Here is a 57,671-nt window from a genome sequence, read left to right as displayed (position 1 = left end):
GACGGCCGGGCCGCGCTGACCGACGGATCGAGCGCGCTCGACTCCCTGCAGTTCCTGCGCACCCTGCACCACGAGGGCCTGCTCGACCCGGGCTCGGTGCAGCTCGACGACGGCAAGGTGGATAGCGCGTTCGCGGCGGGGCAGTCGGCGATCGTGCTCGCCGAGTCACCCGGTGCGCTAACGACATACGCGAGCCCGAAGGACAGCAGGATCGCCAAAGATCAGGTGGTCTTCGCGCATACGCCGGGACCGAAGGGAACTGATGGGCCTAGCCTCGGGGTTCAGGAGGCGTTGTCGATCCCGAAGGCCTCCAAGCACAAAGAGGCTGCGGCGATGTTCATCACCTGGTGGCTGCAAGCTCGCAACCAGGCGGCGGCGTACACCGATCCCGATGGCGGTGGCGGGTACATCCCCGCGAACCGGGCAGCGCTCGAGGACGTCGTACAGCAGGGCAAGCTGAAGGGCGGCCAGCAGATCATCGACTTGCTCGACAGCATCGAGCCGGTGATCGTCAACGGGCCGCCGACCTGGTTCGCGAAGTTCAACCGGGAAGCCGCGTCGATGGTGCAAAACGTCGCTGTCGGCAATGTCGAGCCGCAAAAGGGTCTCGATGACCTCCAGGCGCAGATCGCCAGGCAGGTGAAGTGAGCAGCCGGACCGAACCTGCCGCAGGAGTCCAGCTGAGTCGCACGGCCTGGCACCGCGAGGCCGGCCGGGCCCGGCGGCGGGAGAATGGGCGAGCCTACCTGCTGATCTCCGTCGCGCTGCTGATCACCGGCACGCTGGTGCTCTACCCGTCGGCACACAGCCTGGTCGGCAGCGTCTTCGCCAACCAACTGGGCGAGGCAGACCATCCGTTTGTCGGCCTCGACAACTACCGCACGGTGCTGACCGACCGTGGGTTCCGAACCGCGCTGATCAACACCTTCGGCTATCTGGTCGCATTGTCCGTGCTGCTGTTCGGCATCGGGCTTGCGCTGGCGACCTGGCTGAGGGCGCTGACCGGCCGCGTCCGGACGGTGGCGGTCGCGGTGATCATCCTGCCCTGGGCCGTCCCCGGAACCATCTCCGGATCACTGTGGGCGTTGATTCTGAACCCGACCGGGAGCGGGCTGCTCAACTCGGCGCTCACCCAGCTCGGTCTGATCGACACCAACGTCACCTGGATCCATGACCCGCGGATCGGGACCCTGATGATCGGGCTGATGGTGGCCTGGAGTGCGTCGCCTTTCGCGGCCATCATCTTCCTGGCCGGGCTCGAGGGCATCCCGCGGGAACTGTACGAGTCAGCGCGGGTGGATCGCGCAAGCCAGTGGCAGCAGTTTCGGTCGATCACCCTGCCGCTGCTCAGACCGGCGATGGCACTGGTAGCGCTGACCGGCGCGCTGTCGGCAATCGGCCTGTACGACCAGGTTTTCGTTCTGGTCGGCAACGACCCACAGCGAATTACCTTGACCGGTCAGGTCTACCTGTCGGCCTTCCAGGACTTCGACTTCGGTTTCGGGTACGCCGCATCCGTACTGGCGACCGGTCTCTCGGCCTTCTTCGCCTTCGTCTATCTCAAGTTCCTCTATCGCGAGGTGGAGTACTAGCCATGACGACATCGCTGCGAACGCGGATACTGCTGGCACTGGTCGGCCTGGTCGTGCTGTTCTGGACGCTGGCGCCGCTCTACTGGGGTGTGGTCGTCAGCCTGACAACGCCGGCCGACGCGCTCAAGGTGCCGATCTCCTTGGTTCCCGAGCACCTCACGCTGGACAACTATCGCGAGGTGATCGCCGGAACCGGCGCTACCGCCGGCTTTCGCCGGGCGATCTTCAACTCGTTCGTCCAATCGGTACTGGTGACGGTGACCACCTTGGCCGTCTGCGTTCCGGCGGCGTACGCATTCGCGCGGATTCGATTCCGCGGTGCCGGGCCGGCGCTCGCGCTGATCACGATCACCATGACCCTGCCGGTGTACTTGGTGCTGATCCCGCTGTTCCAGCTGGCCACGTCCACCGGGCAGGTGAACACGGTCCGCATCGTCGTCGCTGTCATCGTGTCCGGGATGATTCCGATCTCGATCTGGATCCTGCGCAGTCACATCGCAACCATCCCGGTCGAGATCGAGGAGGCCGCCCGGATCGACGGAGCCGGCACCTGGACGGTGCTGGTACGAGTGATCGGCCCCCTGATCGCGCCGGGAATCGTCGCCACCGGAGTGATCATCTTTCTTGGGAGCTGGGGCGAGTTCCTGATCCCCGCAGTGTTCGCGAACTCACCGGACGCCCAGCCGCTCACTGTCCTCATCCCGAATCTGACGACCAAGACCTCGGCCAAGTTCGGCCTGCAGGCCGCGGCGGGGCTCATCGGTTTGGTCCCTCCCCTCACCCTCGTCGTCATCTTCCAGCGCTACCTCCTCGCCGGCCTTCTCCGTGGCGCCACTCGGTAAAGGGACAAACTGTTTTAGCCACCTTCTGGACCAGGAGGGTCGGCCAGCAGCGGTCAGAACGCGACAGTAACCCAGCCGACACGGCCAGGACCCCGCGGCAAGCGGCTGGCCGCGGTTCTATGTGCCGCCTGATAAGCCGTTCGAGCCGCTTCCCTTGGCCCCGGCGCCTCACTATGCCGCCAGGGCGGGGTGCTGATGCCATGAGTTCTCGCCCCGTAGAGCTGTCAGACGCCGATGTCTGGCGAGAATGTCGAGATCCGTCGTACGGCCTCGATGTCTTCATCAAAGACCCGCGGCCGGTGAGCGGCCCCACGTAGCAGGAGAGCAGCATGACGAAGACCAGCCCGATCAAAGGCCTCGACGAGCTCGAGGTCATCACCTTGTTCGTCGAGGACGTAGCGGCTTGCAAGAAGTTCTACCTCGACGTGTTCGGTCTCGAGGTGATCTTCGAGGACCCCGACTCGGCCTTGCTCGGGCTCCGCAACCTGATGCTCAACCTGATCTCGGTCGGCGAAGCACCCACTTTGATCGAGCCGCATGCGGTCGCCGCGTCGACTGCCGGCGGGCGGGCGCTCTACACGGTCCGAGTCGACGACGCTGACGCGGCCGCCGCGGAGCTACAGGCGCATGGCGTCACGCTCCTGAACGGCCCGATCGACCGCCCATGGGGCAGGCGCACCGCGGCCTTCGCGGACCCGGCAGGAAACCTGTGGGAGATCGCACAGGCCCTCGACTGAGACTTTTCGACGGGCGGGGGATCTGTTTTGTCCCCCTGGCGAGGCAGGGTGTGTTCACGGCGCGTGAGGTGTGCGGGGGTCAGTATGACCGACAAGTCCTACTGCCCCCGATCGCCGGGTGCTGACGCCGTAGCCGCGATGCCGCGAAGGCGATCGGGTGATGATCAGCCTCAGCTGGAATTCAGCGGTACGGGGTTCGAACAAGCGGATCGGAGTCAAGCTCTAGGTCTAAACGTGTGGTTAAGGTGCGTATTCCTCCTCAGGACAGCGCGGACGGTGCCGAGGACGGGCCGAGGAGGAGTTCGCCGTTGTAGGTCTGGCCGGGTGTCATCGTCTTGTTGTAGGCGACGTGCAGCGCGACCGGTGCGCCGGCCGCGACCGGGCCGGTGGGTACGCCGCTGACGGTCAGGTCCTTGCCCTGGATCGCGTTCACGTTCAGGGTGAAGGCCGGCGTACCGCTCACCGAGAACCCGTGGACCCAGATCTGGTAGTTGCCGTCCGGCAGGTTCACCAGGTCGACCGACTCGTTCGCGGTCGACGTGGTGGATGAGGCGACGACCTCGGACGGCAAGAACACTCCGTCGTTGTTCGCATCCCGGACCACGAACAGGTCGAGGTCGTTGCTGTCGAGCGCCGTACTGACGCTCAACCGGGACGCGTGCGACAGCGTGAGGTTCTTCCGCACGCTCGCCGTCGACGGGTCGTCAGGGTTGTCCTGATGCGCCGTCTCAGTCGTCGTACTCGGCTGGCTGAGCCCGAAGGCGTCTACCTTCAGTCCCTCCAGCGGCACGCTCGACTCGAACCTCACGTCGAACCCACCGGAGTCACCGGTCGCCGTCTCATTGACCGACGACGGCGTCACCGACGCACTGCCCAGCTGAACCTTGAACGGGGTGTTGAACTTGTCGCCCTACGGCGCGCCGTACACGGAGTCGGGTTCGAGCTCGAAGGCGGCACGTGCGATGCAGGGTCCGTGCTCGAACAGCATGCCGTAGAAGCGCTCGCGAAAGTGTCATGCCCGTGAAGTAGGCCACCCACGACCAAGGCGATCTGCTCGATTGGACAGGCATCCTTGACGCTCGGCGCGAGCGAGCCGTCCAGCAGGGCGAAGCCGTGCGGAGCGGCCGCCGGCCGGCGTGCCGACAGTTGCCGCCACCAACTGGTCGCTGTGTCGACGATGGCTACAAGTGGGGTCAGACTTGCGAATAGTTCACATTTAGCGTAAGTATGATGCATGTCGAGGCCGAGTGCTACCGAGGACGTGTTCCGCGCTGTGGCCGACCCCACTAGACGCGCTGTGCTGGAGACTCTGCTGCGCTTCAGAGAGATCCCCGTCACGGAACTCGCAGACCGCCTGGAAGTGACGATGCCGATGCTCTCTCGCCACTTGGCTGTGCTGCGTCACGCCGGACTGGTGCGGGAGCGCCGCGCTGGCCGCCAGCGCCTCTACAGCATCCAGCCTCAGCCACTGCAGGACCTGTTCGACTGGGCTTCGCTTTTCAGCGAGTTCTGGTCCGAACGGCTGAAAGGCCTGCACGACTACCTTGACCGGCAAACCACAACCATGCCAAGCCATCCAGAAGCAAGCAGTCCACCAGAACCAGGAGAACCCGACAATGCGACGTGACCTCACCCTCGAGACCACCCTGCCTCATCCGCCATCCACGGTCTGGCGGGCTCTTACTGACCCCGAAGCCCTCTCGGAATGGCTGATGCCTGTCCATGACTTCGCACCCGTCGTCGGACACCACTTCCAGCTACGCGCAAAACCAATGCCGGGCTGGGATGGAGTGATCGAAGGCAAGGTCCTGGAAGTTGACGAACCCCATCGGCTCGCTTACAGCTGGAAGGGACGACGCATGCGAAACACCACCACTGTCCGGTGGACCCTGACCGCGCTCGCAGACGACGCAGGGACACAGCTGCGGCTGGACCACCAGGGATTCGAGGGACCGAGCGGTGCCATCCTCGCTTTCATGCACCGAAGCGGCTGGAAGAAGTTCACGACCGGCCGGCTACCGTCGTACCTGTTGGCCCAAGCAACGGGGACAACGACCGGCTCGGAGACGACGACTTGAGCACCATCGCCTTCCACGTCGAACTGGTCAAGGAGCGCAACACCGTCCGCCTGTGCGTGCCCGCCGAGCTCGCATCCTCGCTCGGGACAGCACGTCTGCTGCCAGCGCTCCTCACGATCAATGGCGAGCCGGTTCGTGCCACTCTCCACAAGATGGACGGCACCTACATGACAGCCGTCAACAAGGATGTCCAACGGCAGGTAGGCGCTACCGCCGGCGACACGGTCGACGTCACGATCGAACTTGAGGCAGCAGAGGATCAGAATGTCGAAGTACCTCACGACCTCGCCATCGCCCTGGCCCAGGCCGATGCAACGAGGGCCTTCGATCAACTCACCAGATTCCGGCAACGCGAGACGATCAAGAACGTGACCTCGGCGAAGAAGCCCGAAACCCGCGCCCGCCGCATTCGCCTGACAGTAGAGCGCCTCACCGAACTCCCAGGGACGGCGTGCGAGTCATGAACGCGTGAAGGTGAACTCTCCTCCGACCCTTGGGTTGACTAGCTGGCGCTATCCGTTCGGCTGGTCCGGGCAGCTCAGACCAGGGGTCAGGTCGGCTAGTGAGTGAGTCGATAGGAGACGGTGCGGTATCGATGAGGCCTATCAGGTCGAGAGCGAGCCCGAAAACGTGCTCAAGGCCGGCGTTGCCGGGTGGAGGACTATGCCCACGCTCTCGGCTACTCGGCCTGGACTCTCTCGCGCGCCACTCACCTCGGCTTCCCCAGCGCGACCGACTTCAGCCGCGCCCTCGTCGGCACACCGCTCGTTGCCGGGGCGGACGCGGCCACGCAGCGCGGACCACCTGACGAATCCGGATCGGGTACGACGACGTCAGTCGGTACCTCACCAACACGATGTTCCTCGACCTGGTCCGTGACAGCTGGATCGGCAGCCGACGTCCTGCGTCCGAACTCTCGAAACCCTCGTCCAGGAAAGTCTCGAGTCGGGCGGCGCGGTCATGCTGGGTCTCAAACACGGTCAACACCCCGTACGTGAGCGAGTTTCGGTGCGCGGTGTCAGATCGGCGCGTCCTCATCTGCTGAAAGCCAGCAGCCAACCATCACTTCGGTTGGAGGCATGACATGGCGAGGCCACCACTGCAAATCGGAACCTGGGTACGCATCTCGTCGAAGGTCGTCGAGACCGACAGCAACGGCAAATCCGTCACGCACCGGTCCCAGGCCAAGCGGCCGGAACCCTTGCCTCATCGAACCTCAGGTCACGGGTGAGCGTTCAGTGCGTATCGTCTTGTGTCTTCTTGCTGCTGATGATTCGGTTGAGCGTACGAACGTATTCTCGGTACGCCTCGGTCCCGGTCTTGGTGAGGCTGAGCCAGGTGACAGGTCGGCGGTCCGCAACTCCCTTGACGATTCGGACGTAACCGGCGTTGTTGAGGACGGCGACGTGTTTGGACAGTAGCGAATCGCTCACCTCGACGATGTCCTTCACGTACCTGAAGTCCGCTTCGCTGGTGGTGGCCAGTACTGCCATGACCGACAGGCGCACCGGGGAGTGGATGATTTCGTCGAGTTTGTGGCGTGGGTGTGGCTCGTTCATTTCTCGCGGAGGGCCAGTGCGGCGGCGAAGCAGACCGCGGCCGGCAGCAGGCCGGGCAGGGCTGCGGCGATCGTGCCCTGCCTCAACACGAAGATGTCGAGCGCGCCGGCGACGACGACGGCTACGACGTACCCGGCCCATAGTCGTTGTTCGACGCGCAGCACACCAGGTGCCGACGTGCTCGCCCGGCGGATACCCATGCCCACGAAGAACAGCGTCACCGGGAACAGGATGAGGAGGGAATCGTACGGCTTCACGACCGCCCGGGGTATCGCGCCCACTACCGCGAAGTAGGCCAGCGAGATGACGCCGAGCAGGACAACGCCACCGACGTAGATTCGCTTCATGCGAGCTACCCGGTTCTCCAGCTGGGTGATCCTGCTCGCGGCGGCATCATGATCGAGAGGCCCGTCGGCACTGCTGTTCATGGACGCTCCTTCCTGATACAAGGGCTCACCAGATCATGCGACACACTTGAAGAGCTTTCAAGTGCACCGAATCAGCTCGTTTACGCATCAAGCGGTCTCGAGCGTCCCGATGACAGGTCGCCCTGGACTGGTTGCTGACCAAGCCCGTCGTCTCCGCGGCGATCGCCGGAGCCACCAAACCGCTCCACCTCGCGGACGCGGGCGCCGCCCTCGGTCTCGACCTCTCCGAGGAAGAGGTTCGCCGCCTCGAAGACCCGTACACGATCCAAGCTGCGTACTGGTGGTGACTCTGACAGATGTGACATACCTGCCGCGTCGATGCATCTCAGACAGTATGATCTCTATCGCTCGGCCGACGGTGGTGGGCATTGCGGCCCTGCTCACGTTCGCCGGCTTGCCAGGACCGGCGAACGCGAGTGCCAACGAACCCCACTACACGGTGACCATCCGGCACCTGGACAGGTCCGGAACTGCCACGGTCGATTTTCTCGACACGGTCGTCAACCGCCGAACGGCCGAGGCCCTGGAGTCCAGCCAGGACGGCGACACGACCACCCTTCAGGTTCCCGCCGGGCAGTACCTCGTCGACAGCCTGATCGGGATCGGCAAAGGGAGCATTGAGACCAGTCAGCTCATCCAGCCACGGCTGGATGTCGACTCCGACCTGACGCTGACCATCGACGCGCGGCAGGCCAGACAGGTTCGCATCGATCCGCCCTCGTCCGCTGTCCACGAAGTACGAACAGTTGTCGACAGCAATTACACCGTCAACAATCGAGGCTACTCGACAAGCGTCTCTACGCGGCTCGGTGGCCCGGAGCGCATCTACACCGCTCAGCTCGGCCCGTCCGTGCCGGGACTGACCAGCGCCGTCCGCAGTATCTGGGCCCAGCCCACCGCCAAGGGATTCGACGACACACCGGTGTCCTACTCGCTGGCGTGGCCTGCCATCGACGGGTACCCCACCGGCTACACCAAAGCTGTCAATCAGCGCGACCTCGCGACCTTGCGGCCGACGCTGGTCGCGCAAGCACCTGGCACCATCGCCAGCCTCGGGTACGACGGATTCGGAGCCGACGAAATCATGGGCGGCGGTTACACCTTCACCTACCGGACGTTGCCTGCCACACCAACCGTCTACGTGAATACCAACGGACTGAGCTGGCAGACAAGCGCGTACTACTTCACCGACGACGGCGGCTTCGGCCTGTCGGGGGACCCCGCTACTTATCAGCCGTCCGGCACCTATACCGACGTCATCGGCTCCGCCGTGTTCGGTCAGGCGCAAGGAAGACCGCAGTTCAACTCCCGGACCGGTGACACCCTGCGGATCGCCCCGTTGCAGGCCGACGCCCGCAGTCACACCTCCTGGGCCGCCACCGGACACGGCTCACTTGTTCTCCGGCGCAACGGAACCCAGCTGGCGAACCTGCCGTACCCCTTCACCACAACACCAGGCGAAGTGGACGTGCCGCCCGGGCCGGCCGACTACCGAGTCGAGGCGAGCACGGTATCGACCGGGATTCTTGACGTGTCCACGGCCGTCCGCGCTTCTTGGGGCTTCCGGTCGGACACCACGAAGACGCAGACACCACTGCCCCTCTGGACCGTCACCGCCCGACCGGCGGTTGACGCCAAGAACGTCGTACGCACACGACGGACCCACCGGCTGCCCATCACCGCGACGGCTCCTGACGGCTCCACAGCCGGAAAGGTGACGACGCTGACCGTACAGATATCCACCGATGACGGTGCGACCTGGCGGTCGGCCCCTGTCCACGAGACCTACGCCACCGTCACCGTACCGGCCGGCGCGCAGTACGTATCGCTACGGACCCACCTCGTTGATTCCATGGGGAACACAGCCGATCAAGAGATCAAGCGAGCCTACAAGGTCAGTCCGCTGACATAGCTCGGTCAGCGTCCTCATGGTAATTCGTCCAGCGAATCCAGCCAGTTGTCGACGAGTTGTGTGAAGGCCTTCGGTCGTTCGTGGTGCAGAAAGTGTCCTGCGCCGGGCCAGAGGACCACCCGCGAGCCGGGCCGGAGCGAGCAGGTCAGGTCCCAGGCTGCCATCGACGGGGTCGGGCGGATGCAGAGGAGCGGCTGGTCCAGCGAGGCGAGAGCTTTCGCGGCCGCGGGGCGTGCGCCGATCGCGCCGGGATCGGTGTACATCCCGGCATAGCTATCAGCGAGGACGTGCCCCGGTGTGCGCAACAGCTGGTCTCGCACGCGGTCGGTCAGATCGCCTAACTGCCGTACGGCGGCAGCAGCGCCGTCCCGCCGGAGATCCATCAGCCGCTGCTCGCAGGACGCCGCCTCGACCTCGTCGGCGCCGTACGCCGGGTCGATCGCCACCACCGCCCGGACCAGGTCCGGCCGTTCGATGGCCAGCCGCACCACGATCTGCCCACCCATCGAATGGCCGACCGCGACAACCGGTCCGAGGTCGAGCGCCTCGATCAGCGTGCCGAGGTCAAAGGCATAGTCCTGCGGAAGGTATCCCTCGGAAGGAACCGGGGAGCGACCGTGGCCACGGAGATCGACCGTCACGACCCGGCGGCCCGCGAACGCGACCGGATCCCAGGACCGGCCGTCCCCGCCCCAGCCGTGCACCAGGAGGATCGGCTCACCGGCTCCTTCGGCCGTGAAGCACAGCCGTACGGCTTCGACATCGGGCTGCATGAGTGGCAGCATAGTTAACGTTTTCTATGCAGCTCCAGCTCCAACTCCAGCAGCGAATTTTCGACTCTCGAGGAGACCCCGGGTGCCCAGACCGTCGTCCAACGGCCGGCCGACGGTCAAGGACGTCGCGGCCGCCGCGAACGTGAGCGCCACCACCGTCTCCCGCGTGCTCGGCGGCGACTACCCGGTCAGCGCCTCGACCCGGAAGCGAGTGCTCCGCGCGATCCGCGACCTCGACTACGTCATCAACGCCCAGGCCCGGGCTCTCGTCGGCGGATCGACCCGGACCGTCGCGTTCGTGGTCCGCGACCTGGTCGGGCCGTTGTTCGCGTGCATCGGCCAGGGCGTCGAGCTGCAGGCAACCGCCGAGGGTCGCGTGTGTCTGGTCTCCACCCATCACGGCGATCCCGATCGCGAGCTCGAGCTGATCGAGTTGATGCGCGAGCAGCAGACCGAGGCCGTCGTACTCGTCGGCGGCGGCCTGCGGACCGAGTCCCACACCGGCCGGATCGCGGAGATCGCGTACTCGCTCGACCGGGTCGGCTCGCGGCTGGTGCTGTGCGGCCGTCCGCCGATCGGCCCGGACGTGCCGGCCACTGTCGTCGAGTACGACAACGAGGGCGGCGCGTTCGCGGTGACCGACTACCTGATCTCTCTCGGGCACCGGCGGATCGCGTTCGTCGGCGCCGGCGAGCCGGAGCACAGCACGACGGGCGCGCGACTCGGCGGGTATACCGCGGCACACGCTGCCCGCGGTGTCGAGGTCGACCGCGAACTGATTGTCAGCGGCAACTACGACCGCGAGTCCGGCTACCGGCAGACGACGACGCTGCTGGCTCGCGGCGCCCGGATGACGGCCGTCGTCGCCGTCACCGACATCGTCGCCACCGGCGTCCTCGCCGCCCTCCGGGACGCCGGCCTGCGGATCCCCGAAGACGTCTCGGTCGTGGGGTACGACGACATCCCGCTGAGCGCGGACCTGAACCCGGCGCTGACGACGGTCCGGATCCCGCACGAGGAACTCGGGCGCGCCGCCGTACGGCTGGCGTTGCACCGCGACGAGCACGCTCTCGACCAGCACATGATGCTGGGCACGCACGTCGTGATCCGGTCGTCCACCGCTCCTCCCCGTCAGGATTAGCCCGGGATTAGACTCTGGCGGCGATGCCACGAGAGGGGAACATGACAGACGAGGGAGCATCCGGTCGCCGGCGGGCGTCGACGGGTCCGACGCTTGCCGATGTGGCCGCCCACGCAGGGGTTTCACCGGCGACGGTCTCCCGCGTGCTGGCCGACAACTACCCGGTCTCCCGCTCCGCCCGGCAACGAGTCCAGCGGTCGATCCGCGAGCTGAACTACTCCGCCAACACGCATGCGCGGGCGCTCGCGGCGGGAGCAGGATCGAAGACGATGGCCTTCATCCTGGCGGATGTTCGCGGGCAGTCCTTCGCGGACGCAGCGCACGGTGTCGAGCAGGAAGCGGCGCAGCGCGGCTGGCTCACGTTGATCGGCACCACGCAGGGCGTCCCGGAGCGCGAGCTGGCGCTCGTCCAGCTGATGCGAGAGCAGCGAGCCGGCGCGGTGATCCTGATCGGCGGGGTCACGGACGAGGCCGACGAGTACCGGCAGAAGATGACCGAGCTCGCGAACTCACTCCACGCGGCGGGATCGTTGCTGGTGCTGTGCGGCCGGCCGCCGTTGGGCGACGGGGTTCCGGCCGCCGTGATCGAGTACGACAACGAGAACGGCGCGTACGCCCTGACCAGCCATCTGCTGTCGCAGGGCCATCGGCGGATCCTGTTCCTGGCCGGCCCGGAGCGGCACAGCACCAGCATCGAGCGGCTCGCCGGGTATCGCAGGGCGCTGACCGACTTCGGTGTACCGGATGCTCCGGAGTTGATAGAGCACGGCGTCTTCACGCGTGCATCTGGCTACCAGTTGACCCGGCGCAGGCTGACCGCGGGCCACGACTTCACCGCGGTCTTCGCGGGCACCGACGTGGTCGCGGCCGGGGTCTACGCTGCCGCGAACGAGCAGGGCCTGTCCGTGCCGGAGGATCTGTCCGTCGTCGGGTACGACGACGTCGAGCTCGCCCAGGACCTGCGCCCGCGCCTGACCACCGTGCACGTGCCCTACGAGGATCTCGGGCGTACGGCGGCCCAGATCGCCGTCGCCGACCAGCACCTGCAGCCGGGCTGGGCCGGCTATCACAGGCTGTTCAAGACCCATGTGGTGATCCGGAGCTCGGTCAGCCGGGTGCGTTAGCCGGCGAGCTCCGCGGGTATCTCGAGGATCGCCGCCAGCGCGTGTGATACCGCGTCACCGGGGCCCGAATCGACCACCACACAAGGGATCTGATGTGCCGCGAGGTACGCCAGCTGCACCTCGGTGAACTCGGCATCGAGCCCGATCACCCCGCGGCTGCCACGTGTGAACAACTGCTCCAGCCACAGCCGGGGCACCGGGGACCCGGGCGTGACCGTCGTGACCACGACAGCCAGCCCGGGCTCGCGGACCCGCTCGGCCAGGCCGGTGAGAACCTCGCCGGCCCAGCTCGTCCCGGTGCTGCCGACCACGACATCGACGAGCACGGACGCGCTCCGTCGTACCGTGCGCTCCACCGGATACCCGGCGCTCCGCAGTACGGCGCGTACCCGCTCGCGCGTCGCGGGCGCGACGTCCGGGTACGCCCGCAGTACCTTCGACACCGTGGACACCGAGACGCCGGCCTCCCGCGCGACGACGGCGAGCTTTCTCCGCGGCGTACTCATCGGTCCTCAGGCACCCTTGAGGTATGCGTTCGCCTGCTTCTCCATCTCGGCCTGCAGGTCCGCGAGCCCGGCCTTGTCGACCGCCTTCTTCAGGCTGTCCAGGCCCTTGTCGACGTCGACCGCTCCGATCCACAACGGGTTCCCGTACTGCGTCATCGCCGCGCTCACCTGACTGTCCTGCCGCTTCACCGGAGTCACGTCCGGCACGAACGACGCGTACGGGTCGACGGTGAAGTTGTCGTAGTCCTGCGCCCAGTCGAACCACGCCTCCTCGGTCGGCGTGATGTCCTTGATCTTCTTCTCCAGCTTCTGCCGCCAGCACAGGGCGAACCCGGGGAACCCGTACTGCGAGAGCTGCTCGAACTTGTCCGTGCCGACCGGCTTCCAGTCCCTGCCTTCGACGCCGTAGCTGAGCAGATCGTGGTTCTCCTTGATCGAGACCCAGTCCTCCAGCTGCAGGGCGCGCTCGTTGCTCTTGCCCTTGACGTTCAGCACGACGAAGTTGTCGGCCTGGAAGGTCTGGTTCGGCTTCGCGTCCTTGCCGCCGCCGAGCGGGATGACGTTGGCGATCTGGGCGCCCGGCACGGCCTTGCGCAGCGGCGCCAGCGCCTGGGACGACAGGCCGTCGGTCATCGCCCATCGGGTGGAGATCCGGCCGGACTCGAACTGGGTGCCGATCGTGGAAGAGTCGACGTTGAGCGCGTCCTTGTTGATGATTCCGTCCAGGTAGTACTTGCGCACCGTGCGGAGCGCGTCGAGAACGCCGGGCGCCTCCCAGAACGGGATCGGGTGGGCCGAGCCGGTCGTTTTGCCGTCCTGCGCCAGGTAGAACGGGAACGAGCCGCCACTGAAGGTCTGCACGCTGACGTGCGGGTTCTCCCAGTCGTGCTGGTTGAGCCAGCCGACGGGGGCGAACGCGACGAGCAGGTCGGGCATGTTCGACGAGATGCCGACCGGAGTGATCTTCACCTTCTGTTTTACGTCGTACCAGAACTTCTCCAGCTGGTCGAACGTACTGAGGTCGCCGGCGCCGAGCTTGTCGGCCAGGTCCCGCCGGACGGTGAAGTGGTGCAGGCGGGCGGCGGAGTTGACCTGCGGGATGCCGTACAGCTTGCCGGACCACTTGTTCTGCTCGAGCAGCTGGGAATCGAGCGTCTTGCTGAGGTTCGGGTACTTGCCGATCAAGTCGCCGACCGGCACGAGGGACTTGCTCGCGACCAGCTGGATCATGTTCAGCCAGCGGGCCTGGAGTGCGGTGTCGAACCTCTCGCCGGCGGTGAACTTCAGCAGTGACTGCTGCTGGTAGTTCGACCAGGCGATGAACTGCGGCGAGATCGTGAAGCCGAGATCCTTCTTCAGCTTCTCGTTCACCTTCGCGAGGACGGCGTCCCAGCCCTTCGGCGCGTCACCGGGGAGCAGCAACGCAAGGTTGTCGATGCTACCACCGGAGCCGGAACCGGACGACGAGTCGCCGCAGCCGTTCAGGCCGAGAAGGGATGCGAGGGACAGGCCGCCGGTGGCGGCCAGAAAGCCGCGCCTGCTGAGACCGGCTGGAGATGTGGCGGGCACGATGCCTCCTGGAAGTACTGAAGTGGTGGGAGGAGCCGTCAGCCTTTGGTGGCTCCGAGCGTGATGCCTTTGACGAAGTAGCGCTGCGCGAACGGATACGCGAGCAGGATCGGGCCGATGGTGACGACCGTCAGGGCGAGCCGGAGCTGGTAGACCGGCGTCGATTGCTCCGCGGCCGTCGGCAGCATCTGCGAGAACGAGACGTTCGAGATCAGGTTCTGCAGCAACAGCGGCAGCGGATACTTGTGCACGTCCGACATGAACAACAGCGCCGTGAACCATTCGTTCCAGTAGTGCACGGCGTAGAACAGGCCGACCACCGCGAGGATCGGCTTCGACAGCGGAAGCCCGATCCGGAAGAAGATCTGCATCTCCCCCGCGCCGTCGACCCGCGCCGAGTCGAGGATCTCCTCGGGCAGCTGCCGGAACGCCGAGACCTGGATGAACACCAGAAAAGGTGCCACGAGCAACGGCAGAATGACGGCGAAGTAGCTGTTCTGGAGCTTCAGGTACTGCGTGACGAGCAGGTACAGCGGGACGAGTCCGCCGCTGAACAGCATCGGGATGTACGCGAAGACCGCCAACGGCCTGCTGACGTACGGCAGCCGCCGCGCGATGACCCAGCTCAACCCGGACGTGAAGGTCAGCGCCATCGCCGTACCGAGGACGGTGATGAAGATGCTCGCGGTGTACGCGCTCAGCACGGTCGGACCGGTGAAGATCAGCTCGTACGACGTGGTGGAGAACGGCCTCGGGATCAGGCTGTAGCCGGTGGTGGCCAGCGTCTGCTCGTCGGTGAACGACCCGGAAACGATCATCCAGAACGGCACCAGGCAGACCAGCATGAAGGCGGTGACGCCGATGACGCTGACGACGGTGAAGGCCTCCGGGCGGCGCCGCCGCCGGGTGGCGGTGCGGGTGGTCGTCTTCGCCAGGCTCGAGGTGAGGGCAGTGGTCACAACAGGCTCGTTTCCTTGGAGTACCGGCGCTGGATCAGCAGCGCCGTCGCGACCAGGACGAACCCGACGACGGACTGGAACAGGCCGATCGCCGCTGTGGTGCCGAAGTCGCCGATCTGGCGCAAGGAGCGGAAGACGTAGGTGTCGATGACATCGGTCGTCGGGAATAGCGTGCCGTTGTCGCCGATGATCGCGTAGATCGTGCCGAAGTCGCCGTAGAAGATCCGGCCGACGCCGAGGACGAGCAGCACCGCCGCCGTCGGCTTCAGCAACGGGAGCGTGATCCGCAGCGCCATCTGCGCCCGGCTCGCGCCGTCGATCTGGCCGGCCTCGTAGACGTCCTCGGGGATCGACGTGATCGCGGCCAGGAAGATGACGCTCATGTAGCCGCCCATCTGCCAGACCTTCACCACGGTGAGGATCCACGGCCACGGACCGGGCTCGGTGTACCAACTGACCGTCGGCAGGCCGAAGCCCGACAGCGCGTCGTTGACCGCGCCGCCCGAGCCGGCCGGGCCGGACAGCAGCACCTGCAGCATGATCGCGATCACGACCGGCGAGACGAAGTACGGGAAGAAGATCGTCGACTGGGCGACGCGCTTGAAGTACCGGCCGCGGAGCTCGTTGAGCATGATCGCGAGCGTGACTCCGGCGGCCAGCGTCGCGGCCAGGAACAGCACGTTGAGCAGCAGCGTGTTCACCAGGATCCGCTGCGCGTCGCCCGAGCTGAAGAAGTACCGGAAATTGTCCAGGCCGTTCCACGGGCTGCCGAAGATCCCGCGGCTGATGTCGAACTCCTTGAAGGCGACCACCAGCCCGGCCATCGGGGCGTAGCTGAAGACCAGGAAGAACGCCACGGCGGGCAACGCCAGCACTCCCAGCCACAGACCCGTCCGCAGCATCGCGCGGCGCCGCCCGGCCGGCAGATCGGTCATGGCAGTCTCCTTCCGATTTTCTATAGAAAGCGCTTTCCATCTGCCGGGAACCTAACTGCGCCACTAAGGCGTGTCAAGGGCAGGGATCGTTGTCTTTCAGGCACCGCGGTCGAGATCGGCGAGCGTGACCGGGAAGCGGAGCGGGTCCCCCGACAGGAAGCGCTGGAGCTCATCCGCGACACAGGCGCCGAGGCGGGTGAGTTCGTTGCCGTGCGAACCCGCGACGTGTGGCGTGACGAAGGCGTTCGGCAGGCTGAACAGTGGTGAGCCGGGCGGCAACGGCTCCGGATCGGTCACGTCGAGTACCGCGGCGAGCCGTCCTGACAGCAACTCGGCGGTCAGAGCCTCGGTATCGACGAGCTGTCCGCGCGCGGTGTTGATCAACATCGCCCCGTCGGGCATCAGCGCCAGTTCGTCCCGTCCGATCATGCGGTACGTCTCCGGCGTGGAGGGCGCATGCACGCTGACGATGTCGCTGGTCGAGAGCAAGGTCGTCAGGTCGACCACGGGCAGGTCATCGGCGTACGGGTCGTAGACCTGGACGTGGAAGTCCAGCGGCCGCAGGAGCTCGATCACCTGCCGGCCGACCCGGGACGCGCCGATGATGCCGACCGTGCGCCCGTAGTTCCCCACATCGGCATGGATGAACCCGAGCTCGAAGCCCTGGTCTCGGCGATAGCGCTCCCGCAATCCGAACGCGCCCTTGCCGGCCAGCAGAATCGCGCCGAGGGCGAACTCCGCGACCGGTACGGCGTTGGCCGACGCCGCGGACGACACCGCGATGCCCCGCTCCCACACCTCCGGACACAGGTGCCCTTTCACGCTGCCGGCGGCGTGCAGCACCGCGCGGAGTTTCGGCATCGCATCCAGCAGCGGTACGCCGATCGCGGGACAGCCCCAGCCGGTGATCAGGATCTCGAGGTCGGCGAGCCGTCCGTCCAGGCGCGGATCGTCGAACCGGTCGACGACCAGCACCGGATCACCGGCGACGAGTTCGCCGATCCGCCGCAGCACGGCGGCCGGGAACAGCGATGGCCAGTGCTCCGCGGACAGCACGAAGACGGCCGGCGGTCGATCGGGCACAGTACCTCCAAAAGTCCAGAGAGCGCTTTCTGGATCAACCTCTCGATGTGCGCTCAAGCGTCGCACAGCAATCGTTAACTATGCAGGTCCAAAAATTTCGGGAACGGGTTCGTTCTTGGCTGCCGGTGACCGCGATGCGAGGCTCCCGCTGGTCCCGGCCGACGAACCAGGGAGAGTGGCTCACGATGAATCAGTACCGGGCAGCCGTCGCAGTAGCGGCGGCTGCCGTCCTCACGGCGCTAGGCGGGCTCGTCGGAGTCGCGCCGCCCGCAGCCGCCGCCGGGTTCCCCGCGCCGACGATCAACCGCGTGACATCAGCGGCTGGATTCGTGCATCCCGGTCTGGCGGCCAGCGCGTCATCCCTCGAGACAGCGCGTACCCAGGTGCAGCAGCGCGTCGAACCGTGGGCGTCGTACTACGCGGCGATGACCGCGACGTCGTACGCGTCGACGACCTTCAGCTCGCGGAACCAAGGCCCGGGTGTGGACCAGCCCGCGAACAAGTCGTTCAACTCGCAGGGCGTCGAGTCGCAGTTCATCGATGACGCGTTCCGCGCGTACACGCAGGCGATCCAGTACGTGATCACCGGCGATCCGGTGTACCGCGAGAACAGCTTGCGACTGATCCGGATCTGGAGCCATCTGGATCCGAACGGGTACGTGTACTACCCGGACGCCCACATCCACAGCGGCGCTCCGCTGATGCGGATGCTCGCGGCCGCGGAGATCCTGCGCTACACCAGCGTGAACGCCGGGACGAGCGGCTACGACCTCGCCTGGAACGACAGCGACACCGCGAACCTGACCGCCAACCTCGTCGTACCGCTGACCCAGACCTTCCTGTACCGCAACCACAACTTCATGGGGCAGCACAGCTACTCGCTCATCGGTGCGATCGCCGGCTACATCTTCACCGACAACCTCCCCCGCTATCGCGAGGCGGTCGAGTGGTTCTCGGTCAACTCGACCAACACCGACGCCGACACCAATGGCGCGCTCAGCAAGGTGATGCCGCTGATCGCGAAGAACGATCCGCGCAATCCGTACGGGCGCTCGTTCGTGCAGTTACAGGAGATGGGACGCGACCAGGCACACGCCTGGGACGACGTCACGATGCTGACCCAGCTCGCGCGCGTGATCGACGTCCAGGGGACCCGGCTCGATCCGGTCCGCGGCACGGTGTCGACGGGCCGCGACGCGGTCTCGCCGTACGCGTTCGGAGACTACCGGCTGCTGCGCGGATCGGAGCAGTTCTTCGCGTTCATGATGGGCAAGGACATCCCGTGGATCGACACCACCCGACGCGGCGGCGTGCTCTCGCAGGCGTATCGCGGCCGGCTCTTCGACCCCACCAACGAGCTCTACACGATCTACCAGGGCCTGCTCGGGCCGGCTGTTTCCAAGATCGCGCCGAGCATCACCAAGCTGGCGACCAAGCAGGACGGCGGACCGCAGTTCTTCTGGGGTACGGCGCCGTACAACTTCTGGAACAGCAACCCGGACTTCAATCCGGACGCCTGGCTGTCGTTCCCCGCGTCGCTCGCCGGTACGACGACGCCGGTGCAGCAGAACGCGCTGGTGCAGGCGGAGACGCGCACCGTGCCGATCACGCCCGGGACGTCGGTGCACGGGACATACGTCCGGATGAAGCCCCGCTCGACCCTGGCGGTGCGGACGCTGCTGTACGACGACCGGTCCGGGTACCGCCCGGTCGGCGTTCTGATCCGGACCAACGGTGCGGCGACGTTGCAGATCCGCAAGGAACGAACGCTCGCGCCGTACTACTCATTGACGCTGCCTGACACCCACGGCAAGTGGCGGTACATCACGTATGACATGAGCACCAGCAAGCTCCGCGGCAGCGCGGGCGGCGAGTATCTCGCGTACTACACCGTCCTGGGATCCGACGTGGATCTCGATGCCGTCAACCTGAAGGCCAAGACCGAGCTGTCACCACCGCAGTTCCCGCAAGGCTCCGACGTACGCCTGCTGGGTGTTGCCGGTGAGCCGCTGTCGACGCCGCTAGTTGCCACGGACAACGATCCGCTCAGCTACACAGCCGGAACCAGCTTGCCGGCAGGCGCGGCGATCGACGCGCAGACCGGAACGCTGACGTGGCGTCCGACCACTCGGCAGGTCGGCACGGTCGACACGTTCGTCGTCGCCTCCGACCCGACCACAGACGCCGTACTCCGGGTCCGGCTGACAGTAAGTCCGGACCGCTCGGCGGCAATCCAAGCGGCGCTGGACGGGTACGACGCTGTCGGCTACACCCGTGCGACCGAGAACGCGGTCGAGGCCGCGAAGACCGTCGCCGAAGGACATGTCCAGAGCGCGGACTCGGCGACCTTCGCCGCTGATCTCGTCAACCTCCAGAGCGCAGTCGCGCACCTGGAGAAGCTGACGCCGACGATGTCCGACGACGGCTCGTTCGACTACTGGGGCCGGGCCACCTCGGCGACGCTGTCCCAGGTTGCCCTGGGCAACATGCTCGACGGTGACTTCAACACGTTCTCAGGCGATCTGACCGCGCCGGCGATCATCGACTTCGGGTCCGGCTTCCGGATCACCGCCGACGCATTCGGATTGCAGGCGCGGTACAACTTCGCGAATCGAACTCAGGGGGCCAATGTCTACGGGTCCAACGACGGCCGGACCTGGACAGTGCTGACATCCCGCGAAACGACCGACACCTCAGACCACGGGTTCGCGCTGGAGCGGATCCCGGTCCGCGACGAGGCCAAGGGCAAGAGCTTCCGGTTCCTGAAGCTCCAGGTCGACCATCCGGGTGTGCCGACCGATCCGGCGTACCCCGGTTTGTCGAGCTTCAGCGAGTTCCGGGTCTACGGACAGCGGGTCGAGATGAGTACGGCGATGCAGTCCGTCTCGATCGCCTCGAACGACAGCGATCCGACCCTCGCCCAGGACGGCGACACCGTCACCCTCACCATGACGGCCGGCGAACCGCTGAGCAGCGTGGCGGCGAGCATCGAGGGTCTCGACGCCCACGTCAACAGCAGCGACAGCACCCACTGGACGGCGACGGCGACGCTGCCCGATGACGTCGCGTACGGCCGCACCCTGCGCTTCAGCATCGACTACGCCACAGCCACTGGTCAGACCGGTGCGACCATCGTCGACACGACCGACGGCAGCTCACTCCAACTCTGGAACACCCGCATCCGCACGGTGCCGGTCGAGCAGAGCTGGGTCGTTGCCTCCAGCCCCGCCTTCCCCGGCGTGGGAACGCCAGAGGCAAACGGCCGGCGGATGTTCGACGGCGACATCAACACCTTCACCGACACCACGAGCGGCAACGGGTGGGTCCAGGTCACTCCCCCGGCCGGTACGACGCTCACCTTCGACGCCGTACGGGTCCACCCGCGCAGCAACTTCCCCGGCCGCGCCAACGGAACCGTCATCCAAGGCTCGACCGACGGCGGCACCACCTGGACGACCCTCACCACCGTCACCGGAATCGCCGACGGCAACCAGTGGTACGTCTATCCCCTGACCGCCCCGACCTCACAACCACTACTCCGAGTCAGCGACAACCACGGCGGCTTCACCAACCTCGCCGAGGTCCAACTCCTCACCACCACCTAGCCGACGAGTCCCGAGCCCGCCGGCGCCGCGCCGGCGGGCTCGGCCGGCGCTGTAGTAGTGGATTCGGGCGTGCCATCAATGCATCTTGCGGGTGTTCAGTGCTGCCTCGATCTCCAGCATCAGCTCGGCGGTGATGCCTGGGTGCCCCGCGAAGACCTCGAGCAGGGGACCGGACGGGTTGAGGCGGCGCATCTCTGCCAGCCCGGTGAGGACGTGGTCGGGGAGAACGTCGGGATAGCGGTCGAGGAGATCGGTCAAGGTCAGCGTTCGTAGTGGGGAGTCGGCTTTCAGGTCGGCGCGGCGGACCGACGGCTGGAGTGCTCGTTGCACCTGGTGCCACTGGTGCCCGATCAGCAGATGCTCAGTCGTGGCTGGTCCGTCTGCTGGCAGTCCCAGACGTTCGTACTGCTCAGGTGGAGCGTCGTTGGCGTGCATGAGATCGAGCATCAGGTTGCACAACCTCAACTCGAGATCGTCGTCGCGCAGAGGGTTCTGCTGCTCCGGATCGGTGTGCAGATCGAACAGCAGCGAGCCATGCCACCAGGGGTTCCCGACTGGCGGCGCTGGAACGCGCAGCAGCCGTACGTCCTTGGTGAACGTGAAGCCGTCGACCAGCTCAGCGTTCTGGAGCTCCGCGGGGCCGAACCGGGCTCGCATGTGGGTGGGCATCAGCGTGTAGTTGTGGAGGGGTGAGTTGGACGGGTCGGCACAGGCGCGCATGTAGACGTAACGGCCGTCGGTGACGTTGACGTGGCCGCCGTGAGCTCCGAAGAGCGCGGCCTCACGTCGCCGGTCGCCGGACAGCGGTAGGCCTTGCATGTCGGCCGGAGCGTCGACGGTGAAGTAGTCCAGCAGCGTTGGTGCGATGTCGATCGTCTGCACCAGCGCGTCCCGTCGTACGCCGGCTGCGCGTTCCCTGGGATCCCAGATGAACAGCGGGGTGTGGATGGTCTCGTCGAACCAGGGCTGGACAGTCTTGCCCCACCAGCCGCGTTCACCGAGCAGGAAGCCGTGGTCGGTGCAGACGATCAGCATCGTGTCGTCCCACAACCCGTGCTGGTCGAACAGATCAAGCACCCGGCCCAGCGACCGGTCGCACATCGCCAGCAACGCCAGGTACTCGCCGCGGGCCCGCTCCACCTCCTCCGGCGTCTCGACCACCCGCCGGTACGACGGCCAGTCGAACACCGGCGCCTCGATGTCGACCCCTGTCAACCGCCGGTACTGCTCGTAGCTGAAGAACGGCTCGTGCGGGTCGAATGTCTCGATCTGCACGAACCACTGGTCCTCAGCAAGGTTCGTCTCGATGAACTCGACACCGGCGTCGAACGTCAACGTCTGACTGTGCTGCGACTCGTCCTGCTGGTGCTGCCGGTTCACCCAGTCCTGCCGGTTCATGACGCTCGTACCGTTCAGCGTCTCCGGCACGTCGGGCGCGCGGACCTGCCCCTTCCACCGATCGCCCTCCTGACCGCGGAAGAACTCGTACGTCGAGTACCTGTTGTGGTACGTCGCGCCGCCGTCCTCCCAGTAGTGCTGGTGATCGGTCGCGAGATGCGTGTGTACGCCGTGCTGCCGCAGCAGCTCCGGCATCGAGTCGTCGAACGGTTCCAGCGGACCCCACGACCGGTGGAGGAAGTTGTACCGCCCGGTGTGCAGCTCACGCCGTGCAGGCATGCAGGGCATGCTCCCGGCATAGCAGTTGTCGTACAGAGCGGTGTGGTCGGCCAGCCGGCTGAAGTTCGGTGCGTGCACGTTCTCCGCGCCGTACGGCGGAAGCATGCGCCGGTTCAGCGAGTCGTACATGACCATGACGGCGCGTCTCATCCGACCGCTCCGATCTGCTCGAGCGGGATGATGGGGAGGTCGAGTTCGTGCCGTGCTTGGAAGCCAAGTGCCGTCTTGACCGCGGTCAGGTCGATCGGCACCTCGCGTCCGATGAACCGCCGTCGTCGTGGCACATCCGGCGCGTAAGCGTTCAGGAGGGCCTCGGTCTCGTACGGCGTGTTGGTGTTGCTCGCGGCGACGTAGAAGGTGTGAGCACCGGACAAGGTTGCGGTCAGTCCAAGTTCGATCGCGTGCGCCGCGTCTCGCGCGTCCAGGTAGCTCCACGCCTCGCGCACACTGGCGCGTGGATCGGCGCGGGACCTGCCGGCATGCTCTTCGATCACCTCGGCGACGTTCGTGTGGGGGAATCGGAATGCCACCACGTCGATCCCCCACCGCCGCGACGCCATCCGCGCGGTGTTCTCATCCGACTGCTTCGACAGCGAGTACGGGTCGGCGATATCGAACGGCAGCTTCTCGTCCAACGGGTAGTACGCCGGCATCGGTTTGTGCGGATTGAGGGGCACACCTGTCGCATTGATGCTACTGGCAATCACCGCTCGCCGGATGCCGAGAGCGCCGGCCTGTGCAAGCACGTTGAACGTCGAGACCACGTTAGTGCTGTGGACCTCGTACGGCGTACCCAAGTCGGGGTGAGCCAGCGCGGCCAGATGCACCACCAAGTCGACACCGCGCAATGCTTCGGCGACGTCTGCTTCCGCCCGCGTGTCGCCGATCAGGACACGGTCCGCCCTGAGAGCCGGGTGACCGAGACTCGACAGCGTCGTCACGAACGCGCCCGCCTCAGCGAGATGGTGCGCAGTCGTCAGCCCGATCCGCCCGGTGGCTCCGGTAATCAGTACTCGACGCCCGTTGAGCGGCGTACTCATCCCTTGACGCCGGATCCGAGAACGCTCCGGATGAAGTAGCGCTGGGCGAAGAGGAAGATGAGCAGGACTGGGGTGACGTACAGGGCCGCTGCGGCGGCTTGCACGGTCGGTATGGCGTTGCCGTGCGGGTCCTTGTACCAGGCCGTGATGGCCACCGACAGTGTCGTGTGGTCGATGTCGAGCAGGAGGGCTGGTGCGATGTAGTCGCCCCACGTCCAGGTGAAAGACAGCAGGAATGCCGTCACCAGAACGGGACGGGACAGCGGCAAAAAGATCGTGGCGAAGATGCGTACCCATCCGCAGCCGTCGATGATCGCGGCGTCCTCCAGATCGCGGGGAATCGCTGCGAAGAACTGCCGGAACAGGAACACCAGGTAAGGCGAGGCGGCCAGACCCCACAGGACCCACGGCCAGTAGGTGTTCAGAAGTCCGATCCGCGAGAACAGCACATAGGTCGGCAACAGCGTGAGCACCTGGGGAAGCATCATCGTCGACAGGAGTACGAGAAACATTGCGCGCTTCCCGGGGGCTCGTAGCCGGGCGAATCCGAACCCGACCGCCGCGCTCGACAGCGTGACGAGCACCGCATGGATCGTTGCCAGGAACAACGAGTTCATTGCGTAGGCAGGGAAATTGATGTCTGTCAGCGCGTGGGTGAAATTGCTCCACTGCGCGTGGCTGGGAAGGATGTGGGTCGGAATCGAGACCCACTCGTCTCTGGTTTTGAGTGCCGCTAGCAACAACCAGATGAATGGACCGACGAAGAGTACGGTCAGTGCCATCAGCAGCACGTAGATGGCGCCAGCGCTGAGGCGCGTGCCTGACGGCGCCGGGCGACGCGCGTCGGTCGGAGCCGGGCGGGATCGGCTGACGTGCACGGGATGACTCCTAACGGTCTGCATCGCTGTCGACCTCGTAGTGAACCCACAGTCGGCTCGACCGCTGGACCAAGAGGGTGAAGGCGAGAATGACGAGGAAGAAGACCCAGAGCATCGCTGAGCCGTACCCGAAGCGGTTGTCGAGGAAGAACTCTTGATAGACCTGGACCATGTAGAGGTGGGTGCTCTGCGGCACCTGACCGACGCCGGAGATGCTGTTGGTCTCGGCCAGCAGCAGCGGTTGAACCACGATCTGGAAGGTCGCGATGACGCCGGTAGTCACCTGGAAGAAGACGACCGGCGAGATCATCGGCACGGTGACGTGGCGGAACACCCTCCAGCGCCCGGCACCGTCCACCCGAGCCGCCTCCTCGAGCTCAGTAGGCACTCCCTGCAGCGCCGCCAGCATGATCACCATGCCGCCGCCGAGTCCCCACAACGTCAGGATGATCAGTGCGTAGAACGCCATCGGGTCGACCAGCCACCTGATCGGGTGAATTCCGGCGACACCGAGGATGGCGTTGAGAATGCCGGCGTCCCGGTTCAGGACGAGCTTCCACATGATGGCCATCGCGACCACCGGGACGACCGACGGAAGGAAGAAGATGGTGCGCCAGAGTCCCACCGCCTTCAACCGACGGTTGAGCAGGACTGCAAGTCCGAGCGCGCCGGCGACGCTGAGCGGCACCGCGATCGCTGTGAAGCCGATCGTCCGGATCAGCGCCGCCCAGGCGTCGTGGTCGCCGAGCAGTTCGGAGTAGTTGCGCAGGCCCACCCAACGCCAACGCGGCGAACTACCGTCGAAGTTGGTCAGGCTCACGCCGAACGCGTACACCAGCGGTACCGCGGTCAGTAGGAGGAATCCCAAGACCCACGGCCCCACGAACAGGTAGAAGGTTCGCCGTGGGTAGCGGGACCAAGTGCGTCGAGCCACCGTCTCAGCCGATCTGTTCTTTGCCCTGCTTGAGCAGCTTGTTGATGTCGGTGTTGATCGCCGCACAGGCGGCGTCGACGGTCTGCTCGTTCTTGATCGCCCGTTGCAGTTGCTTGTCAAGGGCAACGTTCCAGGCGTTGATCGTGACGTACGGTGAGTCGGGCAGCGGCGCCGCGTACTGGAGCTCGTTCTGGGCCACGGTGTAGGCCTGTTTCTGGTACGGCATTGTCTGCGGCAGCTTCGGGAGCAGCGATTTCAGCGACGGAAGCCCCCATCCACTCTTGGCCCGTTCCTCGGCGGGCGGGCCGGCCATGAAGTACTCCATGAACTTCCAGGCCTCGTCCTTGTGCTTCGACTTGGCCGGAATCCACGCGCCTTGGCCCGTGTAACAGGGACTGACGCGCTTGTCGCCGATGACTGGGGCGGGTGCCATTCGGATGGCATCGTTGAGGCCCTTGTCCTTGACGAAGTTGCCACCGAACCAGTAGCCGTCCTGCGTCATCGCCATTCGCTTGGCGCTGAACGTGGACTGGTCGGAGCCGTCCGGCAACGGGTTCAACGAGGTCGGCCCAACCCCTGACCGGGCGAAGTCGACGTACCAGCTGACCGCGCGACGCGCGGCGTCCGTGGTGAAGTCCACCTCGGTCAGGTCTTCGTTGTACAACTGTGCACCCTGCTGGAGCACCATCGTGGCCAACGGCGCGTACAGGTTCCAGGACCACTCGAGTCCGAGACCGAAGACCTTCGTCTTGCCACCCTGCTTGACCGTGACCTTCTTCGCAATGGCCAGCAGGTCGTCGTAGCTGGTGGGCTGGGAGTCGTTCAGGTGTGGCACCTTCGCCTGGTCGAAGAGCGCGGTGTTGTACCAGAGCGTCGCGTCCTGACTCCAGTCCTTGACGATGCCGTAGTACCCGCCTTGACCGATCTTCTTGCCATCCCAGCGGAAGCTGTCGTTGACCGGTTGCAGATCGTCCTTCTTCAGGACCTGACTCTTCTCCAGGTATGGAGTCAGATCCGTCGCGAGGCCCCGTGCGTTCGTGTTCGCGCTCCCCACAGCGCCACCGCCGGCGACGTCCGGGGGGTTGCCTGAGGCAAGCATCGCGTTCAGCCGCGTGGCGTCGGTCTGCAGCAGGCTGATCTTGATGCCGGGGTTCTTCGCCTCGAAGTCGGCGATGGTCTCCTTGGGGAGGTCGTTGACTCCCAACATCACGGTGAGGGTCACGGTGCCTTTGCTGCCACCGTCCGACGACTTGCCCGAGGAGCCTGCATTGCATCCGCTCAGCAGTGGCGCCGCCGCGACGCCACCAGCGGCGATTACCGTCCCCGAGAGCAGCCGCCGCCTGCTGATCAGTCCAGACCTGTTCATGTCGACCTCCTGGCGCACGAGTGACTCACGCTGTTTCGAGCGGCCCCGCGGTGGGGCTGAGGTGACAGTACAACGAAATTCGTACAGGTGCTACATTTTCCTTCGGGTCGGTACGAGTCGTAACCAACGACCGCCCCATCGCGCCAGCACCACCGACGGAGGAACCGATGACCATCCCGCTCGAGACCGAGTCTCACGCCCCGCTTCCCTCGCTCCGGACACTCGGCGGACATCCACGTCTCTTCGTGGACGGCAGGCCGTTCCTGGTCCTCGGGGGCGAGCTGCACAACTCGTCGAGCGGCAGCCGGCAGGAAATTCGCACGTCGTTCGCGACGCTGGCGGGCCGTAACTTCAACACCATTCTTGCCCCGGTTACGTGGGAAACCGTCGAGCCGCGCGAAGGGGACTACGACTTCAGCCTCGTCGACGAGCTACTCGCGTCGGCGCGCGATTCGGGAGTCCGGCTTGTCCCGCTGTGGTTCGGTGCCTGGAAGAACGGCAAGTCGACGTACACACCTGCGTGGGTGAAGACCGATCCGGCCCGATTCCCTCGAGCCGAACTGAGTTCGGACGCGCCGCGCGACCAGGTGTCGCCCTTCGGAGAGGCGATCCGGGAGGCTGACGCCAGGGCGTTTGCCGCGTTGATGCGTTATCTGCGCACGGTAGACGCCACGACCCGGACAGTCATCATGGTGCAGGTCGAGAACGAGGTCGGCTTGCTCGGTGACTCTCGTGATCGGAGCGCCGGGGCAACGAGGCACTTTGATGCCGAGGTGCCTGATGGAGTGTACGAGGCACTTGACGCTCATCCCGACCTCCGGATCGCAGGAGCGTGGAAGGAGGGCGGCTGCCAGCGGCAAGGAAATTGGGCCGCAGTGTTCGGCGACTCTGCGACCACCGATGAGGCGTTCATGGCCACCGCCTACGCAACGCACATCGAAGCCGTCGCGGCCGCCGGAAAGGCCGAGTATCCGCTTCCGATGTTCACCAACGCCTGGCTGGACAGCGAGATCGAGATGTCCGATGTGCCGCTCGCCGGTGGGCAGCGACCCGGAACCTATCCCAGCGGCGGGCCGCTCCCGCACGTTGCGGGGCTCTGGCGACAGTTCGCCCCAACGTTGGACCTCGTCGTACCGGACATCTACTTCGGAGGCTTCGCCGACATCTGCCGCAGCTACCGTGCTGCCGCCGGCGCGTTGTTCATCCCGGAGATGAGACGAGATGAGCAGGGTGCGGGCGACGTCTTCCTTGCGATTGGCAGCTACGGAGCGATCGGGACCTCTCCGTTCGGTATCGACTCCGTCCAAGGACAGGAAGGGGATGCGTTCAGCGATGCGTATGGTCTCCTCGAGTCCGTCGCGCCGCTCGTCGCGAACCACGAGACAGTCGGCGTGCACGTGGACGAAACCCGCCCCCACGCCGAGATCCACCTGGGCGACTACGTGTTGTCGGTACGTAGGGAAACCGGCGCCGGATCATCCCGGCCGGTCGCGCGCGGATACGGAATCGTCATCCAGGTCGAACCTGACCAGTTCATCGCCGCCGGGCGCGGCCTCCACCTCACTTTTCGTCGAGCCGACGGAGGACACGCCGAACTGCTCCGGACGGAGGAGATCGCCGGCCGGGCGCCCGACTTCCAAACGCTCCGAGTGCTCAACGGTGACGAGACTGTCGGCGGGACAGGCATCGTCCTCCACTCCCTTTCCCCGCTACCGCCGAGTTCCTTTCCGATCCCTACCGATCGCCGCGGCGTCGGCCTGGTCCGATGCCGGCTGCACCCCCTGCCACGCCTGACGTACTAAGGTTTGTGCCATGAGTGCGCCGAAACCCAGCCGCGTTCGAGGCCCCTACGCCAAGTCGGCACAGCGCTCCATCGAAATCCTGGACGCGGCCACCACGGTGTTCGCCGCCAACGGGTACCGCGGCGGGTCACTGCGCGACATTTCACGCCAGCTCAACCTGAGTCTGACCAGCATCGTGCATCACTTCGGCACCAAGTACGAACTCCTCGAAGCAGTACTGGAACGAGCTGACGAGACAGGCGGAACCGACGTCTTCGTCGCTGAGTGCGCCGAACGTGGCGTCGCCTTCGCAACGATGGGCCGAGTGCGCGCCAACATGGACCGACCAGAACTTCTGCGGCTCCTGGCGATCCTCGCGGCAGAGTCGTCCGCCCCGGACCACCCCGCCCACGACTGGTTCATCGCTCGCTATCGCAGGAAAACCAGCGACCTCGCGGACGCGTTCGCCTACGATCAATCACAGGGCCGTATCGACGCCGCGCGAGATCCCATGCTGCTCAGTAGATTGCTGACCGGCACGTGGGACGGACTCCAGCTGCAGTGGCTGATCGATTCCTCCACTGACATGGAGCGAGCCATGCGCACGTTCTTCGAGTGGGCAATCCCGGAAGCTCCGCTTGTCTGACTAGATCAGGGTCTCCACGACGATCCGACGCGTTGACGCACGGTCACGTCCGCTTCGATGGTCACTCCCATTCAGAGTCATGTCGGCACGAAGCCGAATGTCAGCGGATGACGCACCGACAGAGAGCTGGATCTCTCCTGGCTCTACTACCCAGCCATCGTGCGCGTCCCAAAGCGCAAACCTGCTGGTCGGTATCTCGACCGCCAGTCGTGCCGACTCGCCCGGCTCGAGCGGAAGACGACGAAACGCGACGAGGACGCGTTCCGGCCGCACCGTTCTTCCGGCGACGTCGCGTCCGTACACCTGCACGACTTCGTCTCCGGTCCGCTCGCCCGTGTTGGTGAGGGTGAACGAGAGCCGCACGACGCCGTCTGTCCCCACCTCGGCGGACGCAACGTCGAGATCGCGATACTCGAAGCTGGTGTAGCTCAGCCCATGTCCAAAGGGAAAGACTGCCGCCGTCGAGCCGTCGACGTACGACCGGGGCCGCAGGGTTTGCCAGTACGGAACAGGCGCCGCACCAACCGACTCCAGCAGGGCGATCGGCAGGCGGCCCGCGGGATTGACGTCTCCGAAGAGGACGGACGCGACGGCACTTCCGGCTTCTTCCCCACCGAAGAACTAGGTAACGATCGCCGGCACCGACTCAGCCATCCACCCGAGAACGTAGGGACGTCCGTGACTGAGCACCACGACTGTCGGAGTACCGGTCGCCACGACGGCCTCGACGAGCTCACGTTGCACGCCAGGCAGACCACATTCGGTGCTGTCGAGGCCCTCCCCGACCGTTCCCGCCGAGTTGATCCCGGCCTGGTCTCCCATCACCAGTACGGCGACATCTGCGCCAGCCGCAATCTTGGTCGCCGCCGCGAAGCCCGATCGATCGTCGGCGGCGACGGGGCATCCCCGTTCGTACAGCACCGTCGAGTCGTCTCCGGCGCGGCGCCGGATTCCCTCCAGGAAGGTCACGACCGGGACTGATTCGACCAGCAGATGGGCCTCGTCTGCGGTGGTCTTGTGCGGATCGTCCATCCGCGCCTGCGGGTCAGCGGCGAGCGCGAAGCGCCGCGTTGTGCTGTCGAGGACTTGATAGCTGTAGTTGCCCAGCTGTCCCATTGGCCGGTCAGCGTTCGGGCCGATGACTGCGATCGTTCGTGGAACGTCGCAAAGCGGAAGGAGCGGTGTACCGTCGACCGGATCGTTCTGCAGCAGCACGACAGACTTCTCGGCCAGGGTGCGCGCGAGTGCACGCTCCTCCGTCGAGTCAAAGGTTTCGGGGACGGCGTCAACGTCGACGAAGGGGCGTTCGAACAGCCCGAGTTCGAACTTTGCGCGCAACACGCTCGCCACTGCGCGGTCGAGATCTGCCTCAGCGAGCAGACCCGACCGGACGGCCTCGACGATCTGATCCGAGGAAACCTCGTTGTCCAGCACCAGATCCACGCCGGCGCGCAACGCCTGCGCCAAAGCGTGGCAACTGTCGATCGCGGTTCCATGTTTGGTGTGCAGTTGCCGCACGGCCCCGAGATCGGAGATCACCAGACCGTCGAACCCCAGCTCGTCGCGCAGCAACCCCGTCAGATACGCCTTCGACCCGGTGACGGGGACGCGGTCGATCGCGCAGTACGCCGGCATCACGCCGCGTGCACCTCCCTCGCGGATCGCCCGCTCGAACGGTGCCGCATGAACCTCGCGCAACTCGTGCTGGCCGAGCTGAACCGGCTCGGTGTTCCGCCCGCCGTCGCTGGCGGGGTAGCCGATGAAGTGCTTCAGCGTGGCAATGAGAGGCGCCCCAGGGGTGGAGTTCTGGAGTCCACGAACGAACGCGGTCGCCATCGACCCGACCAGGTACGGATCCTCGCCGTACGTCTCCTCAACACGACCCCACCGCGGATCCCGCGCCACGTCAGCAAGCGGAGACAACGCCTGCCGTACTCCGATGCACGCCATCTGGGCACCGATCGTGCGAGCCATCTCCTCGACCAGCTCCGGCTCCCAAGTAGCCGCCTGCGCGATCGCGTCCGGAAACGAGGCCGCATCACGCACCTTCAACCCGACCAAAGCCTCTTCGGCGAGCAGAATCGGTACTCCGAGCCGGGTGCCCTCAACATGCTTCCGCTGCAACTCGTTCGCCCTGCGGGCAGTCTCGCGAGGTGGCAGCCCGAGCGTGGACAGCGCGGCCGTCGCACTCCCCCACCCTGCTTCCGGCGGAGTGTGCACGTCCACCACGGAGCCGAACGGCGCCGCCGTCTGCGCAGCCTTCTCCTCAAGCGTCATCCGCCCCAGCAGGTCACGGACTCGCTCGTCCGTCGAGCACGACGAATCGCGGTACGGGTAGTGGTCCATCCACGGATTCCTTCCCAGATGACGGTCAGCTCCGCAAAATGTAGCAGGCGTACTATTTTCGCTGTAGTGTCCAGGCGTTGCCGTCAGGGAAAGAGGAGTCGATGACTACTGCCGAAGCAGGGCTGTCCGTTCAGCTGTACACCGTCCGAGATGCCATCCGCGAAGACCTGTACGGCGCACTCGCTCGGATCGCGCGACTGGGCTTCACCAGGGTCGAGGCGTACGACATCGTCGGCCACGTCGACGAGTACGCCCGGGCATTCGACAAGTACGGCCTCGTACCCGAGAGCGCCCACGCCATGATGTACGGCCAGGATGTCGCTCCGATCTTCGAGGATGCGGCTGCGCTGGGCGTGCAGACGATCATCGAGCCGTGCGTCCCGGCGGAGCGCTGGACCACGCGCGCCGACGTCTCCGAGACGGCACGATGGCTCAATCAGCTCGCGTCCGTTGCCGAGAGCTACGGTCTCCGGCTCGGCTACCACAACCACTACTGGGAGTTCGACCACACCTTCGACGGCAGTCCCGCCTTGGAGGTTCTCGCGAGTGAACTCGACCCGGCAGTCATTCTCGAGGTCGACACCTACTGGGCAGCGGTCGGCGGACAAGACGTGCCGTCGCTCCTTCGGCGGCTCGGCAACCGCGTGCAGTACCTCCATGTCAAGGACGGCGACATCTCTCGGAACAGCCTCGCCCAGACCGCCGTCGGAAGCGGACGCATGCCCGTACTCGAGGTGCTCGCAGCGGCACCCCAGGCCACGCGGATTGTCGAACTCGACGCCTTCGACGGCGACGTCTTCGAAGCGCTCGCAGACAGCGCGACCTTCCTCACCGCGAACGGAGACAGCCTGTGACCGGCACCGGACCTGTCGGCGTCGGCGTCATCGGTGCCGGAGTCATCAGCAATCAGTACCTCGAGAACCTCACCAGGTTCCCGGACCTCACAGTGCTGTTCATCGCGGACCTCGATACCACTCGAGCGGCTGAACAAGCGACGAAGTACGGCGTTTCCGCGAGCGGCACCACCGAGCAACTGCTCGCTCATCCTGACATCGAGATCGTGGTCAACCTCACCATCCCCGCCGCCCACGTCGAGGTTGCCCTGCAGGCACTGGCCGCCGGAAAGCACGTCTGGAACGAGAAGCCGTTCGCTGTTGACCGCGAGTCCGCGGCCGAGCTTCTCGCCGAGGCGAGTCTGCTCGGACTCCGTATCGCCAGTGCACCGGACACCTTCCTCGGGGCCGGACTCCAAACAGGCAAACGGCTCATCGAGGCCGGCAGGATCGGACAACCTCTGACCGCCTTGACAGCCTTCCAGGCCGCCGGCCCAGAAGCGTGGCACCCGAATCCCGAGTTCCTGTACGCACCGGGCGCGGGACCCCTCTACGACATGGGCCCCTACTACATCACCACGTTGGTGCAGAATCTCGGCCCGGTGAAGCGCGTCGCCTCGACCGCCTCGACGGCACGGACCCAACGGGTCATCGGATCCGGCCCGCGCGCCGGCGAGATCTTCGCCGTACAGGTCCCCACTCATATCAGCGCACTCATCGAATTCCAGGACGGCGCCTCAGCACAGAGCGTGTTCAGCTTCCAATCAGCGCTTCCGCGGATGGGATTAGTGGAGATCGCCGGTACGGAGGGAACGTTGGTGTTTCCGGACCCGAACGCATTCGACGGCGACGTGGTCCTCTGGACCGAGGGTTCCGACGCTCCGCAGACCATCCCCACCAAGAGGCAGAGCGAGCGCGGCACGGGCGTCCTCGAACTCGCCCGGGCCATCCGAGCCGACGTACCGGAACGCGCCTCCGGGCTGCAGGCCTACCACGTACTCGACGTCCTCGCATCGATCGCGGAAGCAGCAGACTCCGGCACCTTCGTCGACGTACGGAGCACCCTCGACGCCACGATCGCACTTCCAGAAGACTGGGATCCAGACGCCGCGACCGTCCGCACACTCTGACGTCTTGGCGATCTCGCGTCCTGCATCATCCTCGGGCTTGCCGTTGGGTTCACCTGATCGCACGATGTCGACGAGCGCCTCGCCGATGATGAGGGCGAGCGGCGTTGATTGGGTGCTTGGGCTCGCGATGCTGTGCTGACGGCGTCGAGCCATCGCTTAGACCGGCACCTTGTTAACGGTGGGTCCGGTGTCGGTCCACCCGCTGGTCAGAGTCAGTTCGTCGGCGCGGTGGCATGCCACATGGTGAGCCGGTGCGATTTCGCGCCACAGAGGTGCTTCGACTCGGCACCGGTCGATCGCGTAGGCACAGCGGGGGTGGAAGTAGCAGCCACTCGGCGGTGCGGAAGGACTCGCAACCTCTCCTCGCAATACGATCCGCTCACGGTGCCGGCTGGGGTCGGGAATGGGCGCAGCCGACAGTAGGGCCTCTGTGTACGGGTGCCTTGGTCGGCTGAACAGCTCGTCGGTCGGTGCCTGTTCGACGAGCTGGCCGACGTACATGACCGCGACCCGCTGGGCGATGTGTTCGACGACCGCCAGATCGTGGGCAATGAACAAGTAGGAGATATCGAGCCGGGATTGAAGGTCCTTGAGCAGGTTGAGGATCTGCGCCTGGATCGACACATCCAGCGCGGAGACGGCTTCGTCGCAGACGATGAGCCGCGGGTTGCAGACCAGGGAGCGGGCGATGCCGATCCGTTGCCTCTGACCACCACTGAACGCGTGAGGGTAGCGGTGCAGGTGCCGGGCGCTCAATCCGACGAGCTCGAGGGTCTCGAGGACACGACGACGGGCCTCGGCGCCTCGAGCCAGATGGTTGTAGAGCAGGGGTTCCAGCACGATGTCCTGGACGGTCATCCGAGGATCGAGAGAGGAGTAGGGGTCTTGGAAGATCATGTGGAAGGTTCGTCTCGCGGCCCTGAGCTGGTCGCCGTGGACCGCGGTCAGGTCCAGCCAGTCATCGTTGTCGCCTCGAAGTCTCACCTGGCCGCTGGTCGGCTCGATCGCGCGCACGATCATCCGGCCCAGCGTCGTCTTTCCGGAGCCAGATTCCCCCACCAGAGCCAGCGTCTCGCCCTTGTCGACGTGCAGGCTCACCCGGTCCACGGCCCGTACTACCGTGGACTGCCGGCGCCACAAACCTTTACGGACCGGGAAGAACTTGGTCAGCTCGTCGACCGCGAGCACTCGAGGGTCAACGGATTCCTCAGACATCGGCCCACTCATCCTTCGGCTCCTGTTGCTCGTCGTAGAGGAAGCATCTGACGTAGTGGCCTTCCTCGACCTCCGTCATCGCGGGAACGGCGCCGTCGCAGATGCCTTCGAGCGCACTGGGACAGCGCGAGACGAAGCCACACTGCGGCGGCAGCCCGATCGGGGTGGGTACCGATCCCTCGATGACATCCAGCTTGTCGACGCGTTTACCGGGTCGCGGAACCGACCTGAGAAGCTTCTGGGTGTAGGGATGGAGCGGCTTCTCGAACAGTTGCTCCGTACTCGCGCTCTCCACCACTCGGCCCAGGTACATGACGTAGACACGGTCGACGTACTCCGCCACCACGCCGAGGTTGTGGGTGATGTAGATCGCTGACATCTCCTCCTGCTCCTGGAGGTCCTTCATCAGCTCGAGGATCTGCGCCTGGATGGTGACGTCGAGCGCTGTGGTCGGTTCGTCGGCGACGACGATCCGAGGTTTGCAGCCGAGCGCCATGGCGATCATCGCGCGCTGCCGCATGCCGCCGGACAACTGGTGAGGGTACTCGTCGTATCGCTGTTCGGGACTGGAGATCCCTACCCTGGCGAGCAGTTCGAGGACCCTATCGCGGATCTCGGGAGGTTTGAGATCAGTGTGCAGCGCGATCATCTCACCGATCTGGGAGCCGATCGTGTGCACCGGTGAGAAGCTGGTCATGGGCTCCTGGAAGATCATCGAGATCTCGTTGCCGCGGATCGAGCGAAGTTCGGCAGAGTCCGGATCGGGTGCGAAGACATCCGTCACTGTGCCGTCTTTGCGGGTGAGGACAGCGCTGCCCTGGACGACCTCTCCCGGGGGCACGAGGAGCCGCAACAGCGAGTGCGCCATGGTGCTCTTGCCGCAGCCGGACTCGCCGATCACGCCGACGATCTCACGTTCCCCGACGGTCAGGCTGACGCCGTCGACCGCCTTGACCACGCCTTCGTCGGTGAAGAAGTACGCCTTGAGATCGTGGAGCTCGAGTAGGTTCATAGCGTTCCCGTCAGTTGGGTGGCGGTCCCACGGAGTCGCGGATCACGGCCGGGCACTCGATCTCGTGGACGGTGCCGCCGCCCTGCCCGTTCGAAGGGGCATCTTCGAGCAGGTACCGCGCCGCGGTGTAGCCCAGCTCGTAGTGGGGCAGCTGGATGGTCGTCATCGGCGGGCTGGCGTAGGCCGCCAGTTCGAGTTGGTTGTCGTAGCCGACCACGGAGACATCACGCGGGATCGACAGGCCCAGCTCCATAATCGCGTAGTACGCACCGACGGCCATCCGGTCACTGCTGCAGAACAGTGCGGTGGGCGGATTCTCCCCGGTCAGGAGCTCTCGGGCGTGCCGGTGACCGCTGTCGGAGTGGTAGTTGCCATTGCGGACAAGCCTTGGCTCGTAGCTGACGCCGTTGTCGCGCAGGGCCTGGCGGTAGCCCTTCAGCCGTTCCTTGGCTGCGTACGTCGTGCCGAGACCGTTGATGAATCCGATCCGGCGGTGGCCGGCGTCGAGCAGGATCTGCGTCGCGGTACGGCCACCTTCCTTCTCAGCCGGAATCACCGAGATGTAGGTGCTTCCGGGTGCGTAGCAGTTCAGCAGGACGGCACGAGTTCGCTCGAGGCTGCGCGGTGGCGCGACCTCACGGGTGTACATCGCGCCGAAGATGATGCCGTCGACCTGGCGTCCGAGCACCATCTCGATGGAGGCCTCCTCCATCGAGGGGTCTCCCCCGGTGTTGAGCACCGTGAGGAGGTGATTGCGTTTCCACGAGTAGTCCTGGGCGCCACGAATCGTGTCGCCGGCGAACGGCGCAGTGGCGATCTCGTCGGTGATGAACCCCAGCGTCTCGGACTTCTGTGTGCGCAGACCGCGGGCTGCGTGATTGGGGCGGTAACCGAGCGACCTGACCGCTTCCGCGACCCGATCCCGGGTCGGCTCCGAGATGCTCTTCGCCCGCGGATCGTCGTTGATCACGAGCGACACCGTGGTCGGCGAGACGCCGGCCAGTTTCGCCACCTGAGCCATCGTGGGCCGCGAGGTCTTCTCTGCCGCCATGCACTCCTCCAACCGATTTAGTAAAAGGATTGAGTGGAGCGGCCGCAGTGTCAAGTCCTCGCGTTCGAGATGTGGCAGCCGGGCAACGGAAAGATGTCCACCTATTGACGCCTCCACCGCACCGTTGTATCAATTTACTAAATCGTAACACCAAGCGCACCCGCACGACCGCTGCGGAGACGCCATCACCCGCTGGCACCGATCGGCGGGCGACCTGGACGCGTGCACGTCACCACTTCCGCCCCCAGGTAGGGCCGCAGTGGCCTCACGCTTTGGCCTGTCAGCCGCCGCAGCAGGCGCTGATCATCAAGGAGTTGGATCGCAGATGAACCGAAAGATCAGGCGCCTGATCGCGCCGGGTGTCGTCGTCGCCCTCGCGGTGGGCTTTGTCGTCGTCCGACAGGCGACCGGCGACGGCAAACCGGCAGTGGTCAAGGCAGTCGACGAAGGCCCACGCTCAGCGCGCGGGTTCATCGAACCACCCTCGCTGGCAGAGAAGGTCGCGGCGGGTACGCTTCCGCCGATCGACCAGCGGTTGCCCGAGCAACCATTCGTGGTCGGCCCAGGCACCCTGATCCAGAACGAGTACATGGACTGGCAGGACGGCAAGTACGGCGGCACCTTCAAAGGAGCGGCGACCTTCCCGAGTGGTTGGCTCAACATCGCCGGTGGCGCCACCATTCTCCGCTCCCCCAGCCAGTCGACCGCGGTCAGCGCCCCGAACATTGTCAGCGCGTTCTCCCACAGCGACGACTACAAGACCTTCAAGTTCAGCATTCGGAAGGGACTGCGCTGGTCCGACGGGGTTCCGTTGACCACCGAGGACGTGCGGTTCCCCTTCGAGGACATGTACCAGGACAAGAACGTACAGACGCCTTGGCCGACCGAGCTCTACACGCAAGGCAACGCCAACCTCGGTCCCGCCACACTCAAGATCGTCGACCAGTACAACTTCGAGCTGGACTTCTCCCGCCCGTACGGCTCGTTCATCGCTGATCTGAACTCGTGGATTCCCTACTACAACGATCTGTTCAAACCAGCCCACTACCTCAAGCAGTTCCACCAGACGTACGCCAAGCCGGCCGCGCTGGCCGCCCTCGTGAAGTCGAACCGGCGCGCGAACTGGGTGCAACTGCTCACCTACAAGGACGTTCTCCACTGGGACGCAGGTGACCCACGGGCGCTGGGCATGCCGACGCTCAACGCGTGGGTACTGAGCAAGTCGACCGAGAACCGCAGCGTGTACGACCGCAACCCGTACTTCTGGCACGTCGACAAGTCCGGGCACCAGCTGCCCTACGTCGACCAGGTGGTCATCGACAGAGTCGTCGACACCGACGCTCTCACCAACGCCGTCCTGGGCGGCCAGGTGTCGATCGCCTCGGGTGGCGAGGTTGCCCTGAACAAGATGCCTGTCTACAAACAGAACGCCGAGCGCTCCAAGTTCAGGGTCTTCACCACCAAGTCGTTCAACAACCCACTGGTCGTCTATCTGAACCAGGACTATCAGTACCAGGACCAGAGCAGCGTCTGGCAAAAACTGATGGCAGATCCAGCGCACCGCTTCGGCAAGGCGATCGAAGCTGCCATCGACCCGGAAGGCATCAGTAAGTCGGTGTACTTCGGGCTCTACAACAAGCCCGGTCCGGAGTGGCAGGGCCATGACCCGGCGCTCGCCAAGACACTGCTCGACGAGGTCGGCATGAACCGCACTGACAGCAAGGGCTTCCGGCTCGGTCCGGATGGCAAACCGTTCGTCTTCCGCCTCACCCACTCGGCAGGCTCCCCGGACTTTGACCCGGTCGCCGAACTCTTGAAGGAACAACTGGGGCAGGTCGGCATCAACGTCCAGATCGAGCGGATCGAAGGAACCTTGTTCGACCAGCGCAAGGCCGCGAACCAGATCATGGCCTCGATGGCCTGGAACGACGGTCCGGCGTGGGCTTCGGGGATGTCCGAGGACTTCCTTCCGGCCAGCAAGGGTCCGTGGTCGCCGGCGACGTGGACGTACTTCACCTCCAACGGCAAGGAGGGCCGCAAGCCGCCGGCCTACCTGCAGAAGTTCTATGACCTGTACACGGCCCGGAAGGCGTTCCCGCCCGAGTCACCTCAAGGCAAGAAGGCCTATGACGACCTGATGGCCTGGTTCCGGCAGAGCTACGTCTTCATCCCCACGGCGGGTGTGCGGGTCACGCCGAACATCGTCGACGCCCGGCTGCGGAACGTGCAGAAGGAGGGCTCGCCGTACGAGCTCGACACCTACATCAACGCCGAGGCCACATGGTTCGCCGATGAGTGAACCGCGCGTGTCCGGTAGGAAGGCAGTCTGATGGCTCGGTTCGTGCTTCGCAGGCTCCTGATTCTCATCCCGTTCCTGTTCCTGATCTCGGTCGTCTCGTTCGCGGTGATCCAGTTGCCGCCAGGCAACTTCGTCGACACCTACGTGCACAACCTGGAACTCCAGGGCGGCTCGGTCAATGCGGGACAGCGTGCCGCGATCGAAGCCCAGTACGGGCTGGACAAGCCCGTGTACGTTCAGTACGGCATCTGGGTCGAACACATCGGCTACGGCGATTTCGGCAACTCGTTCCTCTACGACCGCCCTGTCGTGGACATCCTGAAGGAGCGGGTCCCGCGCACGATCGGTATCGCCGTGGCCGCGATGTTGCTGACCTGGCTTATCGCCGTCCCCATAGGCATCTACTCCGCGCTACGTCAGTACTCGATCTGGGATCACTTGTTCACCTTCATCAGCTTCGTCGGTCTGGCAGTCCCTGGATTCCTGCTCGCGCTGGTGCTGATGTATGTGGTGTACGAGAAGACCGGCTGGCTGGTGACCGGCATGTTCTCACCCGAGTACCGGGCAGCGCCGTGGTCGGTGGCGAAGTTCGTCGACATGATGAAGAACCTCTGGCTGCCACTACTGGTGCTGGCGATGACCGGAGCAGCGGGCGTGGTCCGGGTCCTGCGCGCGTCGCTGCTGGACGAGGTCAAGAAGCAGTACGTCACCACGGCCCGTTCGAAAGGCATGCCCGAGTGGAAGCTGGTCATGCGCTACCCGGTCCGGATTGCCATCAACCCGCTGATCAGCACGATCGGGTGGATGCTGCCGGCGATGGTGGGCGGCGAGGTTGTGGTGTCGAAGGTCCTCAACATACCGACGACCGGGCCGGTGTTGCTCGAGTCCATCCTCTCCCAGGACATGTACCTGACCGGTGCACTGGTGATGATCCTCAGCGCTCTGACCGTCGTCGGGACGCTGGCCTCCGACGTGCTGCTCGCCGTTCTCGATCCCCGCATCCGGTATGAGTGACGAGGACGCGATGACCGACACCGCCACCCACCACACGACACGAGACGGCGACGGCAAGCCGGCCACGCTGTCCGATGACCGCCACTACGTCAACCGCCGCGGCGCTGAACTTCTCAAACACCACCGGTCGGCCCGCGGCCAACGCCAGCGGCAGGTCGAAGAGCGCCTGCGTGACGCCTCCCAGTCGAGACTGGTGCTGGCCAAATTCACCAAACACCGCCTCGCTACGGCGAGCCTGATCCTGCTCATCGCGCTGTACGCCGTCGCGTTGTGTGCAGACTTCGTCGCGCCGTACGACAAGCTGCAACGTTTCGAGAATGCCCAGTACACCGCGCCGACCCGTGTACACCTGATGGACCAGCACGGCAACTGGCACCTGCCCTTCATCTACGAGACCCGCAACCAGCTGGACCCTGCGACGTTCAAGTACAAGCAGATGGTGCCGGACGACGCGAAACGGTATCCGATCAAGCTGTTCGTGAAGACGCCGCCCTACAAGCTCGCCGGCTTCATTCCGCTGGAACACCGGCTCTTCGGCACCAAGGGACACCCCGTGTTCCTCCTGGGCAGTGACAATCTGGGCAGGGATCTGTTCTCGCGGCTGATCCACGCCTCCCGGGTTTCACTTCTGATCGGCCTCGGAGGCGTATTTCTGAGCTTCGTGCTGGGTGTCGTGCTCGGCGGCATCTCCGGCTATTTCGGTGGCTGGGTCGACTCGGTGATCCAGCGGCTGATCGACTTCATCATCAGCATCCCGCTCATCCCGCTGTGGATGGCCTTGTCCGCCGCGATCCCTCAGGGCTGGTCAGGCATCCAGACCTACTTCGCGATCACCTTGATCCTGTCCCTGGTCGGCTGGACCGGGCTGGCGCGGGTCGTTCGCGGCAAGGTGATGTCACTGCGTGAGGAGGACTACGTCACCGCCGCCAGAATCTCCTCGGCCGGGCACCTGTCGATCATCCGCCGGCACCTCCTGCCCGGTGTGACCAGCTTCCTGGTCGTACACATCACGCTCGCCATCCCAGGGATGATCCTCGGCGAGACCACGCTCAGCTTCCTCGGTCTGGGCATCAGCGCCCCCGACGTCAGCTGGGGGACGCTCCTGCAGCAGGCCCAGGACGTCACCGTGGTGGCCAACTACCCGTGGCTCCTGGCGCCGGCGGCCTTCCTGGTCTTCGCCGTCGTCCTGTTCAACTTCGTCGGCGACGGCCTCCGCGACGCCGCCGACCCGTATTCCCGCTGAAACTTCGAACCGTTGGGAAACCTTCATGCAGATCTTCTACAAACCGGTCCCCGGCGTCGTCGGCGATTGCATCCCGTTCTACGCCAACGGCCGCTACCACGTGTTCTACCTCAGGGACTACCGCGACAAGGACTCGTACGGGATCGGCAGCCCGTGGCACCACGTCTCCACTGATGACTTCGTGACCTTCGTCGACCATGGTGAAGCTCTCTCGAAGGGCAGCATCGACGACCAGGACCTCACCGTCGCCACGGGATCGGTGATCACCGACGACAAGGGTCTGCACCACATCTTCTACACCGGTATCAACCCGTACTTCCGCGACGAAGCACACCACGAGCAGGCCGTTCTGCACGCCACCAGCAAGGACCTGATCTCTTGGGAGAAAGTGGCCGGCGAAGTCTCGTACGCCGATGAGTCGCTGTACGAACGGCACGACTGGCGAGACCCCTTCGTCTACAAAGACCCCGATAGCGGCCGGTACCACATGTTGCTGGCGGCCCGCACTGCAGACGGACCGGTCTCGCGCTCCGGCTGCACGGCGCTGCTGACCAGCGAAGATCTATCTACTTGGACAGTTGAGAAACCCTTCTACGCTCCCGGCCGCTACCACGGCCACGAATGCCCGGATCTGTTCCGGATGGGCGAGTGGTACTACCTGGTGTTCTCCGAGTACACAACCCGGACGGCCACCCGGTACGTGATGAGCCGCTCGCTCCAAGGACCCTGGGAAACGCCGGCGGACAACATGTTCGACAACCGCGCCTTCTACGCTGCCAAGACCGCAGGCGACGAGGACGGCCGACGGTTCTTGTTCGGCTGGAACCCGAGCAAGGTAGGCGACGCCGACGGAGGCGACTGGGTCTGGGGCGGCGCCCTGACCGTCCACGAGGTCATCCAGAACCACGACGGCACCCTGGGCGTCCGGATGCCGCAAACACTGGTCCAAGCGTTCGGCGAACCCACTCGGCAGCACCTCGAACTGGACGGCACGGACTGGACCACGACAGCCGACGGCTACCGAGCTGACAGCCGGTACGCCTACTCAGCGGTCCGCGGCGATTGCATGGGCTCCAGCTGCCTGCTCGAGGGACAGCTCACGTTCGCCGACGCCGGTGAGGCGGGTGTCCTCCTCCATGTGGATGCCGCCGGCGACACCGGCTACTTCCTCCGCTTCAACCCCGCCCGCCAGGCATTGCAGTTCGGGAAGATCGGCGGCTACCGGAACTGGTATGTCGACCACATGCCCGAGCTTGACCGGCCGCTCGAGATTCAAGCCGGCGTCCCACTCGACTACCGCATCGTTGTCGACGGCAGCGCCATGGTCGCCTACGTGAACGATCAGGTCGCATTGAGTGCGCGACTCTACGCAGACCGCCCGGCTCGCTGCGGACTCTATGCTGACGGCGCAACCGTCATCGCCACCGCGCCGACCATCCGGCGAGGAAATCGATGACGAGCGAGACCGCGGCGCCGGCGGCGGATCTCGGCGAGCTTGCCTGGCAGGACCCGCACCGGCCGCGCTTTCACTTCGTCGCCCCCGGCGGCTGGATGAACGATCCCAACGGAGTCGCCCAGTGGGGCGACACCTACCATCTCTTCTACCAGTACAACCCCGACTCCACCGCGCACGAACGCATCCACTGGGGCCACGCCACCAGCAAGGACCTGGTGCACTGGCACGACGAACCGATCGCCCTCACCCCCGGCGACGGCGCCGACGCCGACGCCGATGGCTGTTGGTCCGGCGTTCTCGTGAACCATGACGGCGTCCCGACGGTCATGTACTCGGGCCATCGCGGCGGCTCCGAACGTGCCTGCATCGCCACGGCCGACCCGACCTTGCGCAGCTGGCACAAGGAGCCCGGCAACCCGGTAATCCCAGAATCTCCTCAAGGCCTCGACCTGATCGCCTACCGCGACCACTGCGTCTGGCACGAGGCTGGCCAATGGCACCAGCTCATCGGCGGCGGCATCGCCGGCATCGGCGGAGCCGCGCTGCACTACACCTCGCCGGACCTACGTCATTGGCGCTACGACGGATTGCTGCACTCCGCGGACATCGACGTACCGGGCGAGTTGTGGACAGGAACCATGTGGGAATGCATCGACCTCTTCCCACTCGGCGACAGCCACATATTGGTCTTCTCGGTCTGGGACGACGAGACGACGCACTACCCCGCCTATTACGTCGGCGACTACGCCGACGGAAAGTTCGTCGCCAGGTCTTTGCACGTGCTCGACTACGGCCTCCGGCACTTCTACGCACCGCAGTCGATGACAGACGTCCGCGGTCGACGCATCGCGTACGGCTGGATCCAGGAAGGCCGCTCGGGCGATGCCACCCGACAGGCGGGTTGGTCCGGCGCCATCTCGCTGCCACGACAACTTCTCCTCGGTGCCGACGGCCAACTCCTCCAGGCACCAGTGAAGGAAGTCGCGTCCCTGCGCCGGGACCACCATTCAGTCGGACCGCAAACACTCCCGGACCGGTCGGTTGTCCCGCTCTCTGACGTCGCCGGCGATCAACTGGACATCGAATTGCGACTTGTCGTCCCTCCTGGAGCGACTGCTGAGATCACGGTTCGCTGCACATCGGACGGATCCGAGAAGACGGTCATCATCGTGGATCGCGACACCGGTGAGCTCCGCCTCGACCGCCAACACAGCAGCCGGGACCTGGACGTCGACCGGAAACCTTTGGTCGGCGCAGTACCGATCGCGACCGACGGGCGAGTCGAGCTGCGCGTCATTATCGACCACTCGGTGCTCGAGATCTTCGCCAACGGCCGCGCCCTCACGGCGCGGGTCTATCCCACCCGACCAGACGCCGTCGGAGTCGCCGTCGGCGCAGTCGGCGGCCATATCCAGCTCGAACAGCTCGATGCCTGGACGATGGCCGACATCTGGACCGGCCCGCGTCCAGTGCGGCCCTGACAAGGAGAACGCCGTTGTACAACTTCGTGCCCACCCTGCGTCCGGGCGTTGTCAGTCGCTCCATCACCGCCGAGAACCCAACTGGTGCCAAAGGAGCCGGCGGCCGGAGCGCGTCCTCGCTCGGCCCCGGCCGCAAGGGACGGCCGTGCGTCAATCTCGCGCCCGGCGAGACCACACAGCTCGCCGAGATCGAAGGCAGCGGCAGGCTCACCCACCTCTGGTTCACGATGCCCGATCACACCGACGCGGTCGGCTTCGTCCTCCGCGATCTCGTGCTGCGAGCCTACTGGGACGGAGAAGAGACACCCTCCGTCGAGGCGCCCATCGGAGACTTCTTCTGCTGCGGCGCCGGGACACGGGCGCTGGTCACCTCGGCGCCGATCACGGGCGCGCCCACCGGAGGCATGAACTGCTACTTCCCTATGCCTTTCGCCTCATCCGCCCGCGTAACGGTAACTAGTGAGCACCCCGTCGAGATCGGCGGGTTCTTCTACCAGATCGACTACGAGCTCAGCGAAGACGTGCCGCCCGACACCGGCCGCTTCCACGCGCAGTGGAGGCGACAGAACCCGACGACCATCGGAACCGACTACACCATCGTCGACGGTGTCCGCGGCCGCGGAGCGTACGTCGGCACCTTCCTGAGCGTGACCGCACTCGAGCGATATTGGTGGGGTGAGGGAGAGGTCAAGTTCTTCCTCGACGGCGATGACGAATTCCCCACGATCTGTGGCACCGGTACCGAGGACTATGCCGGCGGTGCCTGGGCGTTCCAGGATCAGCTGAGTTCCACAGTCGAACCTCACGTCCTCACGTTCAGCGCACCATATTCCGGCTTCCCGCAGTACGCCACCCGCGACACCTCCCAACAGGCCGTGTACGCGACCGCGATGGCTCCGGTCCACAGCATGTACCGATGGCACCTGCCCGATCCCATCCGGTTCGAGCGGGATCTGCGGGTCACAGTCCAGCAAATCGGTCAGGTCGGTGCCGACCTGTTCGAACGCAGCGACGACGTTTCCTCGGTCGCCTACTGGTACCAGATCGAGCCCCACGCACCCTTCCCCTCATTCCCGAGCAGACTCGAGCGGAGGCCTCGATGACACAGGGCCGTCGCAGTAGCTACCACTTCACGGTGCCAGACCACTGGATGAACGACCCCCAGCGGCCAGTCGTTGTCGACGGCACCTATCACTTCTACTACCTCTACAACGCTGACTAGGCCGCACGGCCAGATGAAAGGTAACCGAATGACTCACCCCCAGCACATGTCCCGCCGCGGCGTTGTCGCCGGCGTTGGCGGTCTGGCCCTCGGCACCGCAGTCGCTGCGCTCGGCGATGCGCCTGCAGTCGCAGCGAGCGGACCGACAGCGCAGGCGATCGGAACCCGTCGGCAAGGCCAACCCTGCTACCGCCCCGAGTTTCACTTCAGCGTGCCCGACAACTGGAAGAACGACCCCCAGCGACCCATCTTCCTGAACGGCGAGTATCTGTACTTCTACCTGTACAACGCCGACTACCTCAACGGCGGGCCGGGCACCGCCTGGCGGCTCGCGGCCACCCGCGACCATGTTCTGTTCAAGGATCGCGGCATCGCGATCCCGAAGAACACCAACAGCAACGGCGACTGCTGGTCGGGCAGCCTCGTCGTTGACGAACAAGACACCGCCGGCTATGGGCGCGGCGCTGTCATCGCACTCGTCACGCAAGCGCCGAACGGCGTTCAGGCGCAGTACCTCTGGTACTCGACGGACGGCGGCCGCTCGTTCCGTGCCGGGCCGATCGACCCAGTGCTGCCCAACCCGGGCGTGCAAGACTTCCGGGACCCGAAGGTCATCTGGGATGCCGAGCGCTCACACTGGGCACTTGCGACCGCCGAGGGACAGAAAATCGGCTTCTACTCCTCGCCCGACCTGCGCACCTGGCAGCGCGTTGGCGAATTCTCTCGCAGCGACATCGGTCTCCTCGAGTGCCCCGACCTGTTCAAGATGACCGCGGACGACGGCACGCCACACTGGGTGCTCGGCGTCAGCGCGAATGGTAAGGCTCGCGGCCTACCCGCGACCTACGCGTACTGGACAGGAGCGTTCGACGGCGCCACTTTCACGCCCGATGACGGCGAGCCACGGTGGCTCGACCACGGCTTCGACTTCTACGGCGCCGTCACCTACCCGCACCACGATGCCAAGGGCAAGGAGGATACCGCGCTTCGGCACGCCATCGGCTGGGCGAACTTCTGGGACTACCCGCACAACACTCCCTCGCTGGTGACTGATGGCTACAACGGCGATGACATGACCGTGCGCGATCTCCGGCTGCTGCGGACCGGCTCGACCTACGCGCTGGCCTCAGCGCCGACCGCAGCACTGCGCAGCTACGCGACCCGCACCCATCGGATCGGCGACGTACGGCTGTCGGGCGTGCGCGACCTCGACCTCCGCGTGACCGCATATGAGCTCTCGTGCACGCTGGAGTGGGATCCCGCCTCGGCGCCATCGAACATCGGGTTCGAACTCCGACGCGGCCCGGCAGGCGGTCGTCACGTGGCCGTTGGCGCCTTCCTCAACGGACCATACGCGTACGTCAACCGGCGCCCGACCGTGAATCCGACAGGCGGCGAGTCGCAAACGGCAATCGACCGCTCCGCGGGAAAGCTGACGCTTCGAGTGCTCGTCGATCGATCCAGCGTCGAATACTTCATCAACGAAGGCCGCGACGTGCACTCGCACCGAGTCTTTCCACTCCCCGGCGACGACCGCATCCGCCTGTTCGTCAACGACGGCAACGCCACCTTCCGCGACCTCACGATCCGCGAGCTCCACGTCACCACGTGAACGAGTCCGACAACACGTTTGAATCGGGAAACCAGCACTGTGATGGCGTAGAGGTTCAATCAGCTCGATTACGTAAAGGGGTTGGCTGAACGGTTTCGCGGACGGCGAGGTAGACCGCGCGTACTGCCAGGATGCGTTCGATTTCGTCGATGATCGGGGCGAAGAACTCGCGTCGTTCCTCACTGTCGCGCATCGATGTCACCGAGAAGTACATGCTGCCGAAGGCCGCGAAGAGAGTGGCGTTACGCAGCAATGCAACTGGCAGCCCGGGCAGCAGAACCGACGGCACCGGCGGAGCTCCGATCCACTGCTCGGCTGTTCCCGGAGTTACCACGATCAATCCCAGGATCAGAAAGAAGACGAACAGCGCCAAGCCCACGATCATCGCTTGCACCAGTTGCCGGGTCGCGAGCACCAGCAGCAGGTTGCGGGCCTGGCGCCCGTTCAGCGGTGTCGCCTGCACAGCGTCGTCGCTGGTCAGCTCTGTGATCGGTACGCCGGCCAACGGCGTGTTTCGGCAGGCGGCAGTCAACATCGGCGGCGTGAGATCCTGCTCGACGCGGCTGATCTCATCCCTCAGGCGCGCGGCCGCCGCCAGCACGGTGATCGCCGCGAACAGAACAACGATCAGCCCCAGGCGCCACCAGGCCAGCCGGTTCATCGCCTGCCACAACTCGCCGGTGAAGAACAAGAAGAGGGTGACGAACAGCATGGTCGGCAGCGCGCGCCCCAAGATGTGAACGCTGTTGCCGAGATCGTGCAGAGCGTGCCGTGCCGCCCGGCGCAGCAGGCCACCGAAGCCATAGACGGTGGCTAGCAGCGTCACGCCGAAGACCGCAGCGAAGAAGATGACAAATCCGAGCAGCCCCACGACGCGGCCCCCCGGCGGGGTCACTGCTCCGTCCACGGCCAACTGCAGCAGCGGAACCATCCCCGGCAAGCCTGCGTACAGACAGAGGACAACGACCGTCGCGGTGCGCGAGAAACGCGGCAGCCGGCGGACGAACAGCGCGAGGGCCGCCCATACCGCAACTGCAGCCGCCATCACTGCTGCGAGCACGATCCAACGACTGGAACCGGCAGGTCGCAGCGTCACGAGCCAGGCGAGGCTCGCCAGCGCGACTACGGTCAGCGCGGGCAGCATCCGCGGGAGCACATGCGTCGCAAAACCGTAGCCCTCAATCATCGTGGGCGTACCGCAGCGGACGAACCAGCGGTCGGTTCTGCGAATCAGCGCAGGCGAAGCGGCGAACGGCATGGGCTGATCATTCCGCAGTCGCGATGCGCTGCTCATCATCACCCACCTCAACGTCGAAAGTCTCATCGGAGGCCGGCGCCGTCGACACGTTCTCCGCGTCGCGCCGCCAGCTGCGCAGCATGGCGACGTCCTCGGCGTGCGTTGGCGTCTCGGCCAGAAATGAGACCCCGCGGAGCTCGGGCAGCGACAGGAGGGCGGCGAGCCCCGCCGTACCGAGTGTTCCCTTTCCGAGCGACTCGTGGCGATCACGTTTCGCGCCAGGAGGGTCGCGGCTGTCGTTCATGTGGATCAGATGCAGCCGATGGAGGCCGACGGAATCGCCGAGAATCTTCACCCATTGCTGAACGGCTCCAGGGGTGCTGAGATCCTCCCCCGCCGCGTGCAGGTGACAGGTGTCCAGACAAAGTCCCAGCCGGTCATCGGCCACCGCGTCCAGGTACTCCACCGTCGACTCGATCGTCGAGGCCAGTGCGGCTGCGCCGCCCGCCGTCGGCTCGACCAGTAGCCGGACGCCGGGCGGTCCGGTATCGAGCAGCCGAGGCATTAGTTCGTGGAGCTGCGCGAGAGCAGCGCGGCGGCGGTCCGGCACGACCGAAGAGCCGGCGTGAAAGACAACCCCTGTGGCACCGAGACGCGACGCGTGCCGCAATGCCGCGGTGAGTGCGGCGAAGGATCGCTCCACCACCAATGGAGCCGACGAACCAAGGTTGATCAGATGTGGTGCATGGACGTACGCCTCCAACCCCAGGTCGTCGAGGGCCGCGTGGAAGGCGTCATCGGCCGCCGGATCGAAGTTGCGGGGGATCCAGCTCCGCGGGTTGCCCGCAAAGAACTGGATCACCTCCGCGCCGACGGCAACGGCTTCTCCCAACCCACCCTTGATCAGGCCACCGGCAACCGCCACGTGAGACCCGACCCGAGACAGACGGTTGTTCAGCACCTCAGAGTCCGGTCACCCAGTCGGTCTCTTCCGACAACAGCCTTCTTGCCGGTGAGATCGAACCCGCGGGACATGGTGTGTACCCCTGTTGGAACGGTGTCAGCGCGGAGCGCGATTTCCAGACAGGCCACTAACTGCATCCTGTGCCGTCTCGTTGTCGCGAGAAATCCAGCAGCCATTGTTGTCGTAGCCACGGTAGAGTTCCCGGCCGCCGTCCGGTAGCGGATCTTCGGTGATGGGGCTATAGGCAGAGCTAATCGCTCACACTGGGGGTTTGCAGCGGCTCATCCGCTTGAAGAGACCGCTGGCCGTGAGGGCGCTCGTCGACCAGGGATGCGGCAGCCACGGCGAGAAGGTCCACGAACTCGTCCAGATCGGCAGCCAGAGCGTTCGCCCGGCCCCAGACGGCTTCGTACGAGATCTCGACGGGGGTTCCCGCCCGCATCAGCGGGCGACAGCTGGCATGCCGGTGACTCACCTTGGAGCGCGGCAGCAGCGCCGCACCGACACCCATGCCGGCCCATTCGTCCAGCACGCGATAGCTGGCTGCCTCGCCGGGATACGTGCGCAGCGCCAGGTCGTTGGCGCTGAACAGCCGGGTGATGAACGTGGTGAGCCCGCACGTGTCGGGCACGAGGATGTAGTCGGCGCCGGCAGCTGCGCCCAGCTCAACCGGCCCCTCGGCACCGGGAGCTGCAGCCGGGTCGATCACGACCATGGGTTCACTGAGGATGACGCGGTGACGATAGGCGGGCATGGCCTCCACCGCCGGCACCAGCAGGACATCCAACTCGCCGGCCCTCAGTGCCCCGCGCAGCAGGTCCAGATCCGCCTCCCGCAGCACCAAATCACGAGGTTGCGACAGTCCGCGTGCGGCGTCGAAGGCGCAGGCCACTAGGTCCGCTCCGATCAGTGGTGAGACGCCCATGCGGATGGCCCCGGTCGCCGGGCTGCCCAACCGCTGTGCCTCGGACATGATGGCGTCCAGAGACGTCAGGGCATGGTCGATCATCGGCAGGATGCGGGCGCCTTGGGTTGTCGGTTTCACCCCTCGCGGTGACCGGTCGAAGAGCTTGACGCCGAGCTCGTCCTCCAGCCGGGCAACCCCGTTCGACAGCGCCGGCTGAGTAACGCCGTAGTCTCGCGCCGCCGCGCTGAAGGACTTCGTCTGGGATACGGCCTGCGCGTAGCGCAGCCCCTCGATGTTCACCGCAAGCTCCCGGCAGTCATAACCACAGGCTATATCAGCATTCAATGGCGTCCGCTACCGAAGGCCTTCGACCCGGCCTACCGTGGGCAACACGTCCCGCTGAGTTCGGGGTCCACTGGCGCACTCATGTGCAGCACTGCATTCAGCAGAAAATGCCAGCAGTGGAGCTATCCGTTTGTTTCATGAGGAGTGATTTGCCGTGTCCCAGGACGACCGCCGAGCCCACCGGGCCGCACAAGTGACGAAGGCCGGGGCATCCCTGGTGGTAGCTCCCGTGGAGGCACGAGAGCCGCGACCGGGAGAAGTGCGGCTGGACGTGGTCGCATCAGGCATTTGTGGAGCCGATGCCGGCACCGTCGCAGACCTCCACCCGGTCAACGGGTTTCCGATCACTCCCGGCCACGAGGTCGCCGGTGTCGTGGCCGAACTGGGCGAGGGCGTCCGCGGCTGGGAGATCGGCGAACGAGCCGGGGTCGGATGGTTCGGTGGCAGTTGCGGCTCGTGCACCGCATGTCGTTCGGGCGACGTGGTGCACTGCCCGGATCGCCAGATCCCTGGCCTGTCCTACCCCGGCGGCTGGGCGTCGACCATCACCGTCCCGGTCAACGCATTGATCCGCATCCCCGAAGGGCTATCCATGGCGGAGGCCGCGCCGTTCGGATGCGCGGGGGTGACCACCTTCAACGCTCTTCGCAACAGCGGCGCAGAACCGGGCGACAGGGTCGCCGTGGTGGGGATCGGCGGATTGGGCCACCTGGCCGTTCAGTTCGCCGCGGCCATGGGCTTCGAGACAGTGGCCATCGCCCGGGGAGAGAACAAGCGGCCGACCGCCCTGCAGCTGGGCGCACATCACTACATCGATGCCTCCCACGACGAGGTCGGACCAGCGCTGCGGGAGCTCGGCGGGTGCCGGCTGATCCTCTCCACGGCCGCCAGCAGCAAACCCCTCGCGGGACTCATCGACGGCTTGGTACCCCACGGCCGGCTCACCGTCGTCGGCTTCGACGGCACCCCTCTCCAGCTGCCCCTGGACAAGCTGGTCATGCACGCCCGTAGCGTCACCGGCCAGCTGACCGGGAGCCCGACTGATACCGAGCAGGCGATGCGGTTCGCCCTCGCGACCGATGTCCGTCCTCGTGTGCAGACCACGCCGCTGGAACAGGCGGATGCAGCCCTGAAGACACAGCAGGCCGGACAAGCCCGCTTCCGTATGGTCCTCACCCCGACCCCCTGATGCCCGCCTTCCTGGAACCGGCATCCAAGAGGAAAGAAGGCGCGCATGCCACACCAGGACGGACAGCCTGTTGTCGTCATCGGCGCGGGAGCCGCAGGACTGACTGCGGCGACCGTACTCACCCAAGCCGGGTGCAACACGGTGTGCCTGGAGGCACGCGACCGTCCCGGCGGCCGCCTTCTCAGCACTCGTGCAGACGACGGCGCGGCCCTCGACCTGGGAGCCACTTGGTTCTGGGACGGCGAGAAGCGAGTGCAAGCCCTCACCACGCGCCTCGGAGTCGGCAGCTTTCAGCAGTACGCAGCAGGCAACGCGCTGTTCCAGGACGCCTCCGGCGTACACCGTCTGCCGGATAACCCAGTCGATTCGTCCGCCCACCGCTACGTTGCCGGTGCCGGTGCTCTCACTGATCGGATGGCGGCCGAGCTACCTGCCGGCACGCTGCGCCTGAGCACGCCCGTCACCGCCGTTCGCGCCACCGGCACCGGCCTGACCGTCCACACCCCCGACACACTCCATCACGCCAGCCACATCGTTCTGGCCGTACCGCCCGCGCTAGCCCTGGAACGCATCGACTTCAGTGACCAACTGCCCGCCGGCCTCGTCAGACTTGCCTCTGCCACGCCGGTATGGATGGGCAACGTCGTCAAGGTCGTCGCCGTCTACCCCAGCCCGTTCTGGCGCGCCGAAGGACTCGCTGGGGCTGCCTTCAGCTATACCGGTCCACTCCAAGAGGTTCACGACATGTCCGGTCCTCACGGGAAACCCGCTGCCCTGTTCGGCTTCGCCCGAGCCGGCGCCGCAACGTCAGTACTCCGGCAAGTAGTCACCGACCAGCTCACTCAGCTGTTCGGCCCGGAAGCAGGTGGCCCGCTTGCGCTGCACCTCCAAGACTGGAGCGCCGAACACTGGACCTCAACCGCAAGTGTGCACAACCTGACCGACTACAGCCTCTTCGGGCATCGTCTGTATCAACAGCCCGCGCTGAACGGTCGCCTCCACTGGGCCTCGACCGAAACCGCCTCCGACTACGCCGGACACATCGAAGGCGCACTCGCCGCCGGTGAGCGCGCCGCCCACGCGGTCCTGACCGCTCGTTCAGAGAACCAGATCACACCACGGGGAAGTCATGTATGAGGTAGAAGCACTGCTGCGCGAGTACGACCACGCCCGGGCCTACACCGACGAACTCTGGAAAGACCTCAGCCCTGACGAGGTGACCTGGCGACCCAATGAGAATTCCAGCGCGATCGGCTGGCACCTCGGCCACCAGGCCCACGTCGCCCACTTCATGATCCGCAACCTCACGGCCGCCGAACCCAGCCCCGATCCCGAATTGGACGGGCTCATGGATTCCGCGCGGCCCGAGAAGTTCCGCGGCGCACTGCCCACAGTCCAACGACTCACGGAGTTCCGCGACACGGTCGCCGAGCGTGTACACGCCAGGATCACCGACATCACCGCCGGCCACGTCGCCGCCCCGGCCCAGCTCACCGTCGTCGCTGCCCATCTACTGGTTGCGTTGATCAACCACGAATACCAACACGACCAATGGATCGGCGAAGTACGCTCCAACGACCTCGGCCATGCCCTCCCTGGCGACCCGGACAGCAACCAGGTCTCGCGACTCGACGGATATCTCGTTCTCAACCCTCTCGGCTGAGGCCCACGACCCTCATGCCGGAGACTTCGCGTGCGATGCAAAGCATGCCAGCGCGTTCCAGGTGGCGAAGAAGGCCGGCTTCGGCCTGTACTGATCGTCGAACATCAGCGGCTTCGCGCCCGGGACCCAGGTGTAGGCATGCTTGTCGGTAAAACCCCAGAAACTGATGTCCCGCACGCCGGCCGCAAGCGCCTCGCGCATGATGCTCCCGTAGATCTCTGCCTGCTGCTGGAACTCAGCATTGTCGGGCAGCGGCGTCAGATGTACATCCATCTCAGTGACGGCCACTTGCAGCCCAAGAGCCTTGTAGGAGTTCACGATGTCTGTGATTACCCCGGGCTCCGGGCCAGCGAACGTCTCGTGCATCTCGAGCCCTACGCCGCTGATGGGCACGCCCCGGCTCACCAGGCCGGACACGAGGTCGTAGAACTCCTGACGCTTCGCCGGGTAGAACTCGACCAGGGACTCGTTGAGAAACAGCTTGGCATTCGGGTTTGCCGCGTGTGCGATGCGGAACGCTTCGGCGATGTAATCGGGCCCGAGGACCTGATAGAAGTAGTTGTGTTCGAGGCCGGTGCCGCCGAAGGTGGACAGCACCTCGGTGGCGACGTCCCACCGGTCCACCTTGCCCGCATAGCGAGTCATGAGCGTCCTGAAGTGGTTCGCCATCGCGGCGCGCAACTGGTCGGGATCCTGGATCTGTTCGAGCCACGCCGGGTTGCAGCAGCTGGAGATGAGGCCGTGGCCTTTCACTGCCATGTGGTGTTGCTGCGCGAAATTCACGAGCCGGTCGAGTTTCGTGAAATCGAAGACGCCGTGCTGCGGCTCGTTGAACGACCACTTGAGCTCGTTCTCGGGTGACAGGCTGTTGAACTGCTCCGCGAGCACCTTTCTGAACTGCGGCTCGTCGAGATAGTCGGGATTGATCGCCCCGGAACCGATCAGAATCCCAGCCTTGGCCGCCTCCCCTCGAAGGCTGGGAACTGTCGCATCGGCCGCCGTCGCCGGGACGGCCGCACCGGCGACGAGCGTGAGCACGGCCACGGATGCGAACGTGGTAACCCGCCGGAATCCGTACCGGAGATGGCCGCGCGCACTGCCAAGGGCCGGTTGTGTGAAGCGAACGCATACACCAGTCAGCGCTGCTCGAAGGTTCCTCACCGTACCTCCTCTGAAACATCGACGATCCGAACTGACACCGCTTGGCTGCCGACAGTACAGCGAAATTAGTACAAGTGCTACAGTTTGGATCTGCACCGAACCACCGCAGAGCTGTCTGACCTCGGCACCGGCGCAGCAGCCTGTTCTCCTCGCAGTCGCGATAGACCAGCACGTACTTGCCGCCGGCATCTTCGTCGACGGCAGTCGAGCGGACGGCGCGGCGCGTCCGGCGAACGCCGCGTCCATCGGCGGCTCGATGGCGACGCGGGCAGCTCGGCCCCACTCAGCTCCAGGAGCGGCAGGCCGGGGTTGAGTGCGTTCATCACCTCATTCGGCAACGCGCGACTGCGGATGCCGTTGCCACCCTCCCGACGGACTGCACCCGGCGCTCATCGACGCGTCGCGGAGGTTTCTGCCGAGCCCGCGTAGTCCACAGGTGGAAACAAACAGTAACTGGCTGGCCGGGTTACGCGATGTAGCCATTGTTCGTTGATGTCTGGGGGGACATGTGAGAATCGCAGGAATCGCTCTTGTGCTGGCCTTGGTTGCCGCCGCCGGGTGCAGCCGGCAGCCAGAGGTGTCAGCTGATCAACCGTCGGTATCGCCCATCGCGAGTCCGACGGCTCCGCCTGGGGAGCATCCACCAACGTTGGCCGACACCGCCAAAACGATGGACTCGCGAGGTGGTCAAGCAACCTGGAACGGGCTCGAGGTCGACGTACCCGCGGGAGCGGTCCGGGCGGGGCACAGTGTCAAGATCAGCTCTGGTGACGAGATCGGAATCCTCGTCGGGCCGTATGGGACCGAGATCGCCGGTCGACCGGTTTCTGTCGACCACGACCTTCCGCTGGTCTCGCCCCTCTCGCTCTCATGGGAGCTTCCGAAGCTGACGGCGACTCAGCGGAGCTCGTTGGTGCTGGCGCGCTGGAACCCGGCGGCCCACGCCTGGGCCTACACCGCCGAGAAGCCGATCTGGCACGGCACTCGTATGACCGCCGCGGTGCGTGACTTCTCGATCCTGACCTGGATCGCAGACGTCGGCCAGGGAACCGGGCAGATCATCGGCGCCAGAGTCGATGAACCGAAGTGCAGCGGGAAGAAGCTCCCACCCTGGGTCACCGCTACGGTCGATCCGGACCAGGACCTGTCGGCGGCCGCGATCCGTGTCTGCTTCGAGCCTGACAAGGACAACCGGGTGACGGTCCGCGTTGCCAACAACCGCACCTTCAGCCAGCAGATGTCTATGGTGTACGGCGGTCAGCAGTGGGCCTGGACGTGGCGCGGGGACGACGCGTACGACCCGAAGGCCATCGTCTACTCCATCGCTCAAGACGTCCTCGATACATCCACCCGCCACCTCATCCCGCCGCTCAAAACTCACGCTGTCGGCATCGCTCGCCCGAAGGAGACTGGGAGCTACCACATCGAGGCCCGCACCTCGGTCGATCCCATCACCGTGCTCGCCGATGCGGTGGCCTTCGGCGCGAACGAACTGCGTGTTGCGGCCGACAGCCCAGCCGTGGCAGCGGCGGTGCAGGCGCTCTACGAGTGTGGGGGAAAGGAACTGCTTGGCAGACCGAACCTCCGGGATGTAGCCGAGCTCGGCCGGACCGTCGCCAACGCGATCGGCGGGTGCGCCAAGGAACTGATGGAACCAGACAGCGAGTTCGGCCGGCGCTTCGAGCAGTTGTCCCGGGCGATGATCGCCAAGGGCGGCCTGTCACAGACCGCGGCAATCCAGTCGAACCGGCTCGCCCATGAGCTCGTCAGCGTCTTCAAGGTCATCACCGCCGGCAAGGTCATCTTCTACCTGTCGGACCAGTTCGCGAACGCCTTGGTCGGACCGCTCTCCTGGTCGATCAACGGCCGTGGAACACCGCAGCAGCTGGGGCAATGGACACCAACGTGCTCGGCGGTCGACACTGACTCGAACCGGCTGTACAAAAACCTCGCGCTGCAGGACCGGTTCGCCGACACCAGCAAGGAGCTTTGGCAGTTCAAGGACTTTGCAGAGGTCGCGGCCGTGGCAATCAAGCCACTCGACGGCTGCAGCCAACGCTTCCGAGCTACTGTGGCGGGCAAACTGCCCGGTGACTGGGCAGATCGAAAGGCTGCGAGCCTAGTCGCCGCTGCCATCATGAGAGGGCTCCCGGCCGTCACCACAGCTGGTCTGCTCCAAGCTGAAGCGCCGGAGATGTGCAGACATCAAGCCGGCCGCCTCGTCAATGGCAATCTGCCGATCGCTGACCCGCTGCACGACGGCTACGCCTCGATCCGCCTGAATGGTGCCGACTGGATAACGCCATTGCCGCCGGCCACCACAGACCTGAACGCCGACGGCATCAAGGACACCGCCGTGGCCTTCGACTGCTCAGCGGGCGGCGTCACCTGGCCGGAGACCATCGCGATCTACGGCCCAGGCCCAACGCTCGTCGCGTCGATCGACCTGGACAAGTACGTCCAGACCGAGCACAGCGACGTCAAGGCGCTCACCGTGCAAGGGAATCGCATCGCCGTGCACTGGATCTCCTACGAAGGCGCAGGCTTCGGCCAGCAAGCCTGGCACGGCTACCTGAAACTCCACGACGGAAGCCTCACGGTGACCGACATGAAGCGCGGCTGAGACAGTCGCGGCGGTGCGTCGCACCTGCGGAACCATCTGAGGTTTCGGTCAGGTTCGCTGGCCGATGCCGTGGACGTCGTTCTGGCCGATAACGGCCAGGATCAGAGAACGGAGTACTGGAACAACTCGCGGCGTTTGGCATCCTGGCTGGTCGGGTCGACGCTGCCGCCGGCGAAACGGCCAACTGACCGTCTTTGCCGGCGATCGCCGGCCGCGACCTCTGACCATCTCCGATTGGTGATGGCGCTATGCCTCAGGAACAAGTCATCGTCCTCGAGCGTGGCCTGCACCCGAGATCGCCACCGCTAGTAGGCGACGGTGAATCGCCGTTGAGTATGAGTTGGCAGCTCGGCCTCGTCGATCACTGCGACTGCGAGGTCTTCGTACGAGATGCGGCTCTGGCCGTTGGAGTCGGTGAGCAGTTGGTCCCCACCGAGCCGGAAGCGGCCTGTGCGTTCGCCGGGGTAGGCATACTCCGGCGGGCTGAGATAGGTCCAGAGCCG

General features: G+C 65.5%; 50 protein-coding genes and 2 pseudogenes (1 of these 52 running past the window's edge). 28 read left to right on the top strand and 24 right to left on the bottom strand.

Going from position 1 to position 57,671, the window contains the following annotated elements:
• From AB0E69_RS34970 to AB0E69_RS34955, 4 genes are all read left to right on the top strand, one after another.
• Positions 1-648, top strand: the 3' portion of a protein-coding gene (locus tag AB0E69_RS34970; RefSeq protein ID WP_360156367.1) for an extracellular solute-binding protein. 681 nt of this gene lie to the left of the window's left edge; the window shows 648 of its 1,329 coding nt (coding positions 682-1,329); its start codon lies off the left edge, out of view; the stop codon is at positions 646-648.
• The gene (locus AB0E69_RS34965; protein ID WP_360156364.1) at positions 645-1,592 is read left to right on the top strand and encodes a sugar ABC transporter permease; all 948 of its coding nucleotides are present in this window, start codon (positions 645-647) and stop codon (positions 1,590-1,592) included. The genes AB0E69_RS34970 and AB0E69_RS34965 overlap by 4 nt, the downstream gene beginning before the upstream one ends.
• A gap of 2 nt (positions 1,593-1,594) precedes the next feature.
• Positions 1,595-2,434 carry a carbohydrate ABC transporter permease gene (locus tag AB0E69_RS34960; RefSeq protein WP_360156361.1) on the top strand — a complete coding sequence of 280 codons (840 nt, stop codon included), beginning with the start codon at positions 1,595-1,597 and terminating at the stop codon, positions 2,432-2,434.
• Between the two features lie 329 nt (positions 2,435-2,763).
• Positions 2,764-3,171, top strand: coding sequence for a VOC family protein (locus tag AB0E69_RS34955; RefSeq protein ID WP_360156358.1), 408 nt, complete (start codon positions 2,764-2,766; stop codon positions 3,169-3,171).
• A 259-nt stretch (positions 3,172-3,430) separates the two neighbouring features.
• Here the strand turns inward: AB0E69_RS34955 and AB0E69_RS34950 are convergent, their stop codons facing one another.
• Positions 3,431-4,033, bottom strand: coding sequence for a hypothetical protein (locus AB0E69_RS34950; RefSeq protein ID WP_360156355.1), 603 nt, complete (start codon positions 4,031-4,033; stop codon positions 3,431-3,433).
• Positions 4,034-4,405: 372 nt separating this feature from the next.
• On the opposite strand from AB0E69_RS34950, the gene AB0E69_RS34945 reads away from it, so the two are divergent.
• From AB0E69_RS34945 to AB0E69_RS34935, 3 genes are read left to right on the top strand one after another with little or no spacing between them, the layout of a single operon-like run.
• Entirely contained in the window at positions 4,406-4,798 is a 393-nt protein-coding gene (locus tag AB0E69_RS34945) for a metalloregulator ArsR/SmtB family transcription factor (protein ID WP_360156352.1), read from the top strand.
• Positions 4,788-5,249, top strand: coding sequence for an SRPBCC domain-containing protein (locus tag AB0E69_RS34940; RefSeq protein WP_360156349.1), 462 nt, complete (start codon positions 4,788-4,790; stop codon positions 5,247-5,249). The genes AB0E69_RS34945 and AB0E69_RS34940 overlap by 11 nt, the downstream gene beginning before the upstream one ends.
• Positions 5,246-5,713 (top strand): YdeI/OmpD-associated family protein, encoded by a 468-nt coding sequence (locus AB0E69_RS34935; protein ID WP_360156346.1) that lies wholly within the window; start codon positions 5,246-5,248, stop codon positions 5,711-5,713. The genes AB0E69_RS34940 and AB0E69_RS34935 overlap by 4 nt, the downstream gene beginning before the upstream one ends.
• A 771-nt stretch (positions 5,714-6,484) precedes the next feature.
• Here the strand turns inward: AB0E69_RS34935 and AB0E69_RS34930 are convergent.
• Both AB0E69_RS34930 and AB0E69_RS34925 read right to left on the bottom strand, forming a co-directional pair.
• Positions 6,485-6,808, bottom strand: a complete 324-nt coding sequence (locus tag AB0E69_RS34930; protein ID WP_360156343.1) for a transcriptional regulator — start codon at positions 6,806-6,808, stop codon at positions 6,485-6,487.
• Entirely contained in the window at positions 6,805-7,236 is a 432-nt protein-coding gene (locus AB0E69_RS34925) for a hypothetical protein (protein ID WP_360156340.1), read from the bottom strand. Before AB0E69_RS34925 ends, AB0E69_RS34930 begins: the two co-directional genes overlap by 4 nt.
• A gap of 122 nt (positions 7,237-7,358) precedes the next feature.
• Here AB0E69_RS34925 and AB0E69_RS34920 point away from each other — a divergent pair, with 122 nt between their 5' ends.
• A complete protein-coding gene (locus tag AB0E69_RS34920; protein WP_360156975.1) occupies positions 7,359-7,523 on the top strand; it encodes a hypothetical protein in 165 nt (54 codons plus the stop codon).
• Between the two features lie 11 nt (positions 7,524-7,534).
• Positions 7,535-9,148, top strand: coding sequence for a hypothetical protein (locus AB0E69_RS34915; protein WP_360156337.1), 1,614 nt, complete (start codon positions 7,535-7,537; stop codon positions 9,146-9,148).
• Between the two features lie 14 nt (positions 9,149-9,162).
• On the opposite strand, the gene AB0E69_RS34910 is transcribed toward AB0E69_RS34915, so the two are convergent.
• Positions 9,163-9,921, bottom strand: a complete 759-nt coding sequence (locus AB0E69_RS34910) for an alpha/beta hydrolase (protein ID WP_360156334.1) — start codon at positions 9,919-9,921, stop codon at positions 9,163-9,165.
• A gap of 82 nt (positions 9,922-10,003) precedes the next feature.
• On the opposite strand from AB0E69_RS34910, the gene AB0E69_RS34905 reads away from it, so the two are divergent.
• Together AB0E69_RS34905 and AB0E69_RS34900 are read left to right on the top strand one after the other, a co-directional pair.
• Positions 10,004-11,062, top strand: coding sequence for a LacI family DNA-binding transcriptional regulator (locus tag AB0E69_RS34905; protein WP_360156331.1), 1,059 nt, complete (start codon positions 10,004-10,006; stop codon positions 11,060-11,062).
• A gap of 41 nt (positions 11,063-11,103) precedes the next feature.
• The gene (locus AB0E69_RS34900) at positions 11,104-12,186 is read left to right on the top strand and encodes a LacI family DNA-binding transcriptional regulator (protein WP_360156328.1); all 1,083 of its coding nucleotides are present in this window, start codon (positions 11,104-11,106) and stop codon (positions 12,184-12,186) included.
• Here the strand turns inward: AB0E69_RS34900 and AB0E69_RS34895 are convergent.
• The 5 genes from AB0E69_RS34895 to AB0E69_RS34875 all read right to left on the bottom strand — a co-directional run bounded on the left by AB0E69_RS34895 (position 12,183) and on the right by AB0E69_RS34875 (position 17,238).
• Positions 12,183-12,692, bottom strand: a complete 510-nt coding sequence (locus AB0E69_RS34895; RefSeq protein ID WP_360156325.1) for a LacI family DNA-binding transcriptional regulator — start codon at positions 12,690-12,692, stop codon at positions 12,183-12,185. The two genes, AB0E69_RS34900 and AB0E69_RS34895, sit on opposite strands and share 4 nt — an antisense overlap.
• A gap of 6 nt (positions 12,693-12,698) precedes the next feature.
• The gene (locus tag AB0E69_RS34890; RefSeq protein WP_360156322.1) at positions 12,699-14,261 is read right to left on the bottom strand and encodes a DUF3502 domain-containing protein; all 1,563 of its coding nucleotides are present in this window, start codon (positions 14,259-14,261) and stop codon (positions 12,699-12,701) included.
• Between the two features lie 38 nt (positions 14,262-14,299).
• On the bottom strand, positions 14,300-15,220 hold the full coding sequence (locus AB0E69_RS34885) for a carbohydrate ABC transporter permease (protein ID WP_360156319.1): 921 nt from the start codon (positions 15,218-15,220) through the stop codon (positions 14,300-14,302).
• Positions 15,217-16,155, bottom strand: coding sequence for an ABC transporter permease subunit (locus AB0E69_RS34880; protein WP_360156316.1), 939 nt, complete (start codon positions 16,153-16,155; stop codon positions 15,217-15,219). Before AB0E69_RS34880 ends, AB0E69_RS34885 begins: the two co-directional genes overlap by 4 nt.
• Positions 16,156-16,251: 96 nt before the next feature.
• On the bottom strand, positions 16,252-17,238 hold the full coding sequence (locus AB0E69_RS34875; protein WP_360156313.1) for a hydroxyacid dehydrogenase: 987 nt from the start codon (positions 17,236-17,238) through the stop codon (positions 16,252-16,254).
• A gap of 185 nt (positions 17,239-17,423) precedes the next feature.
• On the opposite strand from AB0E69_RS34875, the gene AB0E69_RS34870 reads away from it, so the two are divergent.
• On the top strand, positions 17,424-20,843 hold the full coding sequence (locus tag AB0E69_RS34870; protein WP_360156310.1) for a discoidin domain-containing protein: 3,420 nt from the start codon (positions 17,424-17,426) through the stop codon (positions 20,841-20,843).
• Between the two features lie 75 nt (positions 20,844-20,918).
• Here the strand turns inward: AB0E69_RS34870 and AB0E69_RS34865 are convergent, their stop codons facing one another.
• Genes AB0E69_RS34865 through AB0E69_RS34845 form a run of 5 tightly spaced genes read right to left on the bottom strand, consistent with a single transcriptional unit; the run spans position 20,919 to position 26,738 of the window.
• Positions 20,919-22,670, bottom strand: a complete 1,752-nt coding sequence (locus AB0E69_RS34865) for a sulfatase (RefSeq protein ID WP_360156307.1) — start codon at positions 22,668-22,670, stop codon at positions 20,919-20,921.
• A complete protein-coding gene (locus tag AB0E69_RS34860; protein ID WP_360156304.1) occupies positions 22,667-23,560 on the bottom strand; it encodes an NAD(P)-dependent oxidoreductase in 894 nt (297 codons plus the stop codon). The genes AB0E69_RS34865 and AB0E69_RS34860 overlap by 4 nt, the downstream gene beginning before the upstream one ends.
• Complete coding sequence (locus AB0E69_RS34855) at positions 23,557-24,438, bottom strand: carbohydrate ABC transporter permease (RefSeq protein ID WP_360156301.1); 882 nt, start codon at positions 24,436-24,438, stop codon at positions 23,557-23,559. Before AB0E69_RS34855 ends, AB0E69_RS34860 begins: the two co-directional genes overlap by 4 nt.
• Positions 24,439-24,448: 10 nt before the next feature.
• Complete coding sequence (locus AB0E69_RS34850) at positions 24,449-25,372, bottom strand: sugar ABC transporter permease (RefSeq protein ID WP_360156298.1); 924 nt, start codon at positions 25,370-25,372, stop codon at positions 24,449-24,451.
• 4 nt (positions 25,373-25,376) lie between these two features.
• A complete protein-coding gene (locus tag AB0E69_RS34845; protein WP_360156295.1) occupies positions 25,377-26,738 on the bottom strand; it encodes a sugar ABC transporter substrate-binding protein in 1,362 nt (453 codons plus the stop codon).
• A 167-nt stretch (positions 26,739-26,905) separates the two neighbouring features.
• Here AB0E69_RS34845 and AB0E69_RS34840 point away from each other — a divergent pair, with 167 nt between their 5' ends.
• Positions 26,906-28,540: a DUF5597 domain-containing protein gene (locus tag AB0E69_RS34840; protein WP_360156292.1), complete on the top strand. Its 1,635-nt coding sequence runs from the start codon at positions 26,906-26,908 to the stop codon at positions 28,538-28,540.
• 10 nt (positions 28,541-28,550) lie between these two features.
• Positions 28,551-29,165, top strand: coding sequence for a TetR/AcrR family transcriptional regulator (locus tag AB0E69_RS34835; protein ID WP_360156289.1), 615 nt, complete (start codon positions 28,551-28,553; stop codon positions 29,163-29,165).
• Here AB0E69_RS34835 and AB0E69_RS34830 read toward each other — a convergent pair whose 3' ends face one another.
• On the bottom strand, positions 29,166-29,468 hold the full coding sequence (locus AB0E69_RS34830; RefSeq protein WP_360156972.1) for a fibronectin type III-like domain-contianing protein: 303 nt from the start codon (positions 29,466-29,468) through the stop codon (positions 29,166-29,168).
• 132 nt (positions 29,469-29,600) lie between these two features.
• Positions 29,601-31,442 (bottom strand): annotated as a pseudogene (locus AB0E69_RS34825) (glycoside hydrolase family 3 N-terminal domain-containing protein); the annotation flags it as partial.
• Positions 31,443-31,612: 170 nt separating this feature from the next.
• Between AB0E69_RS34825 and AB0E69_RS34820 the strand changes: the two are divergent.
• Together AB0E69_RS34820 and AB0E69_RS34815 are read left to right on the top strand one after the other, a co-directional pair.
• A complete protein-coding gene (locus AB0E69_RS34820) occupies positions 31,613-32,365 on the top strand; it encodes a sugar phosphate isomerase/epimerase (protein WP_360156286.1) in 753 nt (250 codons plus the stop codon).
• Positions 32,362-33,474: a Gfo/Idh/MocA family oxidoreductase gene (locus tag AB0E69_RS34815; protein ID WP_360156283.1), complete on the top strand. Its 1,113-nt coding sequence runs from the start codon at positions 32,362-32,364 to the stop codon at positions 33,472-33,474. The genes AB0E69_RS34820 and AB0E69_RS34815 overlap by 4 nt, the downstream gene beginning before the upstream one ends.
• 156 nt (positions 33,475-33,630) lie before the next feature.
• Here AB0E69_RS34815 and AB0E69_RS34810 read toward each other — a convergent pair whose 3' ends face one another.
• The 3 genes from AB0E69_RS34810 to AB0E69_RS34800 are packed head-to-tail and all read right to left on the bottom strand — an operon-like array spanning position 33,631 to position 36,752.
• On the bottom strand, positions 33,631-34,662 hold the full coding sequence (locus AB0E69_RS34810; RefSeq protein ID WP_360156280.1) for an oligopeptide/dipeptide ABC transporter ATP-binding protein: 1,032 nt from the start codon (positions 34,660-34,662) through the stop codon (positions 33,631-33,633).
• A 19-nt stretch (positions 34,663-34,681) separates the two neighbouring features.
• Complete coding sequence (locus tag AB0E69_RS34805; protein WP_360156277.1) at positions 34,682-35,701, bottom strand: ABC transporter ATP-binding protein; 1,020 nt, start codon at positions 35,699-35,701, stop codon at positions 34,682-34,684.
• A gap of 10 nt (positions 35,702-35,711) precedes the next feature.
• Positions 35,712-36,752 carry a LacI family DNA-binding transcriptional regulator gene (locus tag AB0E69_RS34800; protein ID WP_360156274.1) on the bottom strand — a complete coding sequence of 347 codons (1,041 nt, stop codon included), beginning with the start codon at positions 36,750-36,752 and terminating at the stop codon, positions 35,712-35,714.
• 325 nt (positions 36,753-37,077) lie between these two features.
• Between AB0E69_RS34800 and AB0E69_RS34795 the strand changes: the two genes are divergently transcribed.
• Genes AB0E69_RS34795 through AB0E69_RS34760 form a run of 8 tightly spaced genes read left to right on the top strand, consistent with a single transcriptional unit; the run spans position 37,078 to position 47,079 of the window.
• On the top strand, positions 37,078-39,051 hold the full coding sequence (locus tag AB0E69_RS34795) for an ABC transporter substrate-binding protein (protein WP_360156271.1): 1,974 nt from the start codon (positions 37,078-37,080) through the stop codon (positions 39,049-39,051).
• Between the two features lie 30 nt (positions 39,052-39,081).
• A complete protein-coding gene (locus AB0E69_RS34790) occupies positions 39,082-40,065 on the top strand; it encodes an ABC transporter permease (protein WP_360156268.1) in 984 nt (327 codons plus the stop codon).
• Complete coding sequence (locus AB0E69_RS34785; protein WP_360156265.1) at positions 40,058-41,308, top strand: ABC transporter permease; 1,251 nt, start codon at positions 40,058-40,060, stop codon at positions 41,306-41,308. Before AB0E69_RS34790 ends, AB0E69_RS34785 begins: the two co-directional genes overlap by 8 nt.
• Before the next feature lie 25 nt (positions 41,309-41,333).
• Entirely contained in the window at positions 41,334-42,764 is a 1,431-nt protein-coding gene (locus AB0E69_RS34780; RefSeq protein WP_360156262.1) for a glycoside hydrolase family 32 protein, read from the top strand.
• Complete coding sequence (locus AB0E69_RS34775) at positions 42,761-44,245, top strand: glycoside hydrolase family 32 protein (protein ID WP_360156259.1); 1,485 nt, start codon at positions 42,761-42,763, stop codon at positions 44,243-44,245. The genes AB0E69_RS34780 and AB0E69_RS34775 overlap by 4 nt, the downstream gene beginning before the upstream one ends.
• 14 nt (positions 44,246-44,259) lie before the next feature.
• A complete protein-coding gene (locus tag AB0E69_RS34770) occupies positions 44,260-45,348 on the top strand; it encodes a glycoside hydrolase family 172 protein (protein WP_360156256.1) in 1,089 nt (362 codons plus the stop codon).
• Complete coding sequence (locus tag AB0E69_RS34765) at positions 45,345-45,467, top strand: hypothetical protein (RefSeq protein WP_360156253.1); 123 nt, start codon at positions 45,345-45,347, stop codon at positions 45,465-45,467. Before AB0E69_RS34770 ends, AB0E69_RS34765 begins: the two co-directional genes overlap by 4 nt.
• Positions 45,468-45,495: 28 nt before the next feature.
• Positions 45,496-47,079, top strand: a complete 1,584-nt coding sequence (locus AB0E69_RS34760; RefSeq protein WP_360156250.1) for a glycoside hydrolase family 32 protein — start codon at positions 45,496-45,498, stop codon at positions 47,077-47,079.
• A gap of 55 nt (positions 47,080-47,134) precedes the next feature.
• Here AB0E69_RS34760 and AB0E69_RS34755 read toward each other — a convergent pair whose 3' ends face one another.
• From AB0E69_RS34755 to AB0E69_RS34745, 3 genes are all read right to left on the bottom strand, one after another.
• Complete coding sequence (locus tag AB0E69_RS34755; protein ID WP_360156247.1) at positions 47,135-48,337, bottom strand: hypothetical protein; 1,203 nt, start codon at positions 48,335-48,337, stop codon at positions 47,135-47,137.
• 7 nt (positions 48,338-48,344) lie between these two features.
• Complete coding sequence (locus tag AB0E69_RS34750) at positions 48,345-49,241, bottom strand: deoxyribonuclease IV (RefSeq protein WP_360156244.1); 897 nt, start codon at positions 49,239-49,241, stop codon at positions 48,345-48,347.
• Between the two features lie 289 nt (positions 49,242-49,530).
• Entirely contained in the window at positions 49,531-50,487 is a 957-nt protein-coding gene (locus tag AB0E69_RS34745) for a LysR family transcriptional regulator (protein ID WP_360156241.1), read from the bottom strand.
• A gap of 304 nt (positions 50,488-50,791) precedes the next feature.
• On the opposite strand from AB0E69_RS34745, the gene AB0E69_RS34740 reads away from it, so the two are divergent.
• The 3 genes from AB0E69_RS34740 to AB0E69_RS34730 are packed head-to-tail and all read left to right on the top strand — an operon-like array spanning position 50,792 to position 53,384.
• Entirely contained in the window at positions 50,792-51,721 is a 930-nt protein-coding gene (locus tag AB0E69_RS34740) for an alcohol dehydrogenase catalytic domain-containing protein (RefSeq protein WP_360156238.1), read from the top strand.
• Positions 51,722-51,766: 45 nt separating this feature from the next.
• Complete coding sequence (locus AB0E69_RS34735; protein ID WP_360156235.1) at positions 51,767-52,858, top strand: FAD-dependent oxidoreductase; 1,092 nt, start codon at positions 51,767-51,769, stop codon at positions 52,856-52,858.
• Entirely contained in the window at positions 52,851-53,384 is a 534-nt protein-coding gene (locus tag AB0E69_RS34730; protein ID WP_360156232.1) for a DinB family protein, read from the top strand. The genes AB0E69_RS34735 and AB0E69_RS34730 overlap by 8 nt, the downstream gene beginning before the upstream one ends.
• A 12-nt stretch (positions 53,385-53,396) precedes the next feature.
• On the opposite strand, the gene AB0E69_RS34725 is transcribed toward AB0E69_RS34730, so the two are convergent.
• Positions 53,397-54,428 carry an endo-1,4-beta-xylanase gene (locus tag AB0E69_RS34725; RefSeq protein ID WP_360156229.1) on the bottom strand — a complete coding sequence of 344 codons (1,032 nt, stop codon included), beginning with the start codon at positions 54,426-54,428 and terminating at the stop codon, positions 53,397-53,399.
• Between the two features lie 1,030 nt (positions 54,429-55,458).
• Between AB0E69_RS34725 and AB0E69_RS34720 the strand changes: the two genes are divergently transcribed.
• Entirely contained in the window at positions 55,459-57,168 is a 1,710-nt protein-coding gene (locus AB0E69_RS34720) for a hypothetical protein (protein ID WP_360156226.1), read from the top strand.
• 305 nt (positions 57,169-57,473) lie between these two features.
• On the opposite strand, the pseudogene AB0E69_RS34715 reads toward AB0E69_RS34720, so the two are convergent.
• Positions 57,474-57,671, bottom strand: a pseudogene (locus AB0E69_RS34715) (NADH-flavin reductase); the annotation flags it as partial.

Source organism: Kribbella sp. NPDC026611, from assembly GCF_040638345.1.
In the GTDB taxonomy this organism is placed as follows: domain Bacteria; phylum Actinomycetota; class Actinomycetes; order Propionibacteriales; family Kribbellaceae; genus Kribbella.
Note: the sequence above shows the minus strand (reverse complement) of the source record. Positions and strands in the feature narration are given on the sequence as shown.

Bases quoted from the DNA above. Each gene is read 5' to 3' on its own strand.
- AB0E69_RS34930 (WP_360156343.1), bottom strand. From the start codon at position 6,808: ATGAACGAGCCACACCCACGCCACAAACTCGACGAAATCATCCACTCC.
- AB0E69_RS34940 (WP_360156349.1), top strand. From the start codon at position 4,788: ATGCGACGTGACCTCACCCTCGAGACCACCCTGCCTCATCCGCCATCC.
- AB0E69_RS34945 (WP_360156352.1), top strand. From the start codon at position 4,406: ATGTCGAGGCCGAGTGCTACCGAGGACGTGTTCCGCGCTGTGGCCGAC.
- AB0E69_RS34895 (WP_360156325.1), bottom strand. From the start codon at position 12,692: ATGAGTACGCCGCGGAGAAAGCTCGCCGTCGTCGCGCGGGAGGCCGGC.
- AB0E69_RS34820 (WP_360156286.1), top strand. From the start codon at position 31,613: ATGACTACTGCCGAAGCAGGGCTGTCCGTTCAGCTGTACACCGTCCGA.
- AB0E69_RS34840 (WP_360156292.1), top strand. From the start codon at position 26,906: ATGACCATCCCGCTCGAGACCGAGTCTCACGCCCCGCTTCCCTCGCTC.
- AB0E69_RS34805 (WP_360156277.1), bottom strand. From the start codon at position 35,701: ATGAACCTACTCGAGCTCCACGATCTCAAGGCGTACTTCTTCACCGAC.
- AB0E69_RS34775 (WP_360156259.1), top strand. From the start codon at position 42,761: ATGACGAGCGAGACCGCGGCGCCGGCGGCGGATCTCGGCGAGCTTGCC.
- AB0E69_RS34865 (WP_360156307.1), bottom strand. From the start codon at position 22,670: ATGAGACGCGCCGTCATGGTCATGTACGACTCGCTGAACCGGCGCATG.
- AB0E69_RS34765 (WP_360156253.1), top strand. From the start codon at position 45,345: ATGACACAGGGCCGTCGCAGTAGCTACCACTTCACGGTGCCAGACCAC.
- AB0E69_RS34800 (WP_360156274.1), bottom strand. From the start codon at position 36,752: ATGGCGGCAGAGAAGACCTCGCGGCCCACGATGGCTCAGGTGGCGAAA.
- AB0E69_RS34910 (WP_360156334.1), bottom strand. From the start codon at position 9,921: ATGCAGCCCGATGTCGAAGCCGTACGGCTGTGCTTCACGGCCGAAGGA.
- AB0E69_RS34955 (WP_360156358.1), top strand. From the start codon at position 2,764: ATGACGAAGACCAGCCCGATCAAAGGCCTCGACGAGCTCGAGGTCATC.
- AB0E69_RS34925 (WP_360156340.1), bottom strand. From the start codon at position 7,236: ATGAACAGCAGTGCCGACGGGCCTCTCGATCATGATGCCGCCGCGAGC.
- AB0E69_RS34880 (WP_360156316.1), bottom strand. From the start codon at position 16,155: ATGACCGATCTGCCGGCCGGGCGGCGCCGCGCGATGCTGCGGACGGGT.
- AB0E69_RS34780 (WP_360156262.1), top strand. From the start codon at position 41,334: ATGCAGATCTTCTACAAACCGGTCCCCGGCGTCGTCGGCGATTGCATC.
- AB0E69_RS34860 (WP_360156304.1), bottom strand. From the start codon at position 23,560: ATGAGTACGCCGCTCAACGGGCGTCGAGTACTGATTACCGGAGCCACC.
- AB0E69_RS34845 (WP_360156295.1), bottom strand. From the start codon at position 26,738: ATGAACAGGTCTGGACTGATCAGCAGGCGGCGGCTGCTCTCGGGGACG.
- AB0E69_RS34755 (WP_360156247.1), bottom strand. From the start codon at position 48,337: ATGCCGTTCGCCGCTTCGCCTGCGCTGATTCGCAGAACCGACCGCTGG.
- AB0E69_RS34735 (WP_360156235.1), top strand. From the start codon at position 51,767: ATGCCACACCAGGACGGACAGCCTGTTGTCGTCATCGGCGCGGGAGCC.
- AB0E69_RS34900 (WP_360156328.1), top strand. From the start codon at position 11,104: ATGACAGACGAGGGAGCATCCGGTCGCCGGCGGGCGTCGACGGGTCCG.
- AB0E69_RS34960 (WP_360156361.1), top strand. From the start codon at position 1,595: ATGACGACATCGCTGCGAACGCGGATACTGCTGGCACTGGTCGGCCTG.
- AB0E69_RS34790 (WP_360156268.1), top strand. From the start codon at position 39,082: ATGGCTCGGTTCGTGCTTCGCAGGCTCCTGATTCTCATCCCGTTCCTG.
- AB0E69_RS34785 (WP_360156265.1), top strand. From the start codon at position 40,058: ATGAGTGACGAGGACGCGATGACCGACACCGCCACCCACCACACGACA.
- AB0E69_RS34870 (WP_360156310.1), top strand. From the start codon at position 17,424: ATGAATCAGTACCGGGCAGCCGTCGCAGTAGCGGCGGCTGCCGTCCTC.
- AB0E69_RS34835 (WP_360156289.1), top strand. From the start codon at position 28,551: ATGAGTGCGCCGAAACCCAGCCGCGTTCGAGGCCCCTACGCCAAGTCG.
- AB0E69_RS34730 (WP_360156232.1), top strand. From the start codon at position 52,851: ATGTATGAGGTAGAAGCACTGCTGCGCGAGTACGACCACGCCCGGGCC.
- AB0E69_RS34795 (WP_360156271.1), top strand. From the start codon at position 37,078: ATGAACCGAAAGATCAGGCGCCTGATCGCGCCGGGTGTCGTCGTCGCC.
- AB0E69_RS34760 (WP_360156250.1), top strand. From the start codon at position 45,496: ATGACTCACCCCCAGCACATGTCCCGCCGCGGCGTTGTCGCCGGCGTT.